This window comes from Cupriavidus sp. FW306-01-F10A (assembly GCF_058782785.1).
Genome location: NZ_JBYSYA010000005.1, coordinates 1 through 56,123, shown reverse-complemented (window position 1 = coordinate 56,123; position 56,123 = coordinate 1). Strand labels below are relative to the sequence as shown.

The window sequence follows — 56,123 nt, the reverse complement described above, 5'->3', positions numbered from 1 at the left end:
CCGCGCCATGCGCGCCACCGCCGAGAACCAGAAGGTGGCCGGCCTGATGGGCGTGAACCCCAATTTCGTCATTTCCGCCACCTTCATGATCGGCGCCACGCTGGCCGCGCTGGCCGGCGTGATGATGGCCACCAACTACGGCAATGCCCACTTCTACATGGGCTTCATCCCCGGCCTGAAGGCGTTTACCGCCGCAGTGCTGGGCGGCATCGGCAACCTGGCTGGCGCCATGGTCGGCGGCATGCTGCTGGGCCTGATCGAAGCGCTCGGCGCCGGCTATATCGGCGACCTGACCAACGGCGTCTTCGGTTCGAACTACCAGGACGTCTTTGCCTTTATCGTGCTGATCACCGTGCTCGTCTTCCGTCCGTCCGGCGTCATGGGCGAACGCGTGGCGGATCGCGCCTGAGGAGAGCGAATCCATGAATACTCCGATTCCATCCACGGCAGCCGTCGCGGCGCCCACCAAGGTGCCGGCCAAGACCCTGGCCGCACTGATTGGCTTCCTGGTGATCGCCCTGTGCGCACCGTTCTTCGTCCAGACCCTGGGCGGCAACTACTGGGTCCGCGTGCTGGACTTCGCGCTGCTGTACATCATGCTGGCGCTGGGCCTGAACATCGTGGTGGGCTTTGCCGGCCTGCTTGACCTGGGCTATATCGCGTTCTACGCGGTCGGCGCCTACCTGATGGCGCTGCTGGGCTCGCCCCACCTGGCGAACCAGTTCGAGTGGATCCAGCAACTGTTCCCCACCGGCATCCACCTGTCGATGTGGTTCGTGTTGCCGATCGCGATCCTGGTAGCCGCCACTTTCGGCGTGCTGCTCGGGGCGCCAACGCTGAAGCTGCGCGGCGACTACCTCGCCATCGTGACGCTGGGCTTCGGCGAGATCGTCCGCATCTTCATGAACAACCTTGACCGCCCGGTCAACATCACCAACGGGCCCAAGGGCATCACCGCGGTGGACCCGGTCCATATCTTCGGCTTCGACTTCTCGAAGTCGCACGAGATCTTCGGACTCAAGTTCACGCCGGTGTTCATGTACTACTACCTGCTGGTGTTCCTGGTCATCGTGATCGTGTTCGTGAGCCTGCGGCTGCAGACCTCGCGTATCGGCCGCGCTTTCGTGGCCATCCGCGAAGACGAGATCGCCGCCAAGGCAATGGGCATCAACACCCGCAACATCAAGCTGCTGGCCTTCGCCATGGGCGCTTCGTTCGGCGGCGCCTCGGGCGCGGTGTTCGGCGCATTCCAGGGCTTCGTGTCGCCGGAATCGTTCACGCTGTGGGAATCGATCTACGTGCTGGCCATCGTGGTGCTCGGCGGCATGGGCCATATCCCGGGCGTGATCCTGGGCGGCGTCCTGCTGGTGGGCTTCCAGGAGTTGCTGCGCGTGGTGGCGGAGCCGATGCAGACCGGCTTGTTCGGCCATGTCATCGTCGATGCCGAAGTGCTGCGCCAGCTGCTGTTCGGCCTGGCCCTGGTCGGCGTCATGCTGTATCGCCCGGCAGGCATCTGGCCGTCGCCGCGCAAGGAAGACCGCCCGGTGGTGCGCCGTGCGGGCAGCGTGGGCCGTTTCTGACCAGGAGGACAACATGAGCAACAACGATTTCCTCCTGTCGGTACAGGGGGTCAACAAGCGTTTCGGCGGCCTGCAGGCACTGTCCGAGGTGGGCCTGCAGATCAAGCCGGGCGAGATCTACGGGCTGATCGGCCCCAACGGCGCCGGCAAGACCACCTTCTTCAACGTGATCACCGGCCTGTACACGCCGGATTCAGGCGAGTTCGTGCTGGGCGGCAAGCCCTACCAGCCGACCGCCGTGCATGAGGTGGCCAAGGCCGGCATCGCGCGCACGTTCCAGAACATCCGCCTGTTCGGCGAGATGACCGCGCTCGAGAACGTGATGGTGGGGCGCCACGTGCGCTCCAAGGCCGGCGTGTTCGGGGCGATCTTCCGCCCGCCCGCGGTGCGCCGCGAGGAAGAGGGCATCGAGGACATGGCGCACGACCTGCTCGACTATGTCGGCATCGGCAAGTACGCCAACTTCACCGCGCGCAACCTCTCCTACGGCCACCAGCGCCGGCTCGAGATCGCGCGGGCGCTGGCGACCGAGCCCAAGCTGCTGGCGCTGGACGAACCGGCCGCGGGCATGAATGCGACCGAGAAGGTGGAGCTGCGCGGACTGCTCGACAAGATCCGCAACGATGGCAAGACCATCCTGCTGATCGAGCACGACGTGAAGCTGGTGATGGGCCTGTGCAACCGCATGACGGTGCTGGACTACGGCAAGGTGATTGCCCAGGGCCTGCCGCACGAAGTGCAGAACAACCCCGCGGTGATCGAGGCCTACCTCGGCGCATCGGCACACTGATGGCCGGAGGACAAGCAATGACACAGACAGTACTGAAGATCTCCGGCCTCAAGGTCGCGTACGGCGGCATCCAGGCCGTCAAGGGCATCGACCTGGAAATCCGGGACGGCGAGCTGGTGACGCTGATCGGCGCCAACGGCGCCGGCAAGACCACCACCATGAAGGCCATCACCGGCCTGCAGGGCTGGGCCAGCGGCGACGTGGAATACATGGGCAAGTCGATCAAGGGCGTGCCCAGCTACGCGCTGCTTAAGCAGGGCCTGGCGATGGTGCCGGAAGGCCGCGGCGTGTTCGCGCGCATGACCATCACCGAGAACCTGCAGATGGGCGCCTACACGCGCAACGACGACGCCGGCATCAAGGCCGACGTCGAGCGCATGTTCGGCATCTTCCCGCGCCTGAAGGAACGCGCCAACCAGCTGGCGGGCACCATGTCCGGTGGCGAGCAGCAGATGCTGGCAATGGCGCGCGCGCTGATGAGCCAGCCCAAGGTGCTGCTGCTGGACGAGCCATCGATGGGCCTGTCGCCGATCATGGTCGAGAAGATCTTCGAGGTCGTGCGCGACATCTCGGGCCAGGGCGTGACCGTGCTGCTGGTGGAGCAGAACGCGCGCCTGGCGCTGCAGGCTGCCCACCGCGGCTATGTGATGGAGTCGGGCCTGATCACCATGAGCGGGGACGCCAAGCAGATGCTCGACGATCCCAAGGTGCGGGCCGCCTACCTGGGCGAGTAAGGCGCGCGCTGCCGCCTCCCACCCCGCCGCAAGAGGGGTGAGGGAGAGGGCAGGCGCACGCAGGCGCAAGGCCTTTCCCCTTGCTGCGGGGCCCCGCGCAACGCCTGCTCAGGCTGGCGTGCGCGGGTTCTGCGGCGCTGGCTCTCTCCCTCACTCCTTTGCGGCACCACAAAGAAAAAAGCCTCGCGCGAGCGAGGCTTTTTTTCCGTCTGGCGAATGAGCAGGCTCAGGCCAGCTTCTTCAGCAGCGTGCGCAGCATGCCGATCATCTGGTCGATCTCTTCGCGCGTCACGTTCAGCGCCGGCATGAAGCGCAGCAAATTGGCGCGCGGCGCGTTCAGCAGCAGGCCTTGCGGTGCCATGTCGCGGGCTTCTTCCACCAGTTGCGGGCCGATGTCCTTGCCCAGCATCAGCGCGCGCAGCAGGCCGTTGCCGCGTTCGCCGGCCAGGCCGAACTCGGCGGACAGCGCCAGCAGCTGTTCCCTCAGGTATTCGCCCTTGGCCTTGACGTCGTCGAGGAAGCCCGGCGCGGTCAGCTGCTCGATCACGGCGCTGCCCACCGCGGTCATCAGCGGGTTGCCGTTGTAAGTGCCGCCCTGGTCGCCGGCCTCGAAGCTGGCGACCTCGGCCTTGCACAGCAGCGCCGACAGCGGCACGCCGCCGCCGATGCCCTTGCCCAGCGTCATGATGTCCGGCTCCACGCCCGCCAGCTCGTAGGCGAACAGGGTGCCGCAGCGGCCGCAGCCGGTCTGCACTTCATCGACGATCAGCAGCAGCCTGTGCTTGTCGGCCAGCGCGCGCAGGCCCTGCATGAACTCCCGCGTGGCGGGGATCACGCCGCCTTCGCCCTGCACCGGTTCCAGCATGATGCCGACGGTATTGTCGGTGATCAGCTTCTCCACCGAGGCCAGGTCGTTGAGATCGGCGCGCGGGAAGCCCGGCACCTGCGGCGCGAAGATGGTGTCCCAGCCGGCCTTGCCCGACGCGCTCATGGTGGCGAGCGTGCGGCCATGGAAGCTGTGGTCCATGGTGATGATCTCGAAGGCGCCGTCCTTGTGCTTGCGGCCCCATTTGCGCGCCAGCTTGATCGCGCCTTCGTTGGCCTCGGCGCCGCTGTTGGCGAAGAAGACCTTGTCGAAGCAGCTGTGGTCGGTCAGCTGCCGGGCCAGCTTGAGCATCGGCTCGTTGTAGAAGGCCGGGCTCGGGTTGATCAGCCGGTGCGACTGGGCCACCAGCGCGTCGATCATGCCCTGGTTGGAATGGCCCAGGCAGTTCACTGCCCAGCCCTGCACGAAGTCCAGGTATCGCTTGCCGTTGTGATCCGTCAGCCAGGAGCCCTTGCCCTCGGTGAACACGAGCTCGGGCCGGTTGGTGATGTACATCAGGGATTGGACGGGATACTCAGCAAATGCCATGGCGGACTCCAGGGGTCGGCTTTAAACGATGGACGGACGGGCGTAACAACCGGGACAAAAACAAAAAGCCACGGGGGTTGCCCGTGGCTCGTTGACATGAACAGACGCAGTCGACGGTCAGCCGCGCGGCACCCCAGCGGGGAGCGACGTACGGAAGCTGCGGCGTCGGTTGAAGGTCATGTGCATGCGGGCAAATATAAGGCGCATGCGCCCGGGTGTCAAAACGAATTTTGGCTGGCCCGGGCATTGTTGCGCTGAGGGAACGGCTCTCGGGCGGCCTCAGGCCGCGGGAGTGGCCGGGTGCATGTCGGCCTCGGAGGTGAACGAGTCGGCGAAGAACGCGTCCTCGTGCAGCTTGCACTGGCGGGTGAAGTCGCCGCGCGCGGCATTGATCATCACCGGGGCGCCGCAGGCATAGACCTCGTGGCCCGACAGGTCGGGATGGTCGGCGATCACGGCCTGGTGGACAAAGCCGGTGCGGCCCTGCCAGTTGTCTTCAGGCAGCGCGTCGGAGATCACCGGCACGTAGCGGAAGTTGGGCAGCTCGCGCGCCCACTGCTCGCACAGCGCGTGCATGTACAGGTCCTTGGGCCGGCGGCCGCCCCAGTACAGGGTCATCGGGCGCTGGATGCCGGTGTAGGCGGCGTGCTCGACGATGGCCTTGATCGGCGCGAAGCCGGTGCCGGAAGCCAGCAGGATGATCGGGGCCTCGGACTTCTCGCGCAGGAAGAAGCTGCCCAGCGGGCCCTCGAAGCGCAGGATGTCGCGCTCCTTCATGGCCGGCTGGCCTTCCCTGGCGCCGAAGACATAGTCGGTGAAGGCGCCGCCGGGCATATGGCGGATATGCAGTTCGATCGGGCCGTCTGCATGCGGCGGCGTGGCGATCGAATAGCTGCGGCGCTTGCCGTCGCGCAGCAGGAATTCCACGTACTGGCCGGCCAGGTACTGCATGCGCTCGGTCGCCGGCAGCTGCAGCTTGATGGCGATCACGTCGTCGGCCAGGCGCTCGATCGCGGTCACGCGGCACGGCACCTTCTTGATCGGGATGTCGCCCGCGCCGTGGACTTCGCGGCACTCGATGGTGACGTCCGAGGCGGCGTTGGCGCAGCAGAACAGGGCGCGGCCCTCGGTCTTCTCCTGCGCGGTCAGTGCCGCCGGGGCGTGGTCGCCCTGCACGATGGTGCCTTCGAGCACGCGGCCCTTGCACGAGCCGCAGGCGCCGTTCTTGCAGCCGTAGGGCAGCCCGATGCTGTGGCGCAGGGCCGCGCCGAGGATGGTTTCGTCCGCTGCCACTTCAAACTTGTGGCCGCTGGGCATGACGGTTACTTGATAAGCCATAATCGGTCTATGAGCCAAATTCTGTCGAAGCTGCAGCCCTCGCGCCTCCCACAAGTCCCGCGGCTGCCGGCGCCTTCGCGCCGGCTGGGCCGCCCGCGCCTGTTGATCGTCGGCTGCGGGGATGTGGGGACGCGCTGCCTGCGAATCCTGTCGTCGCGCATGCGTGTCTTTGCCGTGACTTCACAGCCGGCGCGCCGCGCTGAACTGCGCGCCGCCGGCGCGGTGCCGCTGGTGGCGGACCTGGACCGGCCGGCCACGCTGGCACGGCTGCACGGGCTGGCCACGCAGGTGCTGGACCTGGCGCCGCCGCCCGGGCAGGGCGAAGGCGATCCGCGCACGCGTGCCTTGCTCGCCGCCTTGCGCCGGGCGGCCTGGCGCAAGGCCAGGACGTCGGCCGGCATGCTTCCCGGCGAGCCCGCCATTCTACCCGACCGGGGCAGGCCCCGCGCTGCGTTTGTCTACGCCAGCACGTCGGGCGTGTACGGCGACCGGCAGGGCGCCCGGGTCTCGGAATTCCACGCCGTGCGGCCCCAGACCGCCCGCGCGCGCCGCCGCGTGGCCGCCGAGCAGGCAGTGCGCGGCTTCGGCCGCGATGCCGGCTGGCGTGCCAGCATCGTGCGCATCCCCGGCATTTATGCCAAAGACCGCCTGCCGCTGGCGCGCCTGCACCGCGGCACGCCCGCGCTGGTGCCGCAGGACGATGTCTACACCAGCCATATCCATGCCGACGACCTGGCGCGCACCATGGTCGCGGCGCTGTTCCGCGGCCGCGCGCAGCGCGTGGTCCATGCCAGCGACGACACCGAGCTGCGCATGGCCGACTACTTCGACCTGGTCGCCGACCGCCGCGGCCTGCCGCGCCCGCCGCGCATCACGCGCGGGCAGGCGCATGAAGTGATCGACAAGACGCTGCTGAGCTTCATGAGCGAATCGCGCCGCCTCGACAACCGCCGCCTGAAACGCGAGCTGCGCCTGCGCCTGCGTTACCCCACCGTCACCTCCTTCTTCGACACCTGACCGCCTTGCCGGCGCGCCCCAGTGCGCCTGGCACGGGGTTTGCTGCGCCTTTGCGTCGTTTTATTCCTGTCTATACAGCAGCACTTCCATGGCCCCGGCCTGGTGCCGGCACCGCAATCCGTGAACCGGGGTGGTGCGAGGCCTGTTGAGGAGTCCGCTCTGGAAAGCGCCTTTCAAGGTCTTTATCCGCCTGGTTGCTTGGTGGAAGCCCTACGTTGACTTGTATATACAGGTACTGTTTAATGTCCGAAAACGAGCGCGGCCGCACGCATGGCCTGCCGTCGACGGACACACCAAAGGAGCGTACAGATGAGGAATCACAGCAGGATTCGCGGTCGGATGGCAGTGCAGGCCGCGGTGCTGGTTGCGGCATTGGGGGCTGGTGCGGCCCAGGCGCAGAACACCCAGGTCACGCTGGGCATGAGCGGCTGGACCGGTTTCGCGCCGCTGACGCTGGCCGACAAGGCCGGCATCTTCAAGAAGCACGGCGTGGACGTCGACATCAAGATGATCCCGCAGAAGGACCGCCACCTGGCGCTGGCCTCGGGCGCAATCCAGTGCGCGGCCACCACGGTGGAAACGCATGTGGCCTGGAACGCCAACGGCGTGCCCATCACCCAGATCGTGCAGCTCGACAAGTCCTACGGCGCCGACGGCCTGGCCGTGCGCAGCGACGTCAAGACCTTTGCCGACCTGAAGGGCAAGACCATCGGCGTCGATGCGCCGGGCACCGCGCCGTATTTCGGCCTGGCCTGGATGCTGAAGAAGAACGGCATGACGCTCAAGGACGTCAAGACCACCACGCTGTCGCCGCAGGCGGCCGCGCAGGCCTTCGTGGCCGGCCAGAACGACGGCGCCATGACCTATGAGCCGTACCTGTCGACGGTGCGCCAGAACCCGGACAAGGGCAAGATCCTGGCGACCACGCTCGACTACCCGATGGTGACCGACACGCTGGGCTGCGCGCCGAAGTGGCTTAAAGAGAATCCCAAGGCCGCGCAGGCGCTGGTCGACAGCTACTTCGAGGCCCTGGAGATGATCCAGAAGGAGCCGGCCAAGGCCAACGACATCATGGGCGCTGCGGTCAAGCAGACCGGCGAGCAGTTCGCCAAGTCCTCCGCCTACCTGCGCTGGCAGGACCGCGAGGCCAACCGCAAGTTCTTTGCCGGCGAGCTCGCCAGCTTCAGCAAGGAAGCAGCGGCGGTGCTGCTGGAAATCGGCGTGATCCGCCAGGTGCCGGACGTGACGGCGCTGTATGACGCGCGTTTCCTCAAGTAACCGACAGTCTTCAGGAGGCGTGACGTCATGACGCAAGCCAGACTTGGAACACCCGCCCCGGCCGCTGCCGCGGCGGTCCCTGCCGCAGCGGCGGCGCCGGTGCGCCGGCGCCACCCGTGGCTGGCCCCGCTGGTGCCGGTGGCGCCCAACACGCGCTGGATGCTGGGCCTGTCCTTCTTCGTGCTGTTCTTCGGCATCTGGGCCGTGGTAACGCTGGGCGGCTTCGTGCCGCGCACGTTCCTGGCCGACCCGATGACGATGGCCAAAGAGGGCTTCATCCTGTTCACCGAGCACAACTTCATCGGCGACATCGGCATGACCGTGTGGCGCGTGGTCGGCGGCTTCGTGCTGGCCGCGGTGCTGGCGGTGCCGCTGGGCATCTTCATGGGCGCGTACAAGGCGGCCGAGGCGTTCTTCGAGCCCTTCGTGTCGTTCTGCCGCTACCTGCCCGCGTCGGCCTTTATCCCGCTGCTGATCCTGTGGGCCGGCATCGGCGAGACCCAGAAGCTGCTGGTGATCTTCATCGGCTCGTTCTTCCAGATCGTGCTGATGGTGGCGGTCGCCGTCGGCGGCGCGCGCAAGGACCTGGTGGAGGCGGCCTACACGCTGGGCGCCAACAGCGCCGGCATCGTGCGGCGCGTGCTGATCCCCGGCGCCGCGCCCGAGATCGCCGAGATCCTGCGGCTGGTGCTGGGCTGGGCCTGGACCTACGTGATCGTGGCCGAGCTGATCGGCTCGTCGTCGGGCATCGGGCACATGATCACCGACAGCCAGGCGCTGCTCAATACCGGGCAGATCATCTTCGGCATCATCGTGATCGGCTGCATCGGCCTGGTCTCGGACCTTGTCTTCAAGCGCGCCAACCAGCGCCTGTTCCCGTGGAGTTCGATCCAATGAGCGCACTGTCCATCCAGCAGGTCTCGCGCACCTTCTCCAACCCGCGCGGCGGCCAGACCCTGGCGCTGCAGCCGGTCGACTTCGAGGTCCGCGACAATGACTTCGTCACCATCCTCGGGCCTTCGGGCTGCGGCAAGTCCACGCTGCTGCGCATCGTCGCGGGGCTGGATACACCCTCCAGCGGCCGCGTGCTGCTCGACGGCCAGCCGGTGTCCGCCCCCGGCGCGGACCGCGGCATGGTATTCCAGTCGTACACACTGTTCCCGTGGCTGACGATCGAGCAGAACGTGCGCTTCGGCTTGCGCGAGCGCGGCATGAGCGCGGCCGAGCAGAAGGAGCGCAGCGACTTCTTTATCCAGCGCGTGGGACTGCGCGGCTTCGAGCACCATTTCCCCAAGCAGCTGTCGGGCGGCATGCAGCAGCGCACCGCGATTGCGCGCGCGCTGGCCAACGATCCCAAGATCCTGCTGCTCGACGAACCGTTCGGCGCGCTCGACAACCAGACCCGGGTGCTGATGCAGGAGTTGCTGCTGGGAATATGGGAGGCGTCGCGCAAGACGGTATTATTCGTGACCCATGATATCGACGAGGCCATTTTCATGGCCAACCGGGTGGCGGTGTTTTCTGCCAGGCCGGGTCGGATCAAAAGCGAGATCGCGGTGGATTTCCCGCATCCGCGCCATTACACCGTCAAGACCACTCCGGAGTTCTCCGCGCTCAAGGCGCGGCTGACCGAGGAGATCCGCGCCGAGGCCATGGCCTCGGCCGAGCACTAGGCATCCAACCAACGCCATGAACCACGCCGCCGGCACCGCTTCTTCCGCTTCTGCCTCTCCCACCGCGCTCTACCAGCAGGTGAAGGAGTACATCGCCCGCCAGATCCAGAGCGGCGCGTGGCAGCCGGGCGACCGGGTGCCGTCGGAGCAGGAGCTGGTGAACCGCTTCAGCGTCTCGCGCATGACCGTCAACCGGGCGCTGCGCGAGCTGCAGGAGCAGGGCCGGGTGGTGCGGGTGGCCGGCGTGGGCACCTTCGTGGCGGAGCACAAGCCGCAGTCGACGCTGCTGTCCGTGGTCAACCTGCAGGACGAGATCCGCATGCGCGGCCATGACTATGCCTGCGACGTGATCCTGGTTGAGCGCGTCTCGGCCTCGATCGAGGTGGCCGCCGCGCTGGAGCTGCGCACCGGCGAATCGGTGTACCACTCGGTCTGCGTGCATCGCGAGGACGGCGTGCCGGTGCAGCTGGAGGACCGCTATGTCAACCCGCGCGTGGCGCCGGACTTCATCGGCCAGGATTTCAGCGAGACCCAGCCCGGCGAATACCTGCTGCGCCATGTGCCCTACGATCAGGTAGAGCACGTGGTCGATGCCATTGCCGCCACGCCGGAGCAGGCCGCGCAACTGGAAATGCCGGCCACGCAACCTTGCCTGATGCTGACGCGCCGCACCTGGACCAACGGCGTGCCGGTGACTTTCGTGCGCTGCCTGCATCCGGGCAACCGCTACCGCCTCGGCAGCCGCTTCCGCGCCGACGGCAACCCCGCTTTCGGCTGAATCACAAGATCCGGCCGCACGGTCCAACTTTTACTCTAAGCTGTATAGACAGGAACATACAAATGAGCGCCAGCCAACACGACGACCAAGCTTCCCGCCCGCTGCTGACCTTGCAGCCGGGCCAAGTCACCCTGGCCGACCTGCGCCGCATCTACCGCGGCGAGGTGCGCCTGGCCATGGCCGAATCGGCCTGGGCCGGCGTGCGCGCCGCGCAGGCCACGGTGCAGGACATCATCGACGCCGACGCCGTGGTCTACGGCATCAACACCGGCTTCGGCAAGCTGGCGCAGAGCCGCATCCCGCACGACAAGCTGGCCCAGCTGCAGCGCAACCTGGTGCTGTCGCACAGCGTCGGCACCGGCCCGGACCTGGCCGAAGACACCGTGCGCCTGATCCTGGCGATCAAGGCCGTGAGCCTGGCGCGCGGCCATTCGGGCGTGCGGCCGGAACTGATCGAGGCGCTGCTGGCGCTGGCCAACCACGGCGTGACGCCGTGCATCCCGGCCAAGGGGTCGGTGGGCGCCTCGGGCGACCTGGCGCCGCTGGCGCATATGTCGTGCACGCTGATCGGCGTGGGCGACGTGCTGGTCGACGGCAAGCGCGTGCCTGCCGCCGAGGGCCTGGCGCACGCCGGCCTGCAGGCCTTCGAGCTGGGCCCCAAGGAAGGCCTGGCGCTGCTCAATGGCACCCAGGTGTCGACCGCGCTGGCGCTGGCCGGCCTGTTCGCCGCCGAAGACGCCTTTGCCGCCGGGCTGGTGGCGGGCGCGCTGTCGCTGGAAGCGATCAAGGGCTCGGTCAAGCCGTTCGACGCCCGCATCCATGCGGCGCGCGGCCAGGCCGGCCAGATCGCCGTGGCCGGCGCGGTGCGCGCGGTGCTGGACGGCAGCGAGATCGTCGACTCGCACAAGGCCTGCGGCCGCGTGCAGGACCCGTACTCGATCCGCTGCCAGCCGCAGGTGATGGGCGCGTGCCTGGACAACCTGCAGCACGCCGCGCGCATCCTGCAGATCGAGTCCAATGCCGCCTCGGACAACCCGCTGGTGTTCTCCGCGCAGGGCGATGTGGTCTCGGGCGGCAACTTCCACGCCGAGCCGGTGGCCTTTGCCGCCGACATCATCGCGCTGGCGATTGCCGAGATCGGCGCGATTTCCGAACGCCGCCTGGCGCTGCTGCTCGATACCGGGCTGTCGGGCCTGCCGCCGTTCCTGGTGCGCGATGGCGGCCTGAACTCGGGCTTCATGATCGCGCAGGTGACCGCGGCCGCGCTGGCCTCCGAGAACAAGGCGCTGGCGCATCCGTCCAGCGTCGACAGCCTGCCGACCTCGGCCAACCAGGAAGACCATGTGTCGATGGCCACCTACGGTGCGCGCCGCCTGGGCGAGATGGCCGCCAACACCGCGGTGGTGGTCGGCATCGAGGCCATGGCCGCGGCGCAGGGCATCGAGTTCCACCGCCCGCTGAAGTCGTCGCCGCTGGTGGAGCAGGAACTCGCCCGCATCCGTGCGCGCGTGGCCTTTGTCGAAGAGGACCGCTACCTGGCACCGGATATCGAAGCGATGAAGCAATGGGTGGTGCAGGGCGATGCGGGCGCGGGCTGGCCCGATGCCGTGCGCGCGATCCTGCCGACCAACCTGTCGTAACGCGCCCCGCGCCGACACTGCCAGACCAGACCCGCAGCAGGAGAACAAGACATGAACGCCAACGAAAACCAATTCATCCAGCGCGGCCAGCGCGAAATCCGCGCGCCACGCGGCAGCCAGCTGCACTGCAAGAACTGGCTGATCGAAGCCGCCTACCGCATGATCCAGAACAACCTCGACCCGGACGTGGCCGAGCGCCCGCAGGACCTGGTGGTCTACGGTGGCATTGGCAAGGCGGCGCGCAACTGGGAGTGCTTCGACGCCATCCTGGACAGCCTGCGCCGCCTGGGTGAGGACGAGTCGCTGCTGGTGCAGTCGGGCAAGCCGGTGGGCGTGTTCCGCACCCATGCCGATGCGCCGCGCGTGCTGATCGCCAACTCCAACCTGGTGCCGCACTGGGCCAACTGGGACAAGTTCAACGAGCTGGACCGCGCCGGCCTGATGATGTACGGCCAGATGACCGCGGGCTCGTGGATCTACATCGGCACGCAGGGCATCGTGCAGGGCACCTACGAGACCTTTGTCGAGGCCGGCCGCCAGCACTACAACGGCGACCTGTCGGGCAAGTGGATCCTGACCGCGGGCCTGGGCGGCATGGGCGGCGCGCAGCCGCTGGCGGGCGTGCTGGCCGGCGCCTGCGTGCTGGCGATCGAGTGCCAGGAGTCGCGCATCGATTTCCGCCTGCGCACGCGTTATGTCGACAAGAAGGCCACCACGCTCGACGAGGCGCTGGCGATGATCGCCGAGGCCACGCAGAAGAAGGAAGCGATCTCGGTCGGCCTGCTCGGCAACGCCGCCGAGATCCTGCCGGAGCTGGTCAAGCGCGCGCAGGCCGGCGGCATGCGCCCGGACATCGTCACCGACCAGACCTCGGCGCACGACCTGGTCAACGGCTACCTGCCGGCCGGTTGGACTGTCGACCAATGGGAAGCGGCGCGCACGCAGGATCCCAAGTCGGTGGAAGCCGCCGCGCGCCCGTCCATCGTCAAGCACGTCCAGGCCATGCTCGACTTCCAGAAGATGGGCGTGCCGACGGTCGACTATGGCAACAATATCCGCCAGGTCGCGTTCGACGAGGGCGTGAAGAACGCCTTTGATTTCCCGGGCTTCGTGCCGGCCTATATCCGTCCGCTGTTCTGCCGCGGCAAGGGCCCGTTCCGCTGGGTCGCGCTGTCGGGCGATCCGGAGGATATCTACAAGACCGATGCCAAGATGAAGGAGCTGTTCCCCGAGGACAAGCACCTGCACCGCTGGCTCGACATGGCGCACGACCGCATCGCCTTCCAGGGCCTGCCCGCGCGCATCTGCTGGGTGGGTCTGGACGAACGCCACCGCGCCGGCCTGGCCTTCAACGAGATGGTCAAGTCTGGCGAGCTGAAGGCGCCGGTGGTGATCGGCCGCGATCACCTGGACTGCGGCTCGGTGGCTTCACCCAACCGCGAGACCGAGGCCATGCGCGACGGCTCGGATGCGGTGTCGGACTGGCCGCTGCTCAACGCGCTGCTGAACACCGCGGGCGGTGCCACCTGGGTCAGCCTGCACCATGGCGGCGGCGTCGGCATGGGCTTCTCGCAGCATTCGGGCGTGGTGATCGTGTGCGACGGCACCGATGCCGCGGCCCGGCGCATCGAGCGCGTGCTGTGGAACGACCCGGCCACCGGCGTGATGCGTCATGCGGATGCGGGCTATGACATCGCCATCGAATGCGCGCACGAGAAGGGCCTGAACCTGCCGATGGTGAAGGGCGCATGAGCCTGACGCTATTTCAACGGTTCGCGCTGGCCGAGATCGCGCCCACGCGCTGGAAGAACGGTGGCGGCAACACGCGCGAGATCGCGGTGTGGCCGCCGGGCGCCGGCATGGATGACTTCATGTGGCGCCTGAGCGTGGCCGATATCGGGCAGGACGGCCCGTTCTCGGCGTTTCCCGGCATCGATCGCCAGATCGTGCTGCTGGAGGGCGCCGGCGTGACGCTGCGTGCGGACGACGCCAGCTTCAGCCACCGCCTTGAACATATCGGCGAGCCCTTCGCCTTCTCCGGCGATACCAGCCTGCAGGCGACGCTGATCGACGGCGTTACGCGCGACTTCAATGTGATGACGCGGCGCGGCCACTGCCGCGCGCGCGTCGAGGCGTTCCGGCATGGGTTTGCGCCTGGCGCCGGCGGCCATGCCGTCTGCCTGCTGGCCGTCAGCGGCGCATGGCAGGCGCAGGATGCCGGCCTGCTGCTGCAAGCGGGCGAAGGGGCGCTCTACGGCGCTGCGGAACCCCCATCCACGCCATCGTTTGAACCTGTGGGCGACGCGGCCCTGTGCCTGTGCGTCACCCTTGAGACGGAGCCCGGTCAATGACGCTACCCTCTGTATCGTCCGCGCCCAGCGCGGACGGCGTCTGGCACAACTGCCACCTGCTGCCCGATGCCGATCCGGCGCACGCGATCCCCGATGCCGCGCTGGTGGTGGAGCATGGGCGCATCGCCTGGCTGGGCGCCGCCGCCGACCTGCCCGACGCCTATCGCGGCGCGGCGCGCCATGATGCCCACGGGGCATGGATCACGCCCGGGCTGGTCGACTGCCATACGCACCTGGTCTACGGCGGCCAGCGCGCCGACGAGTTCGCGATGCGGCTGGCCGGCGCCGGCTACGAAGAGATTGCGCGCGCCGGCGGCGGCATCGTCTCGACCGTGCGCGCCACGCGTGCCGCAGATGAAGACACGCTGTTTGCCCAGGCCGCCGCGCGCCTGCAGCCGCTGCTGGCCGAGGGCGTCACCGCCATCGAGATCAAGTCGGGCTACGGGCTGAACCTTGAAGCCGAGCGCAAGCAGCTGCGCGTGGCGCGCCGGCTTGGCGAGCACTTTGGCGTCTCGGTCCACACCACCTTCCTGGGCGCGCATGCATTGCCGCCGGAATACGCGGGCCGTGCCGATGACTACATCGACCTGGTCTGCAACACCATGCTGCCGGCACTGTCCGACGAAGGGCTGGTCGACGCCGTCGATGCCTTCTGCGAATCGATCGGCTTTTCGATTGCGCAGACCGGGCGTGTGTTCGAGGCGGCGGAGCGCCATGGCGTGCGCGTCAAGCTGCATGCCGAGCAACTGAGCAACCTCGGCGGCGCCGCGCTCGCCGCTCGCCACCGCGCCTTGTCCGCCGATCACCTCGAGCACCTCGACGAGGCCGGCGTCGCGGCGATGGCGGAGGCCGGCACGGTGGCGGTGCTGCTGCCCGGCGCCTACTATTTCCTGCGCGACACCAACCAGCCGCCGATCGCGCTGCTGCGCCAGTACGGCGTGCCGATGGCAATCTCGACCGATCACAATCCGGGCACGTCGCCGGTCACTTCGCTGCTGCTGATGATGAATATGGCCTGCACCCTGTTCCGCCTGACCGTGCCCGAAGCGCTTGCCGGCGTGACCGGGCACGCCGCGCGTGCGCTGGGCGCATCGGATCGCCACGGGCGGCTGGAAGCGGGGCGCGTGGCCGACTTCGCGCTGTGGCGCATCGATTCGCCCGCCGAGCTGGCGTACTGGTTCGGCCGCAACCCGGTCGCGACGGTGGTGCGGCAAGGGCGTGTGCATGCGCACGAAGGAGCCTCGGCATGAGCGGCACGCAACTCTTCGCTCCGTTTGCGCTGCTGCCAACCGGCTGGGCGCGCGATGTGCTGCTGGCCTGGGATGAGCAGGGCCGCTTCACCACCGTGCAGACCGGCGTACTGCCGGGTGCAGGCGTGCCGCATGCGGCCGGTCCCGTGCTGCCCGGCATGCCCAACCTGCACTCGCATGCGTTCCAGCGCGGCTTTGCCGGCCTGACGGAATTCCGCAGCCGCCCGCAGGGCGACGATCCGGCTGGCGCCGATTCATTCTGGAGCTGGCGCACGCTGATGTACCGCTTCGCGCAGCGGCTCTCGCCGGACACGCTGGAGGCCATTGCCACCCAGCTTTATATCGAGATGCTGCGGGCGGGCTACACCAGCGTGTGCGAGTTCCACTACGTCCATCACGATGCCGGCGGCAAGCCCTATGCCGATGCCGCCGAGATGTCGCTGCGGCTGCTGCGCGCGGCGCAGCGCACCGGCATCGGCATGACGCTGCTGCCGGTGCTGTACCAGACCGCCGGCTTTGGCGGCAAGCCGCCGCTGGCCGAGCAGCGCCGCTTCCTGCACGACACCGACGCGATGCTGCGGCTGCTGGAACGGCTGGCTCCCGCGTGCGCGCAGTCCGGCGCGCGGCTGGGGCTGGCACCGCACTCGCTGCGCGCGGTGCCGGAGGAAAGCCTCGCGCACGCACTGGCGGGACTGCAGGCGATCGATCCGCAGGCGCCCATCCATATCCATATCGCCGAGCAGCAGAAAGAGGTCGACGACTGCATCGCGTGGTCGGGCACGCGCCCGGTGACGTGGCTGTTCGACCATGTACAGGTCGACGCGCGCTGGTGCCTGGTGCACGCTACCCATATGGACTGGGACGAGCGCCGGCGCCTGGCGCACAGCGGCGCGGTGGCTGGCATCTGCCCGACCACCGAGGCCAACCTGGGCGACGGCGTGTTCGAGGCCGCGCCCTACCTGGCGCAGCAGGGCGCATGGGGCATCGGCTCCGACAGCCATGCCAGCGTCAGCGTGGCCGAGGAGCTGCGCTTGTTCGAATACGGCCAGCGGCTCGGCCTGCAGCGGCGCAATGTGCTGGCGTCCGACACGCATGCACAGGTGGCTGACCGGCTGTATCTCGAAGCCGTGGCTGGTGGCACGCGTGCCAGCGGCCGCGCCGTGGCGGGGCTTGTGCCAGGGCAGCAGGCCGATTTTGTGGTGCTGGATGGCGCGCATCCGACGCTGGCGGGCCTCGACGGGCCGCAGGCGCTGGCCACCCATGTGTTTGCCTGCCACGGTCATGAGACACTAGCGGATGTCCGCACCGCCGGACGCAGCCGCGTGCAGCATGGCGCGCATCCGCTGCAGGCGGATGCGGGGCGCCTGTTCATCGCGGCGCGCGCCGGCCTGCTGGCCGACTGAAACCGGGCTACGCCCACTGCATCGCAAAGACAATGTCCTTCTCCACCGATACCCCCGCCTTCACCCTGCATCGCGGCACGCGCCCGTTGCTGGTATCGATGCCGCACGTCGGCACGCACCTGCCGGCTTCGGTCTCGCAGCGCCTGACGGCCGAAGCGCGCACCGTGCCCGACACCGACTGGCACCTGGAACGCCTCTACAGCTTCGCCCGCGAGCTGGGTGCGTCGGTGCTGGTGGCCACGCATTCGCGCTACGTGGTCGACCTGAACCGCCCGCCCGATAACGCCAACCTGTATCCCGGCCAGGACACCACGGGCCTGTGCCCGGTCGACACCTTCGACAAGACGCCGCTGTACGCCGACGGCAACGGCCCCGACGATGCGGAAATCGCCGCACGCCGCGATGCGATCTGGCGCCCGTACCACCAGGCGCTGGCCGCTGAACTGGCCCGCCTGAAGGCGGAGCACGGCACCATCGCGCTGTGGGATGCGCATTCGATCCGCTCGGTGCTGCCGCGCTTCTTCGAAGGCAGGCTGCCGGACTTCAACCTCGGCACGGCCAACGGCGAGAGTTGCGACGCGTCGCTTGCGGACCAGCTGCTCGAGCAGGCCGGCGCGGTGGCCGGCCATACCGCGGTGCTCAACGGGCGCTTCAAGGGCGGCTATATCACGCGCCAATACGGCAAGCCGCAGGACGGCGTGCACGCGGTGCAGCTCGAGCTGTCGCAGGTCGCCTACATGAGCGAGACGTATCCGTTCGCCTACGACGAGGCGCGTGCGGCGGCATTGCAGCCGGCTTTGCGAGGGATGCTGGCGACGGTGCTTGAGTTCGTCGAAACGCGCTAAGGCGCTGGCGCGGCACGATGGCAGCCGCGCAGCGCTGCCAGCTCACGCCAAGCGCTGACCAAGCCGCAGGCGGTAGAGCGAAGTGCTGGCGGCGATGAACAAGGCATTGCCCTCGGCGCCGCCGAAGGTGAGGTTGCCGACCTTCTCCGGCACGGGAATATGCGCCAGCCGCGTCCCGTCCGGATGGAAAACCTGCACGCCGCTGGCGCTGCTGGCAAAGAGCCAGCCGCGCCGGTCCACGCGAAATCCATCCGGCAGTCCGGGCGCGATGAGGGCGAAGACCCGCGGGTTGGCCAGCACCCGCCCCGCAACGACGTCGAAGGCGATGATGTGGTGATGACCATCGTCGCGCAATGCCGCCGAGGTATCGGAGACATAGAGCACGTCTTCATCGGGCGAGAATGCCAGCCCGTTCGGCTCTTCTATAAGGTCGCTGGCGACTTCCAGCGCACCGACGGCGGGATCGTAGCGAAACACATAGTTGTGCCGCAGCTCGGGATCGGCCCGGTGGCCTTCGCGGTCCGACAGGATCCCATACGGCGGATCGGTGAACCACAGGGTGCCATCGCGCTTGATCACGATGTCGTTGGGCGAATTCAGGCGCCGCCCCTGATAGTGGCTGACGACCAGTTCGTCTTCGCCCTGGCGGGCACCGCTGCGATGCGTCCGCACGATGGCCCGCTGTCCGTGCGAGCAATGCAGCAGCGAGCCGTCCGCCGCCAGGGCGTGGCCGTTGGTGAACTCGGCGCCAGCGCGCCAGACCGACATGCCATCCGCGGCGCTCCAGCACAGGATGCGGTCGTTGGGGATGTCGCTCCACAGCACCGCATCTTCGTCGGGCAACCACACCGGCCCCTCGCTCCAGGTTGCCCCGCGTGCCAGTTGCTCGAGCCGTTCGCCCGCCAGCGGCAGCTCGCGTGCGCGCTCATCGAATATCTGGACTGTATCCATGGTTCTCCTTTATCCCGTTGCAAAGACACCCAAGCGGTCTTTACATGAACTGCCACAGCAAGAGGATCAGGCCAAGGGCTGCAATACCGGCAAGCGTCGTCAGCACCGTCCAGCTCCTTAGTCCATCGCCGACGCTCAGGCCCAGCATCCGGGTCACGATCCAGAAGCCCGCATCGTTGACATGGGAGACCGCCATGCCGCCCGCTCCCATCGCCAGGCCGATCAGGGCCAGATGGTTGGGGCCGAGCGATGCCTGCTTGACCAGCGGGGCGATGATGCCGGCAGTGGTCATCAGCGCTACGGTGGTGGGCCCCTGTGCCGCGCGCAACAGCATCGCCAGCAGGAACGCGAGGACGGCCAGCGGCAGACCCGAAGACTGCAGCGACGTCGCCAGCGCGGGGCCGATTCCGGTCGACACCAGGATCTTGGCGAAAGCGCCGCCGGCGCCGGTGATCAGGATCACCACCGATACGGTCGGGATGGCGGCGCCGGCCACCTCGGACACCGTCGCCAGCGGCGCGCCGCGACGGATGCCAAGCAGGTAGGCACAGAGCATCAGGCCCAGCAACAGCGCGACGTACGGGATGCCGAGAAATATCAGCGCCGAGCGCCCGAAGAAGTCTTGCGGCAACTGCAACTGGGCCAGCGTCCCGGCCAGGATCAGCACGATCGGCAGCGCGATCAGCCCGGCGACGAGACGGGCGCCTGGCGGCACGCCGCTGCCCAGACTGGCGGATGCCGCATGGACCTTTGGCGCGCTGCCTGTGACCTGGCCCGTTTCGGCGGCGATATCGGCTGCCATCTGGAACGGCCGCCTGGTCACTCGCCGCGATGCCAGGAAAGTCACGAGGCCAGTGACCAGCGCGACCGGCAGGCCGATCAGCAGCAGGCGACCGATCTCGATGCCGAGTTCTCCGGCCACTGCCACCATGCCCGGGTGCGGCGGCAGCAGGGCATGCACCACCAGCAACACCGCGCACACCGGCAGGCCAATCACCACCAGCGGAATGCCGCGGGTGCGCGTGAGCCCGTAGACCAGCGGCATCAGCATCATGAACCAGAATGCGGCTTGAGCCTGCTGCAGGGCCAATGGCCAGCGCGCAGGAAAGTGGAGACAACTATAGCAATGGCCGGAATATGCTTCTAATCAAATGATCGAATCTCCGCTTTACCTCAGGTTATCGCTTGGGGATTCTGGAAAACGCTGCGGCGTTATCGGGCGCAGGATCCGCTTGAGGGTTTGATCGCACCTCGGCCCCGACATAACGCAACACTGAACAAAAAAAGCCCGGCCTGAAGCCGGGCTGCGAGCCACGCCAGCGAAGGCCTATTTCTTCACGACATTCTTGTCGGCCTTGCTCCCCGTCGCCGCGTTGTACTTCTCCACATACGCTTCGAACAACTTGCGGATCGAGCGCCCGATCTTGGCGTAGTCAGCTTCATTCAGGTTGGCCAGCGACACCCGCCCTGACGGGTGGCGCGTGCCGAAGCCGCGGCCCGGCAGCAGCACCACGCCTGCCTCATCGGCCAGCTGGAACAGCAGTTCGTTCGGCTCGACCGAGTTCATCACCCATTTGACGAAGTCCGGACCGATCGCCTTGCCGCCCAGCTGCTCGATATCGAGCAGCGTGTAGTAGTCCACGGCATTCGGGTCGTCGCTTTCCGGCGCGATGCCGATCTCGCGGTACAGCGCGGCCTTGCGGCTGCGGATCAGCCGCTTCATCGCATTCTTGTAGTTGTCCGGCGTATCCATCAGCGAGAACAGCGAGAACAGCACCATCTGCACCTGCTGCGGGGTCGACAGGCCGGCCGTGTGGTTCAGCGCCACCGTGCGGCTGTCGGCCACCAGGCGGTCGATGAACTTGAGCTTCTGCGGCTCGGTGGTGATCGAGCTGTAGCGCTGGTTCAGTTGCTGGCGTTGCGCGTCGGGCAGCTTGCCGATCTGCAGGTCGAAGATGTTGTCGCGGTGCGTGGCGATCACGCCCAGGCGCCAGCCGGTCGCGCCGAAGTACTTGGAGAACGAGTACACCAGGATGGTGTTCTTCGGGCACATCGCGAACAGCGAGACGAAGTTGTCGGCAAAGGTGCCGTAGACGTCGTCGGTCAGGATGATCAGGTCCGGGCGCTCCTTGACGATCGAGGCCAGGTACTCCAGGCTTTCGTCGCTCATGCGCACCGAGGGCGGGTTGCTCGGGTTGACCAGGAAGAAGGCCTTGACCTTGGGGTCGCGCAGCTTGTCGAGCTCCTTCTTCGAATACTGCCAGTGCGACTCGGGATCGGCATTGACCGACACTTCCACCAGCTGGTAGTCGTTCAGTTCCGGGATCTCGATATACGGCGTGAAGATCGGCATGCCCAGCGCGATGGTGTCGCCGGCCTTGAGCAGGTGGTTCTCGCGAATGGAGTTGAACAGGTAGGTCATCGCCGCGGTGCCGCCTTCAACCGCGAACAGGTCGAAATCGCCGATGAACGGATGGTCGCCGATCATCTCCTTGCGGATGTACTGGCCGACCACGACCTCAGACAGCTTCAGCATGCGGTCCGGCACCGGGTAGTTGCAGGCCAGGATGCCTTCGCACATTTCATAGAGGAAATCTCCCGCGCTCAGGCCGAGCTGGTCGCGCACATACGACACCGCGCCGGCCAGGAACTTCACCCCCGGGGTGTCGGCAAACTCGCGCGCAAACAGGTTGAAGCGTTCCTCGATGCCTTCGCGGCGCGGGAAGCCGCCCACGCCCTCGGGCATGTAGGAGAACGAGCGCTCGGACTCGCGCATGGCAAACAGGCCCAGTTGCCAGAAGCCGTGGCGCGGCACGGTGGCGAGAAAGTTGGGGTTGCCGCGGCCGGCGTTCAGCATCAGGCGTTCCGCGTCGCTGCTGGCCAGCTTGATCAGCTCGTCCTTCAGCTCGAAGGGGGAGAGGCTGGACAGCTTGGAGATATCGAACTTGCTCATGGCTTGCTCCTGTGTGGACGCTTGTCGGTAGGGCTGGCGGGCCGGGGGGAGAGGGAAGACCCGCGCAGCAGGAGAGATATCGAAGGAAACGCGCGCTAGACGAGCCCGACCACCAGTGGCCCCAGCAGCGTTAGCAGCACGTTGGCCAGGGCGTAGGTGATGGCGAACGGCACCGTCGGCACCGGGCTTTCGGCCTTGTCCAGGATGCCGCCGAAGGCCGGGTTGGCACTGCGCGAGCCTGACAGCGCGCCAGCCAGCACGGCGGCGTTGTCGTACTTCAGCACGTAGCGGCCGAACAGCATCGTCAGGAACAGCGGCAGCAGCGTCACCACCGCGCCCAGCAGGAAGATGGTCAGCCCGCTCTGGCGCAGCGTGGTCACCGCCTGCAGGCCGGAGTTGATGCCGACGATGGCCACGAACGCGGCCAGCCCGAAGTCCTTCAGCAGCTGGCACGCCGCGGTCGGCATCGCGCCGAACATCTTGTGCTTGGACCGCGCCCAGCCAAACACCAGGCCCGACAACAGCGCGCCGCCGCCGGCGCCGAGCGTCAGCGGGATCGAGCCCACACGCCACACCAGCAGGCCGATCAGCAGGCCCACCAGCACCCCGGCGCCGAAGTAGACGAAGTCCGTCTTCTCGCTGGGCACCACCTCATAGCCGGCGGTCTGCGCGGCACGCTTGGTGTCGGCGGGGGTGCCGTACAGCGTGATGATGTCGCCGTGCTGCAGCTTGAGGTCCGGCAGCAGCGGCAGCGGATGGTCGAAGCGCTCGATGCGCTCGATATACACGCCGTGGCGCATGTCGCGGCCGACAGTGTCGACGATCTCGGCCACGGTCTTGTTGTTCATGCCCTTGGCGGTGAACACCACGTTGCGTGACTGCATCACCGCGCCCATACCGTCGGCATCGGCCACTTCCACGCCGATCTGCGCGGCCGTCGGCACGATTGCATCGCGGCGACCGACCAGCAGTACCAGGTCGTCGTGCTGCAGCACCAGGTCCTGCGTGACTTCGATCTGCTTGCCGCCGCGCTGCACCTTCTCCACGGTCACCAGGTCCTCGCCGCCGATCTCTAGCTGCGAGACGGTCTTGCCGGAGGCATCGTTCACGCGGTACAGCCGGCCCACCAGGCGCGGCAGCGCGCCGCGCTGGCCCGGGCCATATTGCGGCAGGCCGCCGCTGAGCTGGGCTTCCATCTTCTTGGCGTCGGTCTTCAGGTCCGACTTCATGAAGCGCGGCAGAATGTTCACGCACACGATGATCGCACCCAGCGAGCCGAACACATAGGTCACGGCATAGCCGATTGCCACATTGGCCTGCATCGTCTTGACCTGGTCGGGCGGCAAGCCCAGCTTGGTGATGGCGTCACCTGCGGTGCCGATGATCGCCGACTGGGTCATGCCGCCGGCGGCCAGGCCAGCCGCCAGGCCCTTGTCGAGGTGGAACAGCCTGGCCAGCACCACCACCGTGACCAGGCCGCACACCGCCATGAACACCGCCATGGCGATCTCGCGCAACGAGCTGCGGTTCAGCGAGTTGAAGAACTGCGGACCGCTTTCATAGCCCACGGCGTAGATGAACACCGCGAACATCACGGCCTTGACGCCGTTGTCGATCTCGACGCCGACCTGGCTGATCACCACCGCGGCGAGCAGCGAGCCAGCCACGCCGCCCAGCTGGAAGCGCCCGAAGGTGATCTTGCCGATGGCGTAGCCGACCGACAGCGCAAGGAACAGCGCCGATTCCGGCGACTTCTGGAAAATCTCATGCAACCATTCCATCGAAGGCTCCTGAAGCGAGTGATGCGGGTTGGGTGAGTCGTTGCATCGGATTGCGGGGGTGGCGGAAATTCGGGGCAGGACGGGGCAGCGCAGGACTACGGGTGCGGGGCGAGCGGAGGCGGGGCAGGTCCATGGCGCGGCGGCGTGTCCTTCGGGCATGAAGGTGATCATGGCGATCACGGCAATCACGGTGGCGGCGCGCACACCGCAGCTGGCAGGTGCAGCGTTGGCGCCGCGGATCGCGCATGCAGTGGCGCGACCGCATCAACCGCGTTAATGCAGCGTGAGGCATTATCCCCGCCGGTTTCCGAACAGCGTAGTGAAAGCTTTTGTCGGCGAATTAAGCGCAGTCAACACGCCGCGCGCATGACGGCGCGAGTGTGGAAGCGGTGTCGGGAGCGGTGCGCGAGGGAAGTGACGCGGGGCAGTCGGGAGGGAGGTGCCGCCTCACCCGAACGGGTGCGGCGGCAAGGGCAAATGCGCCGCTGTCAGCGCCCGCCGGCCAGGCGGGCTTCGATATGCTTGGCGCGCTCCAGCGATCCCGGGTGCGAGCTGAGCATGCTCGACTGTCCGCCATCGAGGGTCGACATCTTGCGGAACGCCGATGCCAGGGCCTGGCGGTTGGCGCCGTTTTTGGTCAGCAGGTCGAACGAATAGTCGTCGGCCGCGGTTTCCTGCCGCTGCGAGAACTGCGCATTGACGAACTGCTCGGCGAGCGCGCCGATCTGCGACGACGACAGCGCCGTCAGCGAAGCCACGCCAGTCGACCCCAGCAGCCCGCGCGCCGCAGCCGTGGTGTAGGCCACCTGCATCGCGGCCTTGGTATGGCCCAGCGACACATGGCCGATTTCATGGCCCACCACGCCACGCACTTCATCGTCGCTGAGCAGGTCCATCAGGCCGCTGTAGACCCGCACGCAACCGTTGGCCATGGCCCAGGCATTGACGTCCTTGGTCACATACACCTTGGCATTGAGTGGCAGCCCGGTGTTGCCCAGCCCGCTCATCACATTGGCCAGGCGCTTGGCGTAGGTGCTGTCCGCCGGCGCGATGGTGTTCTTCTGGTCCATTTCCGCGCAGGACTGGTCGGACAGCATCTTGACGTTGCTGTCCGACAGCGTGGCGGCGGTAAAGAGGCTGCCGCCGGCCTGCGTCAGGCTTTCCATATTGGCGCCGGCACAGCCGGCCAGCAGCGCGGAACAGGCGAGGGCGGAAAGGGCGAGTCGCTTCATGGTTCGCTCCGGGAACGGGGGTTGGCAATGCCATAGGATAGGAAGCCGGGCGAGGGCGCGCCAGTGGGCGCCGTCCGACAGGCGCTCAGGCAAAGTGGCTGGCAGGGCACGTCCGAGGCCAGGAGGCGTGCGCCGACCCGCGGCCGGGATGGCACCACGGAGGCAATGCTGGGAACTAGTCGGGAAGAAGCTGATGGTGCCCGGGGTCGGACTCGAACCGACACGCCTTGCGGCGGGGGATTTTGAGTCCCCTGCGTCTACCTGTTTCACCACCCGGGCAGGGTGTAGGGCACCGGAACCGGTACCTTGCTGAGCCGGCGATTATGCCGGAAATCCCGTCGTCGGACAACCGGCGCGGGGCCGCGCAAATCCGGTAGCATGGCGCCCAGCCTCTCACACGCCCACCGTCCCGATCACTCCCGAACTGCCATGACCGACCAAGCTTCGCTGGCGCGCCTCGCCAGCCTGCCTTCGCAGGACCCCGGCTTCTACGACCGGGAATACAACAACCGTGCCAATGTGCCGGACAACGCCGTGCATATGGCGCGCTGGGCGCAGTGGTCCGCCGGCGTGCGCGCACGCAGCCGTTATCTGGCGGACCTGAGCTATGCCGGCGAGGACTCGCGCCATGCGCAGGGCGAGACGCTGGACTACTTCCCCGCGCAGCGGGCCAACGGGGCGCTGCCGCCGCTGCTGGTCTTCGTGCACGGCGGCTACTACCGGGCGCTGGACAAGCACGACCACAGCTTTGCCGCCAGCGCGCTGCCGGCGCTGGGGGTGTCGGTGGCGGTGGTGAATTACACGCTGGTGCCCGCGGTGACGGTGCCGGAGATCGTGCGGCAGGTGTTGCGCAGCGTCGCCTGGCTGTACCGGCAGGCGAACCGGCTGGGCCATGATCCGGACAAGCTTTTCCTGGCCGGGCATTCCGTCGGCGGCCACCTGGTGGCGATGCTGATGGCCGCGCGCTGGCCGCAGCTGGGCGCGGACCTGCCGGCCGACCTGGTCAAGGGCGGGCTCTCGGTCAGCGGGCTGTACGACATGGAGCCGCTGCGGCGCGCGGCCTTCCTGCAGCGCGACCTGCGGTTCTCTGAAGACGATGTCGCGCGGCTGTCGCCCGCGTATATGCCGCCGGCCAGCGGTGCCCCGCTGGCGATCGCGGTGGGGGAACTCGAGGCCGCCGAATACCACCGCCAGCACGCGCTGATCCGCGCGGCGTGGCCGGCCAAGGTTGCGCATCCGGCCGCGAGCGACCTGGTGCTGCCGGACTGCCATCACTTCAATGTGCTGGACAGCTTTGCCAGCCCGGACGGTGCCCTGACGCGCGCGGTGCTGCGGCTGATGGAGCGCTGAGCGCGCACCGGCCGCGAGGGCGTCAGCCCTCCAGCACGCGCAGCAGCGACGAGGTGTCGTCCTTGCCCCAGCCATTGGCCATCAGCGCGCGCAGCTGCGCCGAGGTGGCCTGCATCGCGGGCAGGTCCAGGCCGATTTCTTCGGCGATATCGCGCGCCAGCCCGAAGTCCTTGTCGTGCAGCCGCGCCTCGATGCCGGCGGCAAAGTTGCGCGCCACCATCTTGGGGCCCATCAGGTCGAGCATGCGGCTGCCGGCCATGCCGGTCGCCATGGCTTCGAACACGCGGCCGGTGTCGACGTTCTGCGCGGCGGCAAAACGCATGGCCTCGGCAATGCCTTCGATATTGACCACCTGCGCGATCTGGTTGCACAGCTTGGCAACCTGGCCTGCGCCGTGGTCGCCGATATGGGTGATGGTCTTGCCCAGCTGCTGCAGCAGCGGGCGCACGCGCTCGAGCATCTCGGGCTTGCCGCCGACCATGATGGTCAGCGTGCCCGCCTCGGCGCCCATGGTGCCGCCCGAGACCGGGCAGTCCAGCGCCTCGATGCCGCGCGCGGCCAGCGCCGCGGCGATCTCGCGCGTGACGATCGGCGAGATGGTGCTGTGGTCCACGCAGATGGTGCCCGGCGCGGCGCCGTGGATCACGCCCTGCTCGCCCAGCAGCACTTCGCGCACGTCTTCGGACGAGGTCACGTTGGTGAAGACGACGCTGGCGCCGCGTGCCGCTTCGGCGGGGGTGAAGAAGGGCTCCGCCCCCAGTGCGCGCGCGGCCCCGGCGGCTTCCGGGCGACGCACGAAGGCGCGCACGGTGTGGCCGGCGGCCAGCAGGTGGCGGACCATGTGCGAGCCCATGGCGCCCAGGCCGATGAAGGCGACGGTGGTGGGGGTGAGAGTGGTGCTCATGCCATGCTTCCTTTCTTGATGCGGCGGGCTACTTATCGCCCGCATAGGCGAACTTGCCGTTGCGGATCACCCCCATCACGCGCGAACGCTGGTCGAAGCCCTGGTGGTCCTTCGGGTTCAGGTTCATCACGCCGTTGGGGATGGTGAGATTGGTGGTGGCTTCCAGCGCGTCGCGCATGGCGGCGCGGAAGTCGCGCGTGCCGGGCTGGGCGCCGGTCTTCAGCGCGCGGCGGGCGGCGTCGTCCAGCAGCATCCACGCGCCCCAGGCGTCGCCGGCAAACTGCGTGACGCTGTCGGCGCCGTACTTGCTTTCGTAGCGGTTGACGAAGTCCAGCGCCACCTTGCGCACCGGGTGGCTCTCGGGCAGCTGGCGCGCGACCACCACCGGCCCGGTCGGGAACAGCGTGCCTTCCACATCCTTGCCGCCCATGCGCAGGAAGTCCCAGGTGGCGATGCCGTGGGTCTGGTAGACCTTGCCCTTGTAGCCGCGCTCGCCCAGCGTCTTCTGCGGCAGTACGGACGGCGTGCCGGCACCGGCGATCAGGATCGCGTCCGGGTTGGCCGCCATCAGCTTGAGCACCTGCCCGGTCACCGAGGTGTCGTTGCGCGAGAAGCGTTCGTTGGCGACCACCTTGATCTTGCGCACCTCGGCCAGCTTCGAGAACTCGCGCCACCAGCTCTCGCCGTAGGCGTCGGCAAAGCCGATAAAGCCGACGGTCCTGACGCCATGGTTGCTCATGTACTCGGTCAGCACGGTCGCCATGTGCGAGTCGTTCTGCGGCATCTTGAAGGCCCAGCGGCGCTTGGCGTCGGTCTGCGGCTCGACGATGGAGGCCGAGGCGGCCAGTGCCACCATCGGGGTCTCGCCCTCGGCCACGGCGTCGAGCGCGGCGATGGCGGTGGGGGTGATGTTGGGGCCGACGATCACGTCGACCTTTTCCTCGGAGATCAGCTTGCGCACGTTGCGCACCGCCGCGGCCGGGTCGCTGCCGTCGTCCAGGATCACGTAGTGCGCCTTCTGGCCGCCCAGCGTCTGGGGCCACATCAGCACGGTGTTCTTGGAGGGGATGCCGATCGAGGCCGCCGGACCGGTGGTGGACACATCGATGCCGACACGGATGTCGGCATGTGCGGCGGCGCTGGTGAAGAGCAGGGCGCCGGCCAGCAGCAGGGGGCGCAGGGGCAGGGTCAGCATGGTCTCCTCCGTTCTTATATGTGACGGGAAGGATAGCCGAACTCGGCCGCCGGGGCACGCCTGCGCCCCGCCACGGCCGTGCTGGTCAGCGCACGCCCAGGCGCCAGAGCGTGGTCACCTCGGCGGAACGCGCCGCGTGCAGCGGGTCGGCGGCATCCGTCGCGCGCGGGTGGCGCGGGCGGATATCGGAGCGGCCCAGCACCGTCAGCCCGGCGGCGTCGATCCAGCCCATCAGTTCCTCGCGCGGACGCAGGCCGAGATGCTCGGCCAGGTCCGACAGCAGCAGCCAGCCTTCGCCGCCCGGCGCCAGATGCTCGGCCAGCCCCTGCAGGAAGCCGCGCAGCATGGCGCTGTCAGGGTCGTAGACCGCGCGCTCCACTGGCGAGCTGGGCCGGGCCGGCACCCAGGGCGGGTTGCACACTACCAGCGGGGCCCGGCCTTCGGGGAACAGGTCGGCCTGGACGATCTCGACCTGCCCGGTGTAGCCAAGCTGGGCGATGTTCTCGCGCGCGCAGGCCAGCGCACGCGGATCCTGGTCGGTGGCGACCACGCGCTGCACGCCGCGGCGGGCCAGCACCGCGGCCAGCACGCCGGTGCCGGTGCCGATATCGAAGGCGAGGGTCTTGGCCGGCAGCGGCTCGGTCGCGGCCAGGTCGACATACTCGCCGCGCACCGGCGAGAACACGCCGTACCAGGGGTGGATGCGGTCTTCCAGCGCCGGGATCTCCACGCCCTTCTTGCGCCATTCATAGGCGCCGATCATGCCCAGCAGCTCGCGCATCGATGCCACGTAGGGCTCGCTGGCCGGGCCGTAGACCTGTTCGCAGGCGTCGCGCACATCCGGCGCGCGGCGCAGCGGCACCTCGTGGCTGGCATTGAACGGCAGCAGCAGCATGCCCAGCGTGCGGGCGCGCTGCGACTGGGCCAGCCGGTGCAGGTTGAAGGCCTCGATTGGCGAAACGGCCCCGCCCTTGGCCTTGTCCTTGGCTTTCTGGCCGGGGCGGCTGGCCTTCTTGGGCTTGCGCTCGGTGCGGCGGGCCAGCGCGTGCAGCAGCTGGCGCGCGTTCTGGAAGTCGCCGCGCCACAGCAGCGCGGTGCCCTCGCAGGCCAGGCGATAGGCGGTGTCGGCGCTGGTGGTGTCGTCGGCGATGACCACGCGGCGCGGCGGCGGCAGGCCGGCTTCAGAGCGCCAGGCGGCGCTGCGCTCGACGCCGTCCTCGGTCCAGTGAATGCGGGGCAGGTCGCTCACAGGGCCTCCGGCCGGCAGGGCATGATGGGCAGCAGATGCATGGTTGGGTTTGCTTCTTATATAGGGAGAGGCGGCGGCGGGCCGTCCTCAGAGTTCGTAGGCTTCGTGTTCGCCGGACATGGCCTGCTCAACCAGCTTGCGGTTGAGCGTCGGCGAGAACAGCTCGATGAAGGTGTAGACAAAGCTGCGCAGGTAGGCCCCCTGCTTGACGGCCAGGTGGGTCACGTTGCTGCCGAACAGGTGGCCGGCCGAAATGCCGCGCAGGTTGCGGTCGCGCTCGGCATCATAGGCGACGCCGGCGACGATGCCCACGCCCAGCCCGATCTCCACATAGGTCTTGATCACGTCCGCGTCGATGGCCTCCAGTACGATGTCCGGCTCCAGGTGGCGCAGCGCGAAGGCCTTGTCGATCTTGGTCCGGCCGGCAAAGTTGGCATCGTAGGTGATCAGCGGGTAGCCCATCAGGTCTTCCAGCGCCAGGTGCTTCTTGTCGAGCAGCGGATGCTCGGGTGGCGTAATCACCATATGGGTCCACTGGTAGCCCGGCAGCGACACCAGGTTCTTGTCGGCGGAGATGCCTTCGGTCGCGATGCCGATATCGGCCTGGTCGTGCAGCAGCATGTCGGCGATCTGCGCCGGGTTGCCCTGCTGGATCGACAGCCGCACCTTGGGGTAGCGCTTGGTGAACTCGCTGATCACCCGTGGCAGGGCATAGCGCGCCTGGGTGTGGGTGGTGGCGATGGTGAAGTTGCCCTGGTCCTGTGCCGCATAGTCCATGCCGACGCGCTTCAGGCTTTCCACCTCCTGCAGGATCTTCTCGACCGAGCTCAGGATGCGGCGGCCCGGCTCGGTCAGGCTGCGGATGCGCTTGCCGTGGCGGGTAAAGATATCGACGCCCAGCTCTTCTTCCAGCTCGATGATGGCCTTGGACACGCCGGGTTGTGACGTGTAGAGCGCTTTTGCGGCCTCAGTCAGGTTGTAGTTCTGCCGGACGGCCTCACGCACGAAGCGAAACTGGTGCAGGTTCATATATCTGGGTTCGTATAAACAAACAACTTCTTATTAGTTTGAGGTATGAGGCCAGTTTATTACGATTCTCGAACTTTGTTAATTAATGGCCAGCCCTCAGTGCGTCCTCTCGCAGCAGCCACTTTGTGATGCGAGACCCACGGGCCAGGTTCCCACCGAGTCCCCCATGTCTGTTGCCTATACGGTTTCCGGTCTGTTTGTAGGCGTCCTCGTCGGTCTGACCGGGGTGGGTGGGGGCTCGTTGATGACGCCGCTGCTGACGTTGCTGTTCGGCTTTTCGCCGGCCACCGCGGTTGGCACCGACCTGGCCTTCGCCGCCATCACCAAGGGCTTCGGCACCATCGCGCACCGTGCCCACGGCCATGTGCAGTGGCAGGTGGTGCGGCGCCTGTGCATCGGCAGCCTGCCGGCGGCAGTGGCCGCCATCCTGGTGCTGAAGAGCGCCGGCGAGCTCAACGCCCAGTGGCTGCACGCGATTCGCGTGACCATCGGCGTGTCGGTGCTGCTGACCGTATTGTCGCTGCTGTTCCGCAAGCAGATGCTGGCCTGGCTGGAACGCAATCCGCGCTTCCAGCTGCACGGCCGCGCCCAGGTCATTGCCACCATCGTGGTCGGCGCCGTGATCGGCGTGCTGGTGACGGTGTCGTCGATCGGCGCCGGCGCGGTTGGCGCCACGCTGATCCTGCTGCTGTATCCCCATATGAAGCCGGCTGAAGTGGCCGGCACCGACATTGCCTACGCCGTCCCGCTGACGGCGCTTGCCGGGCTGGGCCATGTGTGGCTCGGCACGGTCGACTGGAATTTGCTGCTGGCGCTGCTGGTGGGTTCGATCCCCGGCATCTGGCTGGGCGCGCAACTGTCGCGGGCGCTGCCCGAACGGCTGGTGCGTGCCGCACTGGCGACCACGCTGACGCTGGTCGCCATCAAGCTCGTTTCCTGAATTCAACGAATACTGAACGGACCCCGCCATGTATCAGTACGACCAATATGACCAGCGCATCGTCGCCGAGCGCGTCGCCCAGTTCCGTGACCAGGTGCGCCGCCGCCTGTCCGACGAGCTGACCGAGGAAGAATTCCTGCCGCTGCGCCTGCAGAACGGCCTGTACATGCAGCGCCATGCCTACATGCTGCGCGTGGCGATTCCGTACGGCCTGCTGTCGTCGAAGCAGATGCGCAAGCTGGGCCATATCGCGCGCGAGTACGACCGCGGCTATGGCCACTTCTCCACGCGCCAGAACATCCAGTACAACTGGATGGAGCTGGAGCGCGTGCCCGACGTGCTGGCCGAGCTGGCCAGCGTCGAGATGCACGCCATCCAGACCTCGGGCAACTGCGTGCGCAACATCACCACCGACCACTTCGCCGGCGTCGCGCCGGACGAGTCGGTGGACCCGCGCGTGCTGGCCGAGCTGCTGCGCCAGTGGAGCACCTTCCAGCCGGAATTCGCCTTCCTGCCGCGCAAGTTCAAGATCGCCATCTCGGCCTCGGCCAATGACCGCGCCGTGGTGCAGATGCACGATATCGGCATCTACGCCTACAAGAACGCCGAAGGCGAAACGCGCCTGCGCATCCTGGCCGGCGGCGGCCTGGGCCGCACGCCGATCCTGGGCACGATCATCAAGGACGACCTGCCGTGGCAGCACATGCTGTCCTACGTCGAGTCGGCCATCCGCGTGTACAACCGCTATGGCCGCCGCGACAACAAGTACAAGGCGCGCATCAAGATCCTGGTGAAGGCCATCGGCGCAGAGAAGTTCGCGCAGGAAGTCGAGGAAGAGTGGCAGCACAGCAAGGACGGCCCGGCCACGCTCACGCAGGCCGAGTTCGACCGCGTGGCGCAGTACTTCACGCCGCCCGCCTATGAAAAGCTGGCCGACACCGATGCTTCGTACGAGAACCACCTGCTGGAAGACAAGGCCTTTGCGCGCTGGGTCAGCCGCAACGTGCACGGCCACAAGGTGCCGGGCTACGCCGCGGTGACGCTGTCGACCAAGCCGGGCGTGGCCTCGCCCCCGGGGGACGCCACCGACGCGCAGATCGAAGCCGTGGCCGACCTGGCTGACCAGTTCGGCTTCGGCGAGCTGCGCGTCGCGCACGAGCAGAACCTGATCCTGCCGGACGTGAAGAAGCAGGACCTGTACGCGCTGTGGCAACTGGCCAAGAAGGCCGGCCTGGCCACCCCGAACATCGGCCTGCTGACCGACATCATCGCCTGCCCGGGCGGCGATTTCTGCTCGCTGGCCAACGCCAAGTCGATCCCTATCGCGCAGGCGATCCAGGACCGCTTCGACGACCTCGACTATGTCTATGACCTGGGCGAGATCTCGCTGAACATCTCGGGCTGCATCAACGCCTGCGGCCACCACCACGTCGGCAATATCGGCGTGCTGGGCGTCGACAAGGACGGTTCGGAGTGGTACCAGGTCACGCTGGGCGGCGCCCAGGGCAACCAGACCGCGCTGGGCAAGGTGATCGGCCCGTCGTTCAGCGCCGAGGAAATGCCCGAGGTGGTGACCCGCATCATCGACACCTTCGTGGCCAACCGCATCGAAGACGAACGCTTTATCGAAACCCTGTCCCGCATCGGCATCGCCCCGTTCAAGGAGCGCGTTTATGCCGACAAGCAGCCGCGCGAGCGCGCTGAAGCCTGAGGACCGGAGACTGAACATGGCAAAGATCATTCAACTGCAACAGGACGGCGCTACCGTCGCCCCCGTCATCGTCGATGACGCCTGGACCGTGCTGCGCGGCACCGCCGAGCAGCCGCTGACCGACGAGCAGATCGCAGCGGCCGTGCAAAGCCAGGACGCGGTGCTGTTCCCGCTGTCGGTGTTCAAGGCCAACGAAGCGCTGCTGGCCGGCCGCGACGCGGCCCGCACCGGCGTGTGGCTGGCCCCGGAAGACGAGCCGGGCGATGCCGAGGCGTACTTCGCGCGCGTGGCGCTGGTGGCGGTGGACTTCCCGGTGTTCCGCGACGGCCGCGGCTTTTCCACGGCCTACCTGCTGCGCACCCGCTACCACTGGAAGGGCCAGCTGCGCGCCATCGGCGACGTGCTGCGCGACCAGCTCAACTTCATGAAGCGCTGCGGCTTCGATGCCTTCGCGGTGCGGGCCGACAAGAACATCGAGGACGCCATCAAGGGCTTCACCGAGTTCACCGTGACCTACCAGGCTTCGGTGGATGAGCCGCTGCCGCTGTTCCGCCGCGCGCGGGCAGAGGTTGGCGCGCAACCGAAGGAAACGGCATGAGCACGGTGCTGAGCGAAATCGCCGTGGTCGACGCCGGTGCGGCGTCGGTGCTGCGTCCGCCTGCGCTGTGGGTTGCGCCGGAATACACCGGCAGCATTGCCGCGCTGGAGCAGAAGGAGCGCGAGCTGGGCGAGCGCCTGGCGGGCATCGCCGGCCGCTTCTTCCGCGCGCGCTTTGCCTCGAGCCTGGCGGCCGAGGACATGGTGCTGACCGACGCGATCCTGCGCGGCACCGAAGCCGTGCGCGCCGGCATCCGCGTGTTCACGCTGCAGACCGGGCGCCTGCACGCCGAGACGCTGGCGGTGCTGGACAAGGTGCAGGCGCACTACGGCTACAGCATCGAGCAGTTCACGCCGGACGCCGAGGCCGTCGAGAACTACCTGAAGAAGCATGGCCTGAACGGCTTCTACGACAGCATCGACCTGCGCAAGGAATGCTGCGGCATCCGCAAGGTCGAGCCGCTCAACCGCGCGCTCTCGCACGCCGACGCCTGGCTGACCGGCCAGCGCCGCGAGCAGGCGGTCACGCGCGCCGAGCTGCCGTTCGAGGAACTGGACGAAGCCCGCGGCATCCCGAAGTTCAACCCGCTGGCGGACTGGAGCGAGCCGGAGGTGTGGGCTTACCTGAAGCGCCACAACGTGCCGATCAATGACCTGCACGCCAAGGGCTATCCCAGCATCGGCTGCGAGCCGTGTACGCGTGCGGTGCGCGCGGGCGAGGATGTGCGCGCGGGACGTTGGTGGTGGGAGAGCAAGGACTCGAAAGAGTGCGGGCTTCACGAACAGAACATCAAGCATTGAGGCCGGACAAAATGGGCATCATGAACGACATCGCAGAAGCCACCAGCAGCGTGGCGCACCTGTTGCAAGTACAGAACGATCACCTCGACCGCCTCGAAGCGGAGTCGATCTACATCATCCGCGAGGTGGTGGCCGAGTGCCGCAACCCGGCGCTGCTGTTCTCGGGCGGCAAGGACTCGATCGTGATGCTGCACCTGGCGCTGAAGGCCTTCCGCCTGGGCGAGCGCAAGATCGAGCTGCCGTTCCCGCTGGTGCATATCGACACCGGCCACAACTATCCGGAAGTGATCGCCTTCCGCGACCAGCGCGTGGCTGAGCTGGGCGCGCGCCTGGTGGTGGGCCATGTCGAGGACTCGATCAAGCGCGGCACCGTGCGCCTGCGCAAGGAAACCGATTCGCGCAACGCGGCCCAGGCCGTGACGCTGCTGGAAACCATCGGCGAGCACCAGTTCGACGCGCTGATGGGCGGTGCCCGCCGCGACGAAGAGAAGGCCCGCGCCAAGGAGCGCATCTTCTCGTTCCGCGACGAGTTCGGCCAGTGGGACCCCAAGGCCCAGCGCCCCGAGCTGTGGAGCCTGTACAACGCCCGCATGGCGCAGGGCGAGCAGATGCGCGTGTTCCCGATCTCGAACTGGACCGAGCTGGACGTGTGGCAGTACATCGCCCGCGAGAAGCTGGCGCTGCCGCCGATCTACTATTCGCACCAGCGCGAAGTGGTGCGCAAGAACGGCCTGCTGGTGCCGGTCACGCCGATCACGCCCAAGCAGGACGGCGACGTCAGCGAAGTGCTGTCGGTGCGCTTCCGTACCGTCGGCGACATCAGCTGCACCTGCCCGGTGGCCAGCGTTGCCGATTCGCCGGAAGCGATCATCGCCGAGACCGCGGTGACCGAGATCACCGAGCGCGGCGCCACCCGCATGGACGACCAGACGAGCGAAGCCTCGATGGAACGCCGCAAGAAGGAAGGCTACTTCTAAGCCGCACGCAGCAAAGGATCCAGAAATGACTCACCAAGCAACCCATCAAGGCCTGCTGCGCTTTATCACCGCCGGCTCCGTCGACGACGGCAAGAGCACGCTGATCGGCCGCCTGCTGTACGACAGCAAGGCCGTGCTGTCGGACCAGCTGACCGCGCTGGCCAATGCCAAGAACAAGCGCACTGCCGGCGAGCAGATCGATTTCTCGCTGCTGACCGACGGCCTGGAAGCCGAGCGCGAGCAGGGCATCACCATCGACGTGGCTTACCGCTACTTCTCGACCGCGCGCCGCAAGTTCATCATCGCGGATACGCCGGGCCACGAGCAGTACACCCGCAACATGGTCACCGGCGCCTCGACCGCGGACGCGGCCATCGTGCTGGTCGATGCCACGCGCGTCACCGTCACCGGCGGCCGTGCCGAGCTGCTGGCGCAGACCAAGCGCCACTCGGCGATCCTGAAGCTGCTGGAGATCCGGCACGTGATCGTGGCCGTCAACAAGATGGACCTGGTCGACTACAGCGAACAGCGCTTCAACGAGATCCGCACCGCCTACACCGAACTGGCCGAGCAGCTGGGCCTCAAGGACGTGCGCTACGTGCCGGTCTCCGCGCTGCGCGGCGACAACATCGTGCACGAGAGCGATGCCATGCCGTGGTACCAGGGCGAGCCGCTGCTGCCGCTGCTGGAAGAACTGCCGGTGGAAGAGGCCGCGCCCGAGGACGACGCCGCGCTGCGCTTCCCGGTGCAGCTGGTGATCCGCCAGGACGGTTCCCAGTCCGACGACTTCCGCGGCTATGCCGGCCGCATCGAGGCCGGCACCGTGCGCGTGGGCCAGAAGCTGCGCGTGCTGCCAGCCAACCGCGATGCGGTGGTGGCCGAAGTGCTGACGCCCAACGGCGCCGCCGAGTCCGCCAATGTGGGTGACACCGTCACTGTGCGCCTGGCCGAGGACGTCGATGTATCACGCGGTGACATGTTTGTTGCCGCCGATGCGACCACGGCTTCGGCAAAGAAGCTGCAGGCCGACCTGTGCTGGTTCGACGACGAGTCGCTGAACCCGGCGCGCAAGTACGTGCTCAAGCACACCACGGCCAGCGTGTTCGCGCGCGTGTCGGCGGTGGACCGCGTGCTGGACGTGCACACGCTGTCGCACGAGACCGGTCGCCACGATATCCGCCTGAACGACATCGGTTCGGTGCAGATCTCGCTGCACAAGCCGATCGTGTGCGATGCATACGGCGACAACCCGGCAACGGGCGCCTTCGTGCTGATCGACGAAGCGACCAACCACACGGTGGCCGCAGGCATGATCCGTGCGTTCTCCTGATCGGTAACGACAGGAAAGGGGCAGCAGATGGACAAGCAGGCGCAGAAGACTTACGGCAAGGTGTTCCTCATCGGGGCAGGCCCCGGTGCGGCAGACCTCATTACGGTGCGCGGTGCACGGCTTTTGGGCGAAGCCCAGGTGGTGCTGCATGATGCACTGGTAGCGCCGGAGATGCTGGCCTGGTGTCCGCAGGCCGAGCTGGTCGAGGTGGGCAAGCGCTGCGGGCAGCGCTCCACCGCGCAGCTGTTCATCAACCGCCAGATCGTCGACCTGGCCGGCAAGTACGAGCGCGTGGTGCGCCTGAAGGGCGGCGACCCGATGCTGTTCGGTCGTGCCGACGAGGAACTGCAGGCGCTGGAAGCCGCTGGCATCGAGTATGAAGTGGTGCCGGGCATCACTGCGGCGCTGGCGGCTGCTTCGGCGATCGGCAAGCCGCTGACCAAGCGCGGTGTGTCGCGCAGCGTGGCGTTTGCCACGCAGGCGAAGGCTGCGGATGGCGAGGGCTCGGCCGATATCGAAGCGGCGGTCAAGGCCGATACGCTGGTCTACTACATGGGCCGCGACCAGGCGGCGTCGATTGCCGCGCAGCTGATCGCGCATGGCAAGCCGGCGTCGACGCCGGCGTGGGTGGTGGAAGCCGCCAGCACGCCGCGCCAGCGTAGCCGTGAATTCACGCTGGGCCGGATGGCAGCAGGTGAGGCCGCTGCCTGGATCGATCCGGTGCAGCCGAGCCTGCTGATGATCGGGGCGGCGCTGGCTGCGCGGGCTACCGAAACGCCGCGCGAAGGCGTGGGCGAAACCGTCGTGCAGACGCCGCGCGCTGCCTGAGCGCGCTGCGCGCCACTAGACAAAAGCCCTGTACCGGCATGCCGGCACAGGGCTTTTGTCATCGGGGACCACGTTTCTGCTCAGGGCTGGCCGCTTGCGGGCATTGAGGCAACGCAGTATGCGGCCATTGCATCCAGCACCGCATCGGCCTCGCCTGCCGCCGTCGCGCAATGGATGCGCAGCCCGGGATGCGCTTGCCGGCATTGGTCGAGCAAGGCTGGCAGGTCGCGCCGCAGGTGGCCGCCCTGGCCCAGGAACACCGGCACCACGGTGGCGTCGGACACGCCGCGCGCTGCCAGGTCGGCGAGCGCGTCGGGCAGAGCGGGCGTCATCAGCTCCAGGAACGCCAGCCGCACCTCGCACCCGGGCAGGGCAGCGGCCACCTTCTGCTGCAGGCGGTCGAACGGCTCGCGCCAGCGCGCGTCGCGCGCGCCATGCGCAAACAGGACCAGGGCCCGGGTGGGTGCGGTCATGGCAGCCCGCCCCTCAGTGCCTGTCAACCCAGCGCAGCGCCAGCAGCGCCACCATCAGGTAGAGCGTGCCTGGCACCAGTGCCGAGATGATCGGCGGCCAGGTGTGCAGCAGGCCGACGTGCGAGAACAGCGTGTTCGACAAGTGGAACGACAGCCCCAGCATGATGCCCCCGAACACTTTCACGCCGACGGCGCCGGCACGGGCGTGCAGGTAGGCGAAGGGCAGGGCCAGCGCCATCATCACGAACAGCGTCAGCGGGTAGATCACCTTCTTCCAGAAGGCGATCTCATAGCGCTGCGTGTCCTGCTTGTTGTCGCGCAGGTGGCGGATATAGCGGAACAGGTCCAGCGTCGACATCCGCTCAGGCGTCACCAGCAGCACCGACAGGATTTGCGGCGTCAGCTCGGAATGCATGGTCACGCGCGGGAACTTGACTTGCTCGGCGCGGAAATCCGGGGCCAGCGAATCGCGTGCCGGCTTCGCGCCCTGGGCCGGGGGCGCCAGTTCGATGAAACGGGTCTCGTTGACGCCCTGCAGCTCCCACAACTGGCCACCCTGGTAGCGCCCCTCCTGCGCCACGCGGATCACGCGCAGGCGGTATTGCGGGTCGAACTCATACATGGTGATGCCGGTGATGGTCTGGTCCGGCCGCAACCCCGCCACGTTGACGAAGCGGGTGATCTCGCCGCCGCCGGTGGCGGCATCCTTGTCGCGGTCCTTGACCCAGACGCCGGAACGGAAGCCCGACGACACGGTTGCGCCGATCGCCTCGAGCTTGATCTTCTGCGCGTACTGCTCGGCGCGGGGGCCGATGAACTCGCCGAAGATAAAGGTCACGATGGCCAGCGGCACCGCCAGCTTGAACAGCGAGAACAGCGCCTGGCGCGTGTTCAGGCCGGCCACGCGGAAGATGGTGTACTCGGACTGGCTGGCCAGCTGCGAGAACACATAGATCGCGCTGATCAGCACCGCGATCGGCAGCACCTCATACACCCGCGTGGGTGCCTGCAGCAGGACGTGGAACAGCGCGACCAGCGAGGTGTACTGGTTGTTGACGTTCTCCAGCTCGTTGAGCATGTCGAAGAACACGAACAGCGACAGCACCGCGAACAGGATGAAGGCGAACACGCCATAGACCAGCCGGCCGAAGTAGCGTTCGTAGACGCGCAGGATCCTCATGCCCGGCCTCCGGTGGCCGCGGCATCACGCCTGCGCAGGCCGAACACGGCGCGCCACCCGCCCAGGCTGCGGTTCTGGCGGTAGCGGAACAGCAGCAGCGCCCCCAGGAACACCGCCAGGTGGATCGGCCACCACGCCAGCCAGAACGGGATCGCGCCCGAGCGCACCCAGGACTGCGTCAGGTTGATCAGGTTGCTGTAGGTCAGGTAGATCAGCACCGCGAACACCAGCGGCGTGTAGCGGCCCAGGCGCGGGTTAACGTAGGCCAGCGGGATTGCGATCATGACGAAGTTGAAGGCCAGGATCGGCAGCGAGATGCGCCAGATCAGCTCGCCCAGGTTCTCGCGCGTGGGGTTGCGGATCAGCTCGATGGTGTCGCGGCTCTTGGGTGGCAGCTTGGCTTCGGACTCGGGAGCCTTGTTGTCCACCTTGACCGCGTAGCGTTCGAACTCGACGATGCGGTAGTCGATCTGGCCGGGCGTGCCCGAGTAGCGGCGGCCGTTTTCCATCACCACCAGGCGGTCGCCGTTGGGCATGGTCTCGAACTTGCCCTGGTGCGCCAGCGCCACGCCGATCTTGTCGGCCTCGGAGTTGGCGACGAAGACATTGCGCGCGTACTTCATGTCGGCATCCATGCCCTCGATGAACAGCACGTAGTTGGCCTTGGCCGGCTCGATGAAGCGCCCCGCGGCAATCATCGACATCACGCCGCGCTGCTCGAAGCGGTCGCGGAACAGCGCGCTCTGCTGGTTGGCCCAGGGCCAGGCAAACATGCCCAGCAGCAGCGCCAGCACGACGAAGGGTGCCGCGAACTGCAGCACCGGCTTGACCAGGTCGCGCAGCGAGATGCCCGCCGAGAACCACACCACCATCTCCGAATCCTTGTACCAGCGCGTCAGCACGATCAGGGTGGAGATGAAGAGCGTGGCCGACAGCAGGATCGACAGGTAGCCGATGGTGGCCAGGCCGATCAGCATCAGCACGTCGTTGGGACTGGCCTTGCCGCTGGCAGCCATTCCCAGGATGCGGATCACGAGCGAGGTGAGCATGAAGGTCAGCATCACCAGGAACACCGCCCCGGCGGTGTAGGCAAGCTCGCGTCGCAGGGCTTGTTGAAGGATCATGCGGGTTCGGTTCCGGGCTGCCGGCCGGAGCGGGCGATGTGCCGTGCGAGGTGCCTGGCAGAACAGCTGGCTGGCAGCACAGCATGCTGTCAGCGTGACCGGGGCGTATCAGCGGCGGCAGGTCGCGGGATAAAAATCGCGGATAATGGAGGCTTTCGTGTCTAACGAGCCCCTGGAAGGAAGCGCGATGGAATTTAGCACAAAAGCCTTGGATTGGAGCAAAGCCGGCCAAAATGGTTTCCTGGCGACCAAGACCGACTGCCTGGTGGTCGGCCTGTTCGAAGGCCAGAACCTGGCCGGAGTGGCCAAGGCACTGGACGTGGCCACCAAGGGCTTGGTGGGACGGCTGGTCAAGCAGGGCGACTTCGAAGGCAAGCGCGGCACCCAGCTGATGCTGCATGAGGTGGCCGGCGTGGGCGCCGCGCGCGTGCTGCTGGTGGGCCTGGGCAAGGAAGCCGACTTCAGCGACAAGGCCTTTGCCGACGCGGTCCGCACCGCCGTGCGTGCCTTGTCGTCCACGCGTGCGGCCTCGGCCCTGTGGTGCCTGGCGCAACAGGCGCCGCAGCAGCGCGATGTCGCCTGGGCGGTGATCACCACCATCACGCTGGTGCGCGAAGCCGGCTATCGGCTGCTGGAGCGCCATCCGGGCCTGAAGCGCGCCAATGCCAACGGCAAGCCCAACGGCAACGACAAGTCCTCGCTGCGCAAGGTCGTGATCGCGGTCGACAGCGGCGATGCCCGCGCCGCCACCCAGGCCGTGGTGCGCGGCACCGCCATCGCCAACGGCATGGAGCTGACGCGCGACCTGGGCAACCTGCCGTCCAATATCTGCACGCCGACCTACCTGGCCAATACCGCCCGCGGCATTGCCAAGCGCCACAAGCTCAAGGCCGAGGTGCTGGGCCGCAAGCAGATCGAGGCCCTGAACATGGGGGCCTTCCTGGCCGTGACCAAGGGCAGCGAAGAGCCGCCGCAGTTCATCGTGCTGCGCTACGACGGCGCCGGCGCCAAGCAGGCCCCGGTGGTGCTGGTGGGCAAGGGCATCACCTTCGATACCGGCGGCATCTCGCTCAAGCCGGGCGAGGGCATGGACGAGATGAAGTACGACATGTGCGGCGCCGCCTCGGTGCTGGGCACGATCCAGGCCGTGGCCGAGATGGGCCTGAAGCTCAACGTCATCGCCGTGGTGCCGACCTGCGAGAACATGCCCAGCGGCATCGCCACCAAGCCGGGCGACGTGGTCACCAGCATGTCCGGCCAGACCATCGAGATCCTGAACACCGACGCCGAAGGCCGCCTGATCCTGTGCGACGCGCTGACCTATGTGGAGCGCTTCAAGCCGGCCGCGGTGATCGACGTGGCCACGCTGACGGGCGCCTGCATCATCGCGCTCGGCCACATCAACAGCGGCCTGTACGCGCGCTCCGACGCGCTTGCCGATGCCCTGCTGCAGGCCGGCCGCCGCGCCATGGACACCGCCTGGCGCATGCCGCTGGACGACGAGTACCAGGACCAGCTCAAGTCCAACTTTGCCGACATGGGCAATATCGGCGGCCGCCCGGCCGGCAGCGTGACGGCGGCATGTTTCCTGTCGCGCTTTACCGAGAAATACGACTGGGCCCACCTGGACATCGCCGGCACCGCCTGGAAGAGCGGCGCGGCCAAGGGGGCCACCGGCCGCCCGGTGCCGTTGCTGGCGCAGTTCCTGATGGACCGCGCGGCCTGATGGCGGCGGCAGGCAACAGAGGCAGCAAGGGTCCATGACGCGCATCGATTTCCACAGCAACGTGCCGGACGTGCTCGGCTATGTCTGCCGGCTGGTCCGCAAGGCCTACGGCGCCGGGCAGAAGGTGGTGATCCACGGGGCGCCGGCGCAGCTGGCGGACCTGGATGCGCGCTTGTGGACCTTCTCCGCGCTGGACTTCCTGCCGCATTGCGGGCTGGAAAGCCCCAATGCGGCGGTCACGCCGATCCTGCTGGCCGCCACCACCGAAGGCGTGCCGCATCACCAGCTGCTGATCAACCTGGCAGACCAGGCCCCGGCGCAGTTTGCCAGCTTCGAACGGCTGATTGAAGTGGTGGGCGCGGGCGATGCCGCGCGCGAGGCCGGCCGCCAGCGCTACCGTTTCTACCGCGAACGCGGCTATCCGCTGACGCACCACGACATCGGCCAGCCCAAGGGAGACGCCGCATGAGCGAACGCACCACCTCGCGGGTGATCCCGCGGCTCGATCCGAACGACAGCATCCCGCTGCTGACCGAGGTGTTCGAACTGCCGGACGCAGGGGCAGCAGCGCCGGCTGCCGCTGCGCAGGAGGGCGTGATCGATACCTTCGGCATGGCCGATTCGGGCCTGGTCATGCATGTCGGCGATACCGGCGACGCCGTGGCGGACGAGGGCGCCGCACCGGCGATGCCGGCAGATAGCGGCGCGCCGGGCGAGGACGACCTGCGCGCGGTGCGCACCGAGTTGCTGACGCGCGTGATGATGCGCTTCCGGACCGAATGGCCGCAGGTCGTGGCGGCCCATACCGAGGCCACGCTGCAGTCGCGCCTGGCGCCGCTGACGGCGCAACTGGCCAGCGAGCTGACGCAGTCGCTGGAGGCGCGGCTGGTGGAATGGCTGGATGCGACGCTGGAGGAGATCGAGAAGACGCCAGGTGAGGATTAACGGCGGCTGAAGGGCTGGAGCGGACCGGCGGGTCTCGACAGACGTCGGCAAACAAAAAAGCCTGCGATCGCTCGCAGGCTTTTTTGCATTAGCGCGGCCGAGAGTCAGTCCGTCACTGCACCCTTGCTCGCCGTCGACGCCAGCTTCGAGAATTTCGCCAGCACCCCACGCGTATAACGCGGCGCCGGCTGCTTCCAGTTGGCCCGGCGCCTGGCCAGTTCTTCATCCGCCACGTTCAGCTGCAGCAACAGCTTGTGCGCATCGATGGTGATCGAATCGCCTTCCTGCACCAGCGCAATCGTGCCGCCCACATACGCTTCCGGCGCCACGTGGCCAACCACCATGCCCCAGGTACCACCAGAGAAGCGGCCGTCGGTAATAAAGCCGACCGATTCGCCCAGCCCCTTGCCGATGATGGCCGAGGTCGGGGCCAGCATTTCCGGCATGCCGGGGCCGCCCTTGGGGCCGAGGTAGCGCAGCACCAGGATGTCGCCGGCGTTGATCTTGTCGGCCAGGATCGCTTCCATCGCGCTCTGCTCGTCTTCGAACACGCGCGCCGGGCCAGTGATGACCGGGTTCTTCAGGCCGGTGATCTTGGCGACCGCGCCTTCTTCGGCCAGGTTGCCCTTCAGGATGGCCAGGTGGCCTTCGGCGTAGAGCGCCTTCTCGATCGGCAGGATCACGTCCTGGTCGGCACGCGGGGTGTCGGGAACGTTTTCCAGCTCTTCAGCCAACGTGCGGCCGGTGATGGTCAGGCAGTCGCCATGCAGCATGCCGGCCTTGAGCAGGATCTTCATGACCTGCGGGATGCCGCCGGCCTTGTGCAGGTCGGTCGCCACGTACTGGCCCGACGGCTTCAGGTTGCAGATCACCGGCACCTTGCGGCGGATGCGCTCGAAGTCGTCGATGGTCCATTCCACCTCGGCGGCGTGGGCGATGGCCAGGTAGTGCAGCACGGCGTTGGTCGAGCCGCCCGTGGCCATGATCAGCGCCACGGCATTCTCGATCGACTTGCGCGTGATGATGTCGCGCGGCTTGATGTCCTGCTTGATCGCCTCGACCAGCACGCGCGCCGATTCGGCGGCGCTGTCGACCTTCTCCTGGTCCGGGTTGGCCATGGTCGACGAGTACAGCAGCGACATGCCCAGCGCCTCGAACGACGAGCTCATGGTGTTGGCGGTGTACATGCCGCCGCACGAACCGGTCGACGGGCAGGCGTTCTTTTCCACGCCCTCGAAGTCTTCCTGGCTCATGCGGCCGGCGGTGAATTCGCCCACGGCCTCGAACGACGACACGATGGTCAGGTCCTTGCCCTTCCAGTTGCCCGGCTTGATGGTGCCGCCATAGACGTAGATGCCCGGCACGTTGGTGCGCGCCAGCGCGATCATGCCGCCCGGCATGTTCTTGTCGCAGCCGCCGATCACGACCACGCCGTCCATCCACTGGCCCTGCGCGGCAGTCTCGATGCAGTCGGCGATGACCTCGCGCGAGATCAGCGAGTACTTCATGCCCTCGGTGCCCATCGACATGCCGTCCGAGATGGTCGGGGTGCCGAACACCTGCGGGTTGGCGTCCGAGGCCTTGATCGCGTCGATGGCCGCATCGGCCAGGCGCTGCAGGCCCGCGTTGCAGGGGGTGATGGTCGAGTGGCCGTTGGCGATGCCCACCATCGGCTTGTCAAAGTCTTCCTTCTTGTAGCCGAGTGCGTAGTACATCGAACGGTTGGGCGAACGCGCCACGCCTTGCGTGATGTTCTGCGAGCGTTTGTTGAATGCCATGATGGGGAATCTCCGGGGGGTCTTCAGTGCCGCTCCGCGCTGCGCCCGAAGACCTGGAGGCACGAACGCACGGCGGCGATGTTGTGGACCAAAGAATGACGCTTGCGTTTTGGAGTGTCAAATATATTATTTGACCTTTATTGAGTCGAAAAACATATCAGGAGCGCGTTTGGACCTGCGTCAGTTGCGTTACTTCATCACTGTGGCGGAAGAGTTGCATTTCGGCCGCGCGGCAGGCCGCCTGTCGATGACGCAGCCGCCCTTGTCGCAGCAGATCCAGGCGCTGGAAGAGGAAATCTGCGTGCAGCTGTTCGTGCGCACGCGGCGCTCGGTGGCGCTGACGCCGGCCGGCCAGCAGTGGCTGCCCGAGGTGCGGCGCGTGCTGGCCGATGCCGCGGCGCTGCCCGGGCTGGCGCAGCGGCTGGCGCGCGGCGAGGTGGGGTCGCTGTCGCTGGCCTTTGTCAGCACCGCCGACTACGGCATCCTTCCCGACTTGTTGCGGCGCTTTCGCGCCCGGCACCCGGAGGTGCAATTGCAACTGCGCGAGGCCACCAGCGACGTGCAGCTCGAGGGGTTGATGGAGGGGGCGATCGACGCCGGCCTGGTGATCCGGCCGCAGTTGCCGGCCATGCCGCACGGGCTGGCCTACCTGCCGCTGGTGAGCGAGCCGCTGGTGCTGGCCGTGCCCGACGGCTGGCGGCCGGCGGGCGCGGTGCTGGCGGGCGACGCCGCGGTGTCGCTGCGCGAGGCCGCCCATGAACCGCTGATCATCTTCCCGCGCCGAAGCGCGCCGGCGTTTTATGACATCATTACGGGCTACTATGCGCGCGAGGGCCTGGTGCCCGTGATCGCGCAGGAAGCCATCCAGATGCAGACCATCGTCAGCCTGGTATCGGCGGGCATGGGCGTGGCGCTGGTGCCGGCCTCGCTGTGCAACCTTCGCCGCACCGGGGTGTCCTACCTGGCGCTGCGCGAGGCCGGCCCGCAGATCGAGACCGGGCTGGTCTGGCGCGACGGCGCGTCTGCCGGCGTGGCGCCGGTGCTGCGCTCGTTCATCGATATTGCGACCGCGCTCGCGCAAGAAGCAGGCGCAGCCGGGCCCGCCCCTCGCTGACACGTCACCAATGTCACCGAGGCCACTGACAATACGCAGGCCGCGGCCTTTACAACCTCCATTCACGCCAACATGCTGATTCATCCCCAGTTCGACCCGGTTGCCATCCACCTGGGCCCGCTTGCCATCCGCTGGTACGGGCTGATGTACCTGGCCGGGTTCATCATGTTCCTGGGCTTCGGGCGCCTGCGCATCCGCCAGCCGCATATCGCGGCCAAGGGCTGGACCACGCGCGACCTGGACGACATGCTGTTCTTCGGCGTGCTGGGCGTGATCCTGGGCGGGCGGCTGGGCTATGTGCTGTTCTACAAGCCGTCGTACTACCTGGCCCATCCGCTCGAGATCCTCAAGGTGTGGGAAGGCGGCATGGCCTTCCATGGCGGCTTCCTGGGCGTGGTCGTGGCGATGTGGCTGTTCGGCAAACTGCGCCGGCGCCACTGGATGGAGGTGACCGACTTCATCGCGCCGATGATCCCCTGCGGGCTGGCCGCCGGCCGCATCGGCAACTTCATCAACGGCGAGCTGTGGGGCCGCGCCACCGACCTGCCGTGGGGCATGATCTTCCCGCAGGCGGGCGACAACATCCCGCGCCATCCGTCGCAGCTGTACCAGTTTGCCGGCGAGGGCGTGGCGCTGTTCATCGTCCTGTGGCTGTTCGCGCGCAAGCCGCGGCCGATGGGCGCGGTGTCGGGGGTATTCCTGATCGGCTATGGCGCCTTCCGCTTTGCCGCGGAATTCGCGCGCGAGCCCGACAACTTCCTGGGCCTGCTGGCGCTGAAGCTGTCGATGGGCCAGTGGCTGAGCCTGCCGATGATCCTGGCCGGCATCGCCATGGTGGTCTGGGCCTACCGGCGCCAGCCCGGCGCCGGCGCATCACAGCCGGCGGCCTGAGAATCCGCCGGCGCTATTTGCCGGCGCGGCGCAAGGCGTCGATGCGCGCCTGCGTTTGCGGGTGGGTCGACATGAAGTCCTGGCCGCGTTCCGGCTCGGCGTCCGACGCCGCACCGCGCCGATTGTCCAGCCTGACCAGCACATCGGCCAGTGCCGCGGGCGGCAGGCCGTTGCGCTGCATGACCTCGATCGCAAAGGCGTCGGCCTCGCGCTCATGGTCGCGTGAATAGCGCAGCGTCAGGATCGCGGCCGGCACCCCGGCCAGCACCGTCGAGATATCCCCGAACAGGTAGGCCGACAGCGCCGCCAGCGCCGACCCCTGGATCACCTGCTGCAAGCCGTGCCGGTTGGCGACATGGCCGGCTTCATGGGCCAGCACGCCCATCATGCCGGCACCGGTGCCGGCCAGGCTGACCAGTTCGTCGGTGACCACGATGGTGCCGCCCGGCAGCGCCAGCGCATTGGCGCCGATCTCGCCGCCCTGGCGGAACAGGATCTGGTAGTCGTGGCCGGCATCGCGCGGGCGCTTCAGCGCCGCGAAGGCCGAGCGGATGCGTTGCTGCTCGGCGGGCGGCAGCTGCGTCGGCTTGACCATGCCGTTGTCCAGGCTCGCCAGCGTCAGCTTGCCGAGATGGGCCTCCACCTCGGGCGGCACCGTGCGCGCCATCATGCCGGCGCCCCATGGCAGCAGCACGTAATAGCCCAGCACCAGCACCGCCACCAGCCCCGCCACGGCCAGGCCGGCCAGGCGCCAGCTGTTCTGCGCGCGCGCCACCAGGCTGTCGCGATGGCCGGTGGCGGCCAGCAGGTGGTCTAAGGCGGCGTGGTCGGTGATCTCGCAGAAGGCGCCGTCGGCAAAGGTGACCAGCCGCGGCGCGCGGCGCACGCGCTCGGACACGCGCACGTCCGACAGCGGCGCGCGCCGCAGCTCGGCGCCGGAGTCGTCGCGCAGCACGGCCTGCTGCGCCTCAACGGCCAGCGTGGCCGGATGCGCGCGCGACGAGCGGCCATCGAAGAAGGTGACTGGGATCATGGTGCGGGCGGGGTCAGCGCACGGCGTGCTCAGAGCGCGATGTCGATGTCGTACCAGTCTACCGCCGCATCGCCCAGCGCACCGACTTGTTGCGCCTCGCCGGCCACGAAGGTGTCGAGCGGGCCCGCCGCCAGCATGGTCACGCATTCGAGCCGGTAGCGCGCCGAACGCACCCGCGCGAACGGCAGGTACAGGCCCAGCGTCAGCGCGATCGCGATCAGGTTGGTGACGAAGATAAAGACCATGCGGCCGGCCCCCACCTCGCTGCGGAACGCATGCGGCGCCAGCGTGGTGTGGCTCCACACGACATTCTGCAAGCGTGCCATCACGTAAGGGCTGACGGCCAGCAGCGCCAGGTAGAAACCGGTCACGCCGATGCCGAACGACAGCATCGCGCCCGCCTTGCCCGACGCGGTCACGCCCAGCACGAAGCCGGCCAGTGCCGCGGCCGCCACCAGCGCGACCATCACGCCGAAGGCACGCAGGTAGACGCCATAGAAATCGCCCGCGCCGGCGTCGAAGGCAAACGGTGCGGTGCCGAAGCGGGTGTGGTTGTGCTGGTAGCGCTTGAAGCGCTGGTGCGCCAGCGGCCCAAGCAGGCCCAGCGTGGCCACCGCGGCCAGCGGCCACAGCACGAACACCTTGTAGGCATCGGCATCGCCGCCGGTGAAGGCGAAGCGCAGGCCGCGGTAGCTGGAGTTGGCCATGCGGAAACGCAATGAGCGCACCAGCAACAGGGGGAACACCGCCAGCAGCGCCACCAGCATCGCCAGCGCAAGGAAGGGCGAGACCGTCGAGGCGAACTGGAAGGCGAGCACCAGCGCGAACACGATGGCGCGGCCTTTCAGGATCGCGGACGGCTTGCCGTGGTAGTCAAAACTCGCGCCGTCGAGCCGCGTGTTGCGATAGAAATACTGCAGCGTGCGCACCTTGGCCCAGGCCGAATAAATGCCGAAGGTGACGATGGTCAGCAGTGCATTGACGATCCAGATACGGAAGTACTCTGAACCGGATCCGGTAAAGGACAGGCCCAGCGGCCGCGGCACGGCGTAGCGCGGCTCGGCAGGCGCCGGTGTCTCGTCTGCCGGGGTACCGGCCAGGGTGAAATCGCTGCCAGCTTGCATGGCGGAGCTCCAGTGTGTGTGGAAAGCGACAGTCAGGATTGCGGCCTCGGCCGCAGTTTCAGAAATGCAACCACTTTAGATCGGGCATTTGCGGCGATGCGCTCACATTCTCGCACTGATAAATAGCGACCACGGCACAATCTGCATATGCCATTGCCGCCAGGCGGGCACGCGTATAAGAAAATGTGGGAAAACCCTCGTAACACTCTAGAAACATCCTGTTACACTAGACGTATTCTGTAACAACTTTCCAATGCGTGTTGCCAATAAAATCAGTGACTTAGTCACGCTGGCACGTAAATCGCTATCTTGATTGTTACAAAGATGAGCGGCAAGCCACAGCCGCCAACGGAAGTGCCAGGGAGGGAGTGACGGCTGACAGGCCACACTTGCCGGCACTTCACGTACAGCCAGGGCGACGGGAAAATCCGCGCGCAAGCGCGTTTCAAAGGGGGGCGCAGGGCCAGCGCCGGCAATCCATGGACCCACGCGGCAGATACTTTTGAAAGTACCCGCCGACGATGAAAAGCAGTACTGCAGTATTTTCAGGCGCGGGCGTTTCCTTGCAGGGAGGCATGGAAACGCCCGCCGCACCTCATATCGCACCCACGCCGTACCCCACGGACCGCATCTCGCCGGTCAACCACCAGAACACCACCCGCTCCGGCTTGTTTGCAGCGCAGCATCGAAATTCCTTGTATCGTTCGCGTCCTAATCCATAATTATGAATTATGGCTGACCGGGCGCATCTGCCCTGGCCGACGCCAGATCGTGACCGGGACGCGTCGGTCACGCGATCCGACCCGGGGGAAGCATGCGCATCGTCCAGCAGGCGTTGTACCTGGAAGTGGCAGACCGGCTGCGCGCCATGATTGACGCGCATACGCTGGTGCCCGGCGCATGGATCGACGAGAGCGCGATGGCCGAAACGCTGGGCATCTCGCGCACGCCGCTGCGCGAAGCGCTCAAGGTGCTGGCCGCCGAAGGCCTGGTGCGGCTGGAGCCGCGGCGCGGCTGCTTCGTCAATGAGCTGTCCGAGCAGGACCTGGATGAGATCTTCCCGCTGATGGCACTGCTGGAAGGGCGCTGTGCCTACGAGGCCGCGCGCAACGCCACGCGCGCCGACCTGGACGCACTGGACGGCCTGCATGCCGACCTGGCGCGCTATGCGCAGGCGGGCGACATCGACGCCTACTACGAAACCAACTTCCAGATCCACGAATCGATCCAGCGGCTGGCCGGCAACCGCTGGCTGTCGGGCCTGATCAGCGACCTGCGCAAGGTGCTGCGGCTGTCGCGCCACAAGAGCCTGAAGCTGCCGGGCCGGATCCAGGAGTCCTGCGCCGAGCACCTGTCCGTGTTTGCCGCGCTCAAGGCCCGCGACCCGGAAGGCGCCGAGGCGATGATGAAGACCCACCTGCTGCGCCAGCGCGCGGCGCTCAAGACGCTGGATGCCGGCGCCACCGCCGGCGCAGCCGAGGCCCAGGCCGTGCGCGCGCCGCCGGTGCTGCGCGTGGCCGGCGCCGAAGAGTAGCCGCGGCGCCGCAACCCCAGTCCGATGTTTTTCCCACATTCCGATCGATGCATCAAGGCAGGTACCGCATGAATTCCTTCGACACGGGTGACCAGAAGATCAGTGCGCCGCTGGGCGAAAGCGAGCCGGCAGGTTCCAAGTTCCTGTCGCGGCTGGGCCGCTGGTGGGGACGCAAGGGCGACGCCAAGGCCAGCGCCAAGGCCCCGGCAACGCCGGTCGATGGCGAGGCGCCGCTGCCGGCGCGCGCGGTGCGCCGCCAGCGCGAGCAGCTGCGGCTTTGCTTCGACGCGCGCCTGACCGATGGCGCCGCCAATGCCGCCGCGCAGGCATGGCAGGCCGAGTATGAGGCCGCCGGCGAGGCCACCCGGCGCGGCATGCTGGCGGTGCTGGGCGAAGTCGCCAGCAGCGGCGGCAAGGGCAGCGAAGAAGCCGGGGCCGACGGCGACAAGGGCGCGCGCGCCGCCCGCGCGCAGGCCGCGTCTTCGGGCCTGGCCCAGGCCCTGTCCAATGCGCGCATCCGCTTCTTCAAGCGGCTCGCCGCGCTGCACGGCCAGCGCGGCAACAGCGCTTGCGGCCTGCACTTCTTGATCCAGCTGCGCGCCGACATGCTGCGCTGGCAGCGCCGCATGCCGGGGCTGCGCCCGCTTGACGACGATCTCGAGGCGCTGTTCTCCAACTGGTTCGACGTGGGCCTGCTGGAGCTGCAGCCGATCACCTGGGATTCGCCGGCATCGCTGCTGGAAAAGCTGATCCGCTACGAGGCCGTGCATGAAATCGCTTCATGGACCGACCTGCGCAACCGCCTCGATTCCGACCGCCGCTGCTATGCGTTCTTCCACCCGCGCATCCCGCGCGAGCCGCTGATCTTTGTCGAGGTGGCATTCGCGCCGGAGATGGCGGCCAATGTCCATACATTGCTGGATGAAGCCGCGCCGCTGGAAGACCTGCGCCGCGTCAAGTGGGCCATCTTCTATTCGATCAGCAATACGCAGGCGGGCCTGCGCGGCGTGAGCTTCGGCAATTTCCTGCTCAAGCGCGTGATCGAGGAGGTCCAGCGTGAATTCCCAAAAGTGAATCAGTTCGCCACGCTCTCGCCGATCCCCGGGTTTGCCGACTGGCTGCGCAAGCAGGATGGCGATGCCATTGCGCGCGTGCTGGGCGACAAGCGCCTGGCGCGCTGGAGCGAGCGCCACGGCAAGGCGCCAGCGGACGGCGCCGGGTGGCTGGAGGCGCTGGTGCCGGACGCCGCCGATACCGTGATCCGCGATACCGCGATGACCCTGGCCGCGCATTTCCTGGTGCGCGAACGCAACCAGTCGATGCCCGCCGACCCGGTCGCGCGCTTCCACCTCGGCAACGGGGCCTGCGTGGAGCGGCTGAACTGGGGCGCCGACCTGTCGCGCAAAGGCCGCAGCCAGAGCTGCGGGATGATGGTCAATTATCTTTACGTGCCCGAGGCGCTGGATGACAATCTGGCACGCCTGGGCGCCGGCAACCCGCGCATCAGCCGTAGCGTCGGGAAGCTGCTGTGACCCTGGTCCGGTCACGCGGGTCGCCCCCGCACCCGCGGCGCCTGGCGCGCCGCGTTTTCTTGTCGGGACCTGAGCAGTAACTTCGCGCCGCGGCAGTGCCGCGCGGCCATCAGATTGACTTTCCGCAGAAGAGAGAGGAGACAACCAATGAATCGTCGTCAGTTCAGCCTGGCCGCGTGCGCGCGCGCAACGGGCGTGGCCCTGGGCCTGGCCGGCCTCGGCACCGGCGCAATGCTCGCCGCACCCGCAGCGCATGCCGATACCTGGCCGTCCAAGCCCGTTACCGTGATCGTGCCGTTTCCCGCCGGCGGCGGCACCGACGCCTTTGCGCGGCCGCTGACCGCGCAGTTGTCCAAGCAGCTCGGCAAGCAGTTCGTGATCGACAACCGCGGCGGCGCCGGCGGCACGGTCGGCGCCAGCATTGCGGCCAAGGCCGCGCCGGACGGCTACACGGTGTTCATCGGCGGCGCGCACCACGCGATTGCGCCGTCGTTCTACAAGAAGCTGGACTACGACATCGAGAAGGACTTCATCCCGGTCACGGTGATCGCGCAGCCGCCGCAAGTGGTGGTGGTCAATCCCAACCGCGTCAAGGCCAACACGCTGCAGGAGCTGATTGCCTACGCCAAGGCCAATCCCGGCAAGCTGAACTACGGTTCGGCCGGCAACGGCTCGTCGCACCACCTGGCGGGCGAGCTGTTCAAGCTCCAGACCAAGACCTTCATCACCCACATCCCCTACAAGGGTGCGGGCCCGGCGCTGTCCGACCTGATCGCGGGCCAGGTCGACCTGATGTTCGACGGCCTGGGCTCGTCGGCACAGCATATCCGCGCGGGCCGCATCAAGGCGCTGGCGGTGGCTTCGAGCAAGCGCTCGGCGGCGTTCCCCAACGTGCCGACCGCGGCCGAGGCAGGCGTGCCCAACTATGACGTGTCGACCTGGTACGCGATGTGGGTGCCCAAGGGCACGCCCAAGGAGATCGTCGACCGCCTGCATGCAGAGACCGAGAAGGCGCTGAACACGTCGGAGCTCAAGCAGGTCTGGCTTAACAACGGCTCCGAGACGCCGGCGTTTACGCAGGAGCAGTTCGCGCAGTTCCAGCACGCCGAAATTCGCCGCTGGGCCCAGGTGGTGCAGCAGTCCGGCGCCAAGATCGACTGACGGGGCGCCATGTCAACGCTGATCCGATGCAAGGGGGGCGCGGCGATGAGCGGCACCGTATTGTTTGCCACGCAGGGCACCACCGCCACCGTGACGCTGTCGCACGCGGGCAAGCTCAACGCCATTTCCGCGCAGATGTGGCGCGAGCTGGCCGCGGGCTTTGCACGCCTGTCCGCCGATACCTCGCTGCGCTGCGTGGTGGTGCGCGGTGCCGACGGCAACTTTGCCGCCGGCGCCGACATTGCCGAGTTCCCGGCAGAGCGCGCCGACGAGGCCGCGGTGCGCCACTACCACATGGCCACCATCGCGCCGGCACTGGCGGCGGTGGCGCAATGCACGCACCCCACCGTGGCGATGATCGAAGGCGTATGCGTGGGCGGCGGGCTGGAAATCGCCAGCCACTGCGACCTGCGCATCGCCGCCTCGGACAGCCGCTTCGGCGTGCCCATCAACCGCCTGGGCTTCCCGATGGCGCCCGGCGAGCTGCAGGGCCTGCTGGCGCTGGCGGGCCGCGCCGCCGCACTGGAGATCCTGCTGGAAGGCAGGGTCTTCGACGCCGCCGAGGCGCGCGACAAAGGGCTGCTGACCCGCGTGGTCGAGCCCGGCGCGCTGGCCGCTGAGGTCGAGGCCACGGCGCGCCGCATTGCCGCCGGCGCGCCCGTGGCCGCCCGCATCAACAAGGCCACCATCCGCCGGCTGGCGCCGCTGCCGGCACCGCTGTCGCCCGCCGAGCTGGACGCGCATTTTGCCTACGCCGAAGGCGCGGATCATGCGGAAGGGGTGGCCGCCTTCCTCGCGCACCGGCCACCGCAGTTCCGTGGGGAGTAGGGCACGCCGCCAGCACTGTTTCCACACGCCATTGTTTTCTTCGTTTTCCTCAGCCTTTCGTTCGATCCCCGACATGAACGCCAACCTGTTCGCCCTGTTCGAATCCCGCTTCCCCGCCGACCGCACCGCCTGCTGCATCGAGACCCATGACGGGCTGTACTACAGCTGGGACGACCTTGACCGCGCCACCGCCAAGCTCGCCAACCTGCTGGCCTCGCTGCACCTGCCCGAAGGCGCACGCGTGGCGGTGCAGGTGGAGAAGTCCCCCGAAGCGCTGTTCCTGTACCTGGCCACGCTGCGCGCCGGCTACGTCTACCTGCCGCTGAACACCGCCTACCAGGAGGCAGAGATCGACTACTTCGTCGGCAATGCCGAGCCGTCGGTGGTGGTGTGCAGCAGCAAGAATTTCGGCTGGGTGTCCAAGGTGGCGTTCCGCCACGGCGTCAACCACGTCTTTACCCTGGACGACGACCGCAGCGGCTCGCTGCTGTCGCGCGCGGCGGGCAAGTCAGATACCTTCGAGACGGTCGCACGCCAGGATGACGACCTTGCCGCCATTCTCTACACCTCCGGCACCACCGGCCGCAGCAAGGGCGCGATGCTGACGCACCGCAACCTAGCCTCCAATGCGCAGACGCTGCATGAATTCTGGGGCTGGCGCAGCGACGATGTGCTGCTGCACATGCTGCCGATCTTCCACGTGCATGGCCTGTTCGTGGCTTCGCATGGCGCGCTGCTGGCCGGTGCCAAGATGATCTGGGCGCCGAAGCTGGACATGGCACAGGTGCTGAAATTCCTGCCGCGCTGCACGGTCATGATGGGCGTGCCGACCTACTACGTGCGCATGCTGCAGGAGCCGCGCTTCGACGACGACACCTGCCGCCGCATGCGGCTGTTCGTGTCCGGCTCGGCGCCGCTGCTGCTGGAGACCTTCGATGCCTTCCGCGAGCGCACCGGCCATACCATCCTGGAACGCTACGGCATGAGCGAGACCGTGATGCTGGTGTCCAACCCATACGATGCCGCGCTGGGCGAGCGCATCGGCGGCACCGTCGGCATGCCGCTGCCGGGCGTGTCGGTGCGCGTGGTCGATGGCGAGGGCCAGCCGTGCACGCCGGGCGAGATCGGCAATGTCGAGGTCAAGGGCCCGAACGTGTTCAAGGGCTACTGGCGCATGCCGGAGAAGACCAGGGAAGAGTTCACCGAGGACGGCTGGTTCAAGACCGGCGACGTCGGCCGCTTCGGCGGCGCCATTGCCAGCCAGGCCGGCGAGCGCGCGGTGCCGGACAACTACCTGACCATCGTCGGGCGCAGCAAGGACCTGATCATCTCGGGCGGCTACAACGTCTACCCGAAGGAAATCGAGAGCTTTATCGACGAGATGCCAGGCGTGGCCGAGAGCGCCGTGATCGGCGTGCCGCACGCGGATTTCGGCGAGGCCGTGGTGGCAGTGGTGGTGCGCAAGCCGGGTGCGGATATCGATGAAGCGGCGCTGATCGGCACGCTCAAGGGCCGCATCGCCAACTTCAAGGTGCCCAAGCGCGTGCACGTGGTGGACGAGCTGCCGCGCAATACCATGGGCAAGGTGCAGAAGAACGTGCTGCGCGAGCAGTTCGCGGTGCTCTGAGGGTCTTTGGGAAAGGCTGAGCGACTTCAACTGCTGCGGGTTTGCTCCCTCTCCCGCAGTGAACTGACCCCCAGAAGTTGGAGACAACTTTTTGGGGTTTTTACATGGCAAAGTACACCGAGCAGTTCAAGCTG

Annotated in this window: 50 protein-coding genes and 1 tRNA gene (1 of these 51 running past the window's edge); 33 read left to right on the top strand and 18 right to left on the bottom strand. The window is 67.5% G+C overall.

Annotation, left to right across the window (positions count from 1 at the left end; genetic code table 11):
- The 4 genes in view from AC3WLF_RS09260 to AC3WLF_RS09245 are tightly spaced (at most 17 nt apart) and all read left to right on the top strand, a layout consistent with a single transcriptional unit that may run on beyond the window.
- Positions 1-409: the final stretch of a branched-chain amino acid ABC transporter permease gene (locus AC3WLF_RS09260; RefSeq protein ID WP_492358112.1), read on the top strand. The gene continues 527 nt to the left of window position 1, outside the view; 409 of the gene's 936 nt are visible here — the last part of the coding sequence; the start codon falls outside the window, past its left edge; the stop codon is at positions 407-409.
- Between the two features lie 13 nt (positions 410-422).
- Complete coding sequence (locus AC3WLF_RS09255) at positions 423-1,580, top strand: ABC transporter permease subunit (RefSeq protein WP_010814974.1); 1,158 nt, start codon at positions 423-425, stop codon at positions 1,578-1,580.
- A gap of 13 nt (positions 1,581-1,593) precedes the next feature.
- The gene (locus AC3WLF_RS09250) at positions 1,594-2,370 is read left to right on the top strand and encodes an ABC transporter ATP-binding protein (RefSeq protein ID WP_492319667.1); all 777 of its coding nucleotides are present in this window, start codon (positions 1,594-1,596) and stop codon (positions 2,368-2,370) included.
- Between the two features lie 17 nt (positions 2,371-2,387).
- Complete coding sequence (locus AC3WLF_RS09245; protein WP_492319668.1) at positions 2,388-3,104, top strand: ABC transporter ATP-binding protein; 717 nt, start codon at positions 2,388-2,390, stop codon at positions 3,102-3,104.
- 226 nt (positions 3,105-3,330) lie between these two features.
- On the opposite strand, the gene AC3WLF_RS09240 is transcribed toward AC3WLF_RS09245, so the two are convergent.
- Both AC3WLF_RS09240 and AC3WLF_RS09235 read right to left on the bottom strand, forming a co-directional pair.
- Complete coding sequence (locus AC3WLF_RS09240; RefSeq protein WP_492356539.1) at positions 3,331-4,518, bottom strand: acetylornithine transaminase; 1,188 nt, start codon at positions 4,516-4,518, stop codon at positions 3,331-3,333.
- A 279-nt stretch (positions 4,519-4,797) separates the two neighbouring features.
- Positions 4,798-5,856 carry a CDP-6-deoxy-delta-3,4-glucoseen reductase gene (locus tag AC3WLF_RS09235; RefSeq protein ID WP_492358111.1) on the bottom strand — a complete coding sequence of 353 codons (1,059 nt, stop codon included), beginning with the start codon at positions 5,854-5,856 and terminating at the stop codon, positions 4,798-4,800.
- Between the two features lie 9 nt (positions 5,857-5,865).
- Here AC3WLF_RS09235 and AC3WLF_RS09230 point away from each other — a divergent pair, with 9 nt between their 5' ends.
- The 11 genes from AC3WLF_RS09230 (at position 5,866) to hutG (ending at position 18,091) form a co-directional block, all read left to right on the top strand.
- Positions 5,866-6,873 carry an NAD-dependent epimerase/dehydratase family protein gene (locus tag AC3WLF_RS09230; protein ID WP_492319671.1) on the top strand — a complete coding sequence of 336 codons (1,008 nt, stop codon included), beginning with the start codon at positions 5,866-5,868 and terminating at the stop codon, positions 6,871-6,873.
- Between the two features lie 309 nt (positions 6,874-7,182).
- The gene (locus AC3WLF_RS09225) at positions 7,183-8,151 is read left to right on the top strand and encodes an ABC transporter substrate-binding protein (RefSeq protein WP_492319672.1); all 969 of its coding nucleotides are present in this window, start codon (positions 7,183-7,185) and stop codon (positions 8,149-8,151) included.
- A 27-nt stretch (positions 8,152-8,178) separates the two neighbouring features.
- A complete protein-coding gene (locus tag AC3WLF_RS09220) occupies positions 8,179-9,048 on the top strand; it encodes an ABC transporter permease (RefSeq protein WP_010814967.1) in 870 nt (289 codons plus the stop codon).
- Positions 9,045-9,824: an ABC transporter ATP-binding protein gene (locus tag AC3WLF_RS09215; protein ID WP_010814966.1), complete on the top strand. Its 780-nt coding sequence runs from the start codon at positions 9,045-9,047 to the stop codon at positions 9,822-9,824. The genes AC3WLF_RS09220 and AC3WLF_RS09215 overlap by 4 nt, the downstream gene beginning before the upstream one ends.
- Before the next feature lie 16 nt (positions 9,825-9,840).
- Complete coding sequence (gene hutC / locus AC3WLF_RS09210; protein WP_492319673.1) at positions 9,841-10,602, top strand: histidine utilization transcriptional repressor HutC; 762 nt, start codon at positions 9,841-9,843, stop codon at positions 10,600-10,602.
- Positions 10,603-10,664: 62 nt separating this feature from the next.
- Entirely contained in the window at positions 10,665-12,242 is a 1,578-nt protein-coding gene (gene hutH, locus AC3WLF_RS09205; protein ID WP_492358110.1) for a histidine ammonia-lyase, read from the top strand.
- Between the two features lie 51 nt (positions 12,243-12,293).
- The gene (hutU, locus tag AC3WLF_RS09200; protein WP_492319675.1) at positions 12,294-13,994 is read left to right on the top strand and encodes a urocanate hydratase; all 1,701 of its coding nucleotides are present in this window, start codon (positions 12,294-12,296) and stop codon (positions 13,992-13,994) included.
- Entirely contained in the window at positions 13,991-14,593 is a 603-nt protein-coding gene (locus AC3WLF_RS09195; RefSeq protein ID WP_492358109.1) for a HutD/Ves family protein, read from the top strand. Before hutU ends, AC3WLF_RS09195 begins: the two co-directional genes overlap by 4 nt.
- Positions 14,590-15,843 carry an imidazolonepropionase gene (gene hutI / locus AC3WLF_RS09190; protein WP_492358108.1) on the top strand — a complete coding sequence of 418 codons (1,254 nt, stop codon included), beginning with the start codon at positions 14,590-14,592 and terminating at the stop codon, positions 15,841-15,843. The genes AC3WLF_RS09195 and hutI overlap by 4 nt, the downstream gene beginning before the upstream one ends.
- A complete protein-coding gene (locus AC3WLF_RS09185) occupies positions 15,840-17,246 on the top strand; it encodes a formimidoylglutamate deiminase (RefSeq protein WP_492319678.1) in 1,407 nt (468 codons plus the stop codon). Before hutI ends, AC3WLF_RS09185 begins: the two co-directional genes overlap by 4 nt.
- A 32-nt stretch (positions 17,247-17,278) precedes the next feature.
- Complete coding sequence (gene hutG / locus AC3WLF_RS09180; RefSeq protein WP_492319679.1) at positions 17,279-18,091, top strand: N-formylglutamate deformylase; 813 nt, start codon at positions 17,279-17,281, stop codon at positions 18,089-18,091.
- A gap of 42 nt (positions 18,092-18,133) precedes the next feature.
- Here hutG and AC3WLF_RS09175 read toward each other — a convergent pair whose 3' ends face one another.
- The 6 genes from AC3WLF_RS09175 to AC3WLF_RS09150 all read right to left on the bottom strand — a co-directional run bounded on the left by AC3WLF_RS09175 (position 18,134) and on the right by AC3WLF_RS09150 (position 25,287).
- Entirely contained in the window at positions 18,134-19,042 is a 909-nt protein-coding gene (locus AC3WLF_RS09175) for an SMP-30/gluconolactonase/LRE family protein (protein WP_492358107.1), read from the bottom strand.
- Between the two features lie 40 nt (positions 19,043-19,082).
- Positions 19,083-20,096: a GntT/GntP/DsdX family permease gene (locus AC3WLF_RS09170; protein ID WP_492358106.1), complete on the bottom strand. Its 1,014-nt coding sequence runs from the start codon at positions 20,094-20,096 to the stop codon at positions 19,083-19,085.
- Positions 20,097-20,369: 273 nt separating this feature from the next.
- A complete protein-coding gene (locus tag AC3WLF_RS09165; protein WP_492319682.1) occupies positions 20,370-21,995 on the bottom strand; it encodes a bifunctional aspartate transaminase/aspartate 4-decarboxylase in 1,626 nt (541 codons plus the stop codon).
- Between the two features lie 95 nt (positions 21,996-22,090).
- Complete coding sequence (gene aspT, locus AC3WLF_RS09160) at positions 22,091-23,776, bottom strand: aspartate-alanine antiporter (RefSeq protein WP_492358105.1); 1,686 nt, start codon at positions 23,774-23,776, stop codon at positions 22,091-22,093.
- A gap of 488 nt (positions 23,777-24,264) precedes the next feature.
- Positions 24,265-25,008, bottom strand: a complete 744-nt coding sequence (gene loiP / locus AC3WLF_RS09155) for a metalloprotease LoiP (protein WP_010814953.1) — start codon at positions 25,006-25,008, stop codon at positions 24,265-24,267.
- Between the two features lie 194 nt (positions 25,009-25,202).
- Positions 25,203-25,287, bottom strand: a tRNA-Leu gene (locus tag AC3WLF_RS09150).
- A gap of 150 nt (positions 25,288-25,437) precedes the next feature.
- On the opposite strand from AC3WLF_RS09150, the gene AC3WLF_RS09145 reads away from it, so the two are divergent.
- On the top strand, positions 25,438-26,358 hold the full coding sequence (locus tag AC3WLF_RS09145) for an alpha/beta hydrolase (protein WP_492356533.1): 921 nt from the start codon (positions 25,438-25,440) through the stop codon (positions 26,356-26,358).
- Positions 26,359-26,380: 22 nt separating this feature from the next.
- On the opposite strand, the gene AC3WLF_RS09140 is transcribed toward AC3WLF_RS09145, so the two are convergent.
- The 4 genes from AC3WLF_RS09140 to AC3WLF_RS09125 form a co-directional block, all read right to left on the bottom strand.
- Positions 26,381-27,307 (bottom strand): NAD(P)-dependent oxidoreductase, encoded by a 927-nt coding sequence (locus AC3WLF_RS09140; protein ID WP_492319685.1) that lies wholly within the window; start codon positions 27,305-27,307, stop codon positions 26,381-26,383.
- The gene (locus AC3WLF_RS09135; protein ID WP_492351181.1) at positions 27,291-28,457 is read right to left on the bottom strand and encodes an ABC transporter substrate-binding protein; all 1,167 of its coding nucleotides are present in this window, start codon (positions 28,455-28,457) and stop codon (positions 27,291-27,293) included. Before AC3WLF_RS09135 ends, AC3WLF_RS09140 begins: the two co-directional genes overlap by 17 nt.
- Positions 28,458-28,542: 85 nt before the next feature.
- Entirely contained in the window at positions 28,543-29,706 is a 1,164-nt protein-coding gene (locus tag AC3WLF_RS09130; RefSeq protein ID WP_492358104.1) for a methyltransferase, read from the bottom strand.
- 87 nt (positions 29,707-29,793) lie between these two features.
- Positions 29,794-30,735, bottom strand: coding sequence for a CysB family HTH-type transcriptional regulator (locus AC3WLF_RS09125; RefSeq protein WP_010814948.1), 942 nt, complete (start codon positions 30,733-30,735; stop codon positions 29,794-29,796).
- 166 nt (positions 30,736-30,901) lie between these two features.
- On the opposite strand from AC3WLF_RS09125, the gene AC3WLF_RS09120 reads away from it, so the two are divergent.
- Genes AC3WLF_RS09120 through cobA form a run of 7 tightly spaced genes read left to right on the top strand, consistent with a single transcriptional unit; the run spans position 30,902 to position 37,919 of the window.
- Entirely contained in the window at positions 30,902-31,675 is a 774-nt protein-coding gene (locus AC3WLF_RS09120) for a sulfite exporter TauE/SafE family protein (protein ID WP_492319688.1), read from the top strand.
- Between the two features lie 28 nt (positions 31,676-31,703).
- Positions 31,704-33,386 (top strand): nitrite/sulfite reductase, encoded by a 1,683-nt coding sequence (locus AC3WLF_RS09115; RefSeq protein WP_492351179.1) that lies wholly within the window; start codon positions 31,704-31,706, stop codon positions 33,384-33,386.
- Between the two features lie 16 nt (positions 33,387-33,402).
- Positions 33,403-33,984: a DUF934 domain-containing protein gene (locus AC3WLF_RS09110; RefSeq protein WP_492298988.1), complete on the top strand. Its 582-nt coding sequence runs from the start codon at positions 33,403-33,405 to the stop codon at positions 33,982-33,984.
- Positions 33,981-34,784 carry a phosphoadenylyl-sulfate reductase gene (locus AC3WLF_RS09105; RefSeq protein WP_492351178.1) on the top strand — a complete coding sequence of 268 codons (804 nt, stop codon included), beginning with the start codon at positions 33,981-33,983 and terminating at the stop codon, positions 34,782-34,784. Before AC3WLF_RS09110 ends, AC3WLF_RS09105 begins: the two co-directional genes overlap by 4 nt.
- Positions 34,785-34,795: 11 nt before the next feature.
- Positions 34,796-35,761, top strand: coding sequence for a sulfate adenylyltransferase subunit CysD (gene cysD / locus AC3WLF_RS09100; RefSeq protein WP_010814943.1), 966 nt, complete (start codon positions 34,796-34,798; stop codon positions 35,759-35,761).
- 25 nt (positions 35,762-35,786) lie between these two features.
- A complete protein-coding gene (locus tag AC3WLF_RS09095; protein ID WP_492358103.1) occupies positions 35,787-37,091 on the top strand; it encodes a sulfate adenylyltransferase subunit 1 in 1,305 nt (434 codons plus the stop codon).
- Between the two features lie 27 nt (positions 37,092-37,118).
- The gene (cobA, locus tag AC3WLF_RS09090) at positions 37,119-37,919 is read left to right on the top strand and encodes a uroporphyrinogen-III C-methyltransferase (RefSeq protein WP_010814941.1); all 801 of its coding nucleotides are present in this window, start codon (positions 37,119-37,121) and stop codon (positions 37,917-37,919) included.
- A gap of 80 nt (positions 37,920-37,999) precedes the next feature.
- Here the strand turns inward: cobA and AC3WLF_RS09085 are convergent, their stop codons facing one another.
- Genes AC3WLF_RS09085 through lptF form a run of 3 tightly spaced genes read right to left on the bottom strand, consistent with a single transcriptional unit; the run spans position 38,000 to position 40,696 of the window.
- Positions 38,000-38,392 carry a sirohydrochlorin chelatase gene (locus AC3WLF_RS09085; protein ID WP_010814940.1) on the bottom strand — a complete coding sequence of 131 codons (393 nt, stop codon included), beginning with the start codon at positions 38,390-38,392 and terminating at the stop codon, positions 38,000-38,002.
- A gap of 13 nt (positions 38,393-38,405) precedes the next feature.
- A complete protein-coding gene (gene lptG / locus AC3WLF_RS09080) occupies positions 38,406-39,572 on the bottom strand; it encodes an LPS export ABC transporter permease LptG (protein WP_492319694.1) in 1,167 nt (388 codons plus the stop codon).
- Positions 39,569-40,696 carry an LPS export ABC transporter permease LptF gene (gene lptF, locus AC3WLF_RS09075; RefSeq protein WP_492319695.1) on the bottom strand — a complete coding sequence of 376 codons (1,128 nt, stop codon included), beginning with the start codon at positions 40,694-40,696 and terminating at the stop codon, positions 39,569-39,571. The genes lptG and lptF overlap by 4 nt, the downstream gene beginning before the upstream one ends.
- Before the next feature lie 187 nt (positions 40,697-40,883).
- Between lptF and AC3WLF_RS09070 the strand changes: the two genes are divergently transcribed.
- Genes AC3WLF_RS09070 through AC3WLF_RS09060 form a run of 3 tightly spaced genes read left to right on the top strand, consistent with a single transcriptional unit; the run spans position 40,884 to position 43,367 of the window.
- Positions 40,884-42,422 carry a leucyl aminopeptidase gene (locus tag AC3WLF_RS09070; protein ID WP_492351175.1) on the top strand — a complete coding sequence of 513 codons (1,539 nt, stop codon included), beginning with the start codon at positions 40,884-40,886 and terminating at the stop codon, positions 42,420-42,422.
- A gap of 34 nt (positions 42,423-42,456) precedes the next feature.
- Positions 42,457-42,891, top strand: coding sequence for a DNA polymerase III subunit chi (locus tag AC3WLF_RS09065; protein ID WP_010814936.1), 435 nt, complete (start codon positions 42,457-42,459; stop codon positions 42,889-42,891).
- The gene (locus AC3WLF_RS09060) at positions 42,888-43,367 is read left to right on the top strand and encodes a hypothetical protein (RefSeq protein WP_492319698.1); all 480 of its coding nucleotides are present in this window, start codon (positions 42,888-42,890) and stop codon (positions 43,365-43,367) included. The genes AC3WLF_RS09065 and AC3WLF_RS09060 overlap by 4 nt, the downstream gene beginning before the upstream one ends.
- A 104-nt stretch (positions 43,368-43,471) precedes the next feature.
- Here the strand turns inward: AC3WLF_RS09060 and ilvD are convergent, their stop codons facing one another.
- On the bottom strand, positions 43,472-45,145 hold the full coding sequence (gene ilvD, locus AC3WLF_RS09055) for a dihydroxy-acid dehydratase (RefSeq protein WP_010814934.1): 1,674 nt from the start codon (positions 45,143-45,145) through the stop codon (positions 43,472-43,474).
- Positions 45,146-45,314: 169 nt separating this feature from the next.
- On the opposite strand from ilvD, the gene AC3WLF_RS09050 reads away from it, so the two are divergent.
- Together AC3WLF_RS09050 and lgt are read left to right on the top strand one after the other, a co-directional pair.
- Positions 45,315-46,259 (top strand): LysR family transcriptional regulator, encoded by a 945-nt coding sequence (locus tag AC3WLF_RS09050; RefSeq protein WP_492356528.1) that lies wholly within the window; start codon positions 45,315-45,317, stop codon positions 46,257-46,259.
- Positions 46,260-46,331: 72 nt separating this feature from the next.
- On the top strand, positions 46,332-47,150 hold the full coding sequence (lgt, locus tag AC3WLF_RS09045; protein ID WP_492351173.1) for a prolipoprotein diacylglyceryl transferase: 819 nt from the start codon (positions 46,332-46,334) through the stop codon (positions 47,148-47,150).
- A 13-nt stretch (positions 47,151-47,163) separates the two neighbouring features.
- Here the strand turns inward: lgt and AC3WLF_RS09040 are convergent, their stop codons facing one another.
- Together AC3WLF_RS09040 and AC3WLF_RS09035 are read right to left on the bottom strand one after the other, a co-directional pair.
- A complete protein-coding gene (locus AC3WLF_RS09040) occupies positions 47,164-48,183 on the bottom strand; it encodes a M48 family metallopeptidase (protein ID WP_492319701.1) in 1,020 nt (339 codons plus the stop codon).
- A gap of 29 nt (positions 48,184-48,212) precedes the next feature.
- On the bottom strand, positions 48,213-49,307 hold the full coding sequence (locus tag AC3WLF_RS09035; protein WP_492319702.1) for a YjgN family protein: 1,095 nt from the start codon (positions 49,305-49,307) through the stop codon (positions 48,213-48,215).
- A gap of 814 nt (positions 49,308-50,121) precedes the next feature.
- On the opposite strand from AC3WLF_RS09035, the gene AC3WLF_RS09030 reads away from it, so the two are divergent.
- From AC3WLF_RS09030 to AC3WLF_RS09010, 5 genes are all read left to right on the top strand, one after another.
- On the top strand, positions 50,122-50,841 hold the full coding sequence (locus tag AC3WLF_RS09030) for a GntR family transcriptional regulator (RefSeq protein ID WP_011615942.1): 720 nt from the start codon (positions 50,122-50,124) through the stop codon (positions 50,839-50,841).
- A 68-nt stretch (positions 50,842-50,909) separates the two neighbouring features.
- A complete protein-coding gene (locus AC3WLF_RS09025; protein WP_492358102.1) occupies positions 50,910-52,373 on the top strand; it encodes a malonyl-CoA decarboxylase domain-containing protein in 1,464 nt (487 codons plus the stop codon).
- A gap of 147 nt (positions 52,374-52,520) precedes the next feature.
- A complete protein-coding gene (locus tag AC3WLF_RS09020) occupies positions 52,521-53,534 on the top strand; it encodes a Bug family tripartite tricarboxylate transporter substrate binding protein (protein ID WP_492319704.1) in 1,014 nt (337 codons plus the stop codon).
- 45 nt (positions 53,535-53,579) lie between these two features.
- Positions 53,580-54,362 carry an enoyl-CoA hydratase/isomerase family protein gene (locus AC3WLF_RS09015; RefSeq protein ID WP_010814926.1) on the top strand — a complete coding sequence of 261 codons (783 nt, stop codon included), beginning with the start codon at positions 53,580-53,582 and terminating at the stop codon, positions 54,360-54,362.
- Between the two features lie 73 nt (positions 54,363-54,435).
- Positions 54,436-55,989, top strand: a complete 1,554-nt coding sequence (locus tag AC3WLF_RS09010; RefSeq protein WP_492319706.1) for a malonate--CoA ligase — start codon at positions 54,436-54,438, stop codon at positions 55,987-55,989.
- The last annotated feature ends 134 nt before the right edge of the window (positions 55,990-56,123 follow it).

What these genes read in the sequence shown, in the direction of transcription:
- AC3WLF_RS09255 (WP_010814974.1), top strand. Translation starts at nt 423, where the DNA reads ATGAATACTCCGATTCCATCCACGGCAGCCGTCGCGGCGCCCACCAAG.
- AC3WLF_RS09250 (WP_492319667.1), top strand. Translation starts at nt 1,594, where the DNA reads ATGAGCAACAACGATTTCCTCCTGTCGGTACAGGGGGTCAACAAGCGT.
- AC3WLF_RS09245 (WP_492319668.1), top strand. Translation starts at nt 2,388, where the DNA reads ATGACACAGACAGTACTGAAGATCTCCGGCCTCAAGGTCGCGTACGGC.
- AC3WLF_RS09240 (WP_492356539.1), bottom strand. Translation starts at nt 4,518, where the DNA reads ATGGCATTTGCTGAGTATCCCGTCCAATCCCTGATGTACATCACCAAC.
- AC3WLF_RS09235 (WP_492358111.1), bottom strand. Translation starts at nt 5,856, where the DNA reads ATGGCTTATCAAGTAACCGTCATGCCCAGCGGCCACAAGTTTGAAGTG.
- AC3WLF_RS09230 (WP_492319671.1), top strand. Translation starts at nt 5,866, where the DNA reads ATGAGCCAAATTCTGTCGAAGCTGCAGCCCTCGCGCCTCCCACAAGTC.
- AC3WLF_RS09225 (WP_492319672.1), top strand. Translation starts at nt 7,183, where the DNA reads ATGAGGAATCACAGCAGGATTCGCGGTCGGATGGCAGTGCAGGCCGCG.
- AC3WLF_RS09220 (WP_010814967.1), top strand. Translation starts at nt 8,179, where the DNA reads ATGACGCAAGCCAGACTTGGAACACCCGCCCCGGCCGCTGCCGCGGCG.
- AC3WLF_RS09215 (WP_010814966.1), top strand. Translation starts at nt 9,045, where the DNA reads ATGAGCGCACTGTCCATCCAGCAGGTCTCGCGCACCTTCTCCAACCCG.
- hutC (WP_492319673.1), top strand. Translation starts at nt 9,841, where the DNA reads ATGAACCACGCCGCCGGCACCGCTTCTTCCGCTTCTGCCTCTCCCACC.
- hutH (WP_492358110.1), top strand. Translation starts at nt 10,665, where the DNA reads ATGAGCGCCAGCCAACACGACGACCAAGCTTCCCGCCCGCTGCTGACC.
- hutU (WP_492319675.1), top strand. Translation starts at nt 12,294, where the DNA reads ATGAACGCCAACGAAAACCAATTCATCCAGCGCGGCCAGCGCGAAATC.
- AC3WLF_RS09195 (WP_492358109.1), top strand. Translation starts at nt 13,991, where the DNA reads ATGAGCCTGACGCTATTTCAACGGTTCGCGCTGGCCGAGATCGCGCCC.
- hutI (WP_492358108.1), top strand. Translation starts at nt 14,590, where the DNA reads ATGACGCTACCCTCTGTATCGTCCGCGCCCAGCGCGGACGGCGTCTGG.
- AC3WLF_RS09185 (WP_492319678.1), top strand. Translation starts at nt 15,840, where the DNA reads ATGAGCGGCACGCAACTCTTCGCTCCGTTTGCGCTGCTGCCAACCGGC.
- hutG (WP_492319679.1), top strand. Translation starts at nt 17,279, where the DNA reads ATGTCCTTCTCCACCGATACCCCCGCCTTCACCCTGCATCGCGGCACG.
- AC3WLF_RS09175 (WP_492358107.1), bottom strand. Translation starts at nt 19,042, where the DNA reads ATGGATACAGTCCAGATATTCGATGAGCGCGCACGCGAGCTGCCGCTG.
- AC3WLF_RS09170 (WP_492358106.1), bottom strand. Translation starts at nt 20,096, where the DNA reads ATGATGCTGATGCCGCTGGTCTACGGGCTCACGCGCACCCGCGGCATT.
- AC3WLF_RS09165 (WP_492319682.1), bottom strand. Translation starts at nt 21,995, where the DNA reads ATGAGCAAGTTCGATATCTCCAAGCTGTCCAGCCTCTCCCCCTTCGAG.
- aspT (WP_492358105.1), bottom strand. Translation starts at nt 23,776, where the DNA reads ATGGAATGGTTGCATGAGATTTTCCAGAAGTCGCCGGAATCGGCGCTG.
- loiP (WP_010814953.1), bottom strand. Translation starts at nt 25,008, where the DNA reads ATGAAGCGACTCGCCCTTTCCGCCCTCGCCTGTTCCGCGCTGCTGGCC.
- AC3WLF_RS09145 (WP_492356533.1), top strand. Translation starts at nt 25,438, where the DNA reads ATGACCGACCAAGCTTCGCTGGCGCGCCTCGCCAGCCTGCCTTCGCAG.
- AC3WLF_RS09140 (WP_492319685.1), bottom strand. Translation starts at nt 27,307, where the DNA reads ATGCGGGCGATAAGTAGCCCGCCGCATCAAGAAAGGAAGCATGGCATG.
- AC3WLF_RS09135 (WP_492351181.1), bottom strand. Translation starts at nt 28,457, where the DNA reads ATGCTGACCCTGCCCCTGCGCCCCCTGCTGCTGGCCGGCGCCCTGCTC.
- AC3WLF_RS09125 (WP_010814948.1), bottom strand. Translation starts at nt 30,735, where the DNA reads ATGAACCTGCACCAGTTTCGCTTCGTGCGTGAGGCCGTCCGGCAGAAC.
- AC3WLF_RS09120 (WP_492319688.1), top strand. Translation starts at nt 30,902, where the DNA reads ATGTCTGTTGCCTATACGGTTTCCGGTCTGTTTGTAGGCGTCCTCGTC.
- AC3WLF_RS09115 (WP_492351179.1), top strand. Translation starts at nt 31,704, where the DNA reads ATGTATCAGTACGACCAATATGACCAGCGCATCGTCGCCGAGCGCGTC.
- AC3WLF_RS09110 (WP_492298988.1), top strand. Translation starts at nt 33,403, where the DNA reads ATGGCAAAGATCATTCAACTGCAACAGGACGGCGCTACCGTCGCCCCC.
- AC3WLF_RS09105 (WP_492351178.1), top strand. Translation starts at nt 33,981, where the DNA reads ATGAGCACGGTGCTGAGCGAAATCGCCGTGGTCGACGCCGGTGCGGCG.
- cysD (WP_010814943.1), top strand. Translation starts at nt 34,796, where the DNA reads ATGGGCATCATGAACGACATCGCAGAAGCCACCAGCAGCGTGGCGCAC.
- AC3WLF_RS09095 (WP_492358103.1), top strand. Translation starts at nt 35,787, where the DNA reads ATGACTCACCAAGCAACCCATCAAGGCCTGCTGCGCTTTATCACCGCC.
- cobA (WP_010814941.1), top strand. Translation starts at nt 37,119, where the DNA reads ATGGACAAGCAGGCGCAGAAGACTTACGGCAAGGTGTTCCTCATCGGG.
- AC3WLF_RS09085 (WP_010814940.1), bottom strand. Translation starts at nt 38,392, where the DNA reads ATGACCGCACCCACCCGGGCCCTGGTCCTGTTTGCGCATGGCGCGCGC.
- lptG (WP_492319694.1), bottom strand. Translation starts at nt 39,572, where the DNA reads ATGAGGATCCTGCGCGTCTACGAACGCTACTTCGGCCGGCTGGTCTAT.
- lptF (WP_492319695.1), bottom strand. Translation starts at nt 40,696, where the DNA reads ATGATCCTTCAACAAGCCCTGCGACGCGAGCTTGCCTACACCGCCGGG.
- AC3WLF_RS09070 (WP_492351175.1), top strand. Translation starts at nt 40,884, where the DNA reads ATGGAATTTAGCACAAAAGCCTTGGATTGGAGCAAAGCCGGCCAAAAT.
- AC3WLF_RS09065 (WP_010814936.1), top strand. Translation starts at nt 42,457, where the DNA reads ATGACGCGCATCGATTTCCACAGCAACGTGCCGGACGTGCTCGGCTAT.
- AC3WLF_RS09060 (WP_492319698.1), top strand. Translation starts at nt 42,888, where the DNA reads ATGAGCGAACGCACCACCTCGCGGGTGATCCCGCGGCTCGATCCGAAC.
- ilvD (WP_010814934.1), bottom strand. Translation starts at nt 45,145, where the DNA reads ATGGCATTCAACAAACGCTCGCAGAACATCACGCAAGGCGTGGCGCGT.
- lgt (WP_492351173.1), top strand. Translation starts at nt 46,332, where the DNA reads ATGCTGATTCATCCCCAGTTCGACCCGGTTGCCATCCACCTGGGCCCG.
- AC3WLF_RS09040 (WP_492319701.1), bottom strand. Translation starts at nt 48,183, where the DNA reads ATGATCCCAGTCACCTTCTTCGATGGCCGCTCGTCGCGCGCGCATCCG.
- AC3WLF_RS09035 (WP_492319702.1), bottom strand. Translation starts at nt 49,307, where the DNA reads ATGCAAGCTGGCAGCGATTTCACCCTGGCCGGTACCCCGGCAGACGAG.
- AC3WLF_RS09030 (WP_011615942.1), top strand. Translation starts at nt 50,122, where the DNA reads ATGCGCATCGTCCAGCAGGCGTTGTACCTGGAAGTGGCAGACCGGCTG.
- AC3WLF_RS09025 (WP_492358102.1), top strand. Translation starts at nt 50,910, where the DNA reads ATGAATTCCTTCGACACGGGTGACCAGAAGATCAGTGCGCCGCTGGGC.
- AC3WLF_RS09020 (WP_492319704.1), top strand. Translation starts at nt 52,521, where the DNA reads ATGAATCGTCGTCAGTTCAGCCTGGCCGCGTGCGCGCGCGCAACGGGC.
- AC3WLF_RS09015 (WP_010814926.1), top strand. Translation starts at nt 53,580, where the DNA reads ATGAGCGGCACCGTATTGTTTGCCACGCAGGGCACCACCGCCACCGTG.
- AC3WLF_RS09010 (WP_492319706.1), top strand. Translation starts at nt 54,436, where the DNA reads ATGAACGCCAACCTGTTCGCCCTGTTCGAATCCCGCTTCCCCGCCGAC.